Below are 57,671 nucleotides of genomic sequence, written 5' to 3'. Positions count from 1 at the left end.
TAAAACCCAAGGCCAGCCATGCACGACACTAATTTATTGCAACTGATCACCGACGACTTTGCTCCAGCTCAACAATTGCTGGAGTTACTGCAAACCGAGTCCCTCGCCTTGCACGGTCGCGACATGCCTCTGCTGGAAGAAATTCTGGCGCGCAAACAGGCATTGATCATTCTGCTCGAACAGCATGGCCGCAAGCGCAGCGAAATCCTCGCCAGTCTCAATCTGTCGCTCGACCGCGCAGGCCTGGAACAACTGGCCAGCCAGTCGAGCATCGGCGATCAGTTGCTGAGCCAGAGCGATGTCCTGACCGACCTGATTGCCCAGTGCCAGGCGGCCAACGTCAAGAACGGCCAGTCGATCATCATGCAGCAGGCCGCTACGGCCAATCAGCTGAAAATCCTTACCGGCGGCGAGCCTCCTGCGCTCTATGACGCCAGTGGCACCTTCTCCAAACTGCAGAAACCGCGCGCGCTCAGCCAGGCGTGATGCTTTCTTCTATGCTTGCGCCCTATCAACGTGCGAAACATGCTGGCAAAATACTGGCCAGCCGTAGTCAAATTTTGTCTGGAGATTGATTTAACGTGTCCAACGATGACGCTCCGCAGCCCCCAAAGGTGCTCACCACGCCCCTGGAGATCTCCAGCAATCTGCGCCAGCTGCAAGAGAGCCACGATCCGCTGATCATCACCTTTCACGAGCGTAGCCAGCGCTTCCAGAGCTACCTGATTGAAGTCGATCGCGAAAACGGTTCGATCAAGCTTGATGAAATGATCCCGCGCGACGGCGAACGTTTTCTGGAAGCAGGCGAACCGTTCAAGGTTGAGGGCTTTCATGATGGCGTGCGCATTGCCTGGGAATGCACAGGGACGCTGAGCATCAAGGATTCCGACGGCGACCGCTTCTACAGCGGCGACCTGCCCACCGAAGTGGTTTATCACCAGCGCCGCAACGCCTTTCGCGCCGCACTGAAACTGACCGACCTGGTCAGCGTCGTGCTCGGCGGCGAAAAGCTCAAGGCACCGCTGGATGGCAAATTGCTGGACATCTCGGCCACGGGTTGCAAGCTGCGCTTTGAAGGCGATATCACCGACCGCCTGCAATTGGGCCAGGTCTATGATCGCCTGATCGCCGCGCCGCTGTTCGGCAACCAACCGGTATCGGTCGAGCTGCGTTACCTGCACTTCGAAGAAAAGCTCAACATCACCTTCGCCGGCCTGCGCTTTCACAACATCAGCGGCCCGGCGGCCCGCAACGTCGAGCGTTTCGTTTATCAACTGCAGCGCGAAGCGCGTCGGTTCGATAAAGACGATCTCTGATCGGCAGGCATGAAAAACGGGCAGTCACTGCGGTGACTGCCCGTTTTTTTATGCCCGGATCACGGCTTGGCGGGAGTGATGTCCGGCCCCTCGTCTTCGACTGTCGAGTCGGTGGGCGCGGCAGATTCTGGCTCCGGTTCAGGTTCTGGCTCAGGCTCCGGTTCAGGAGCGACCGTATTCTGCATCTGCTCCTGCACCACTTGTTCGTCAACCCGCGGGTCGAGCGCAGCCACCAGCGGCGAACTGGACATGCTGTCCGGCATCGCCACGTGATGCAGCGGCGCATCGTCGACCTGGTGCAGATTGGTCACGGCTTTCGGCCGGATCCGCCACACCAGCACCAGCGCGAAAAAGGTGAAGAACGCATACAGGCTCTGCGGCCCGAACAGCTTCATCAGCACCCCGGCCGCCAGCGGCCCGATACTGGCGCCCACGCCGTAGGTCACCAGCAACATCGCCGTCAGTGACACCCGGCGCTCGCCTTCGACGTGGTCGTTGGAGAACGCCACCGCCAACGGATACAGGCAAAACTGCACCAGCGAGCAAAGGAAGCCGACAATAAACAGCACCTCCAGTGGCACCTGCGGCAGTATCGCCAGCGGCAACGCGGCGATCGCGAGGAACAGCGCAAAGCAGCGAATCAGCAAAGCCCGATCATAACGATCGGACAACCAGCCCAACGGCCACTGCACCACCAGCCCGGCAAAAATGCAGCTACCCATGAACAGACCAACCTGCTCGGTGGACAGCCCCTGCTGCGAGGCATACAACGGCGCCAGACCGTAGAACGAACCGATGATCAGCCCCGCCCCGAGCACCGTGCTCAGCGACTGCGGCACACGCTTGATAAAGAAGCGCGGCTCCATCGGCGCCGGGTGCAGCGGTGCCGGGTGAATCCGCCGGGTCAGTGCCACTGGCACCAGACACAGGGCGAAGCACAGCGCGACCAGCATCAGCAGTTCCAGGCCAAGGCCCGGGTGCATGACCAGAATCAGCTGACCGAGCACCAGCCCCAGATACGACGCGATCATGTAGCCGCTGAACACCAGACCGCGCTGATTGGCGTCGGCCTGCTCGTTCAGCCAGCTCTCGATGACCATGTATTGGCACATCATGCCGAGGCCGACGATGGTCCGCAGCACCAGCCAGGCCGGCAGCCAGTCCACCAGGCCATGACCGAGCACCGCCGCACCGACGATCCCGGCACACGCCGAGTAGGCACGGATATGCCCGACCCGGGCAATCAGGCGGTGACCGATCTTGCCGCCCAGCACCAGACCGAAATAGTTGGCCGCCATCAACGCACCGACCCACAACCCGTCGACATGGTCGGCAGCCAGACGCAAAGCCAGATAAGTAGAAAGAAGGCCCGAGCCGATCAACATCATCAGCGAGGCGAAATACAGCGCTCGAAAGGATTTCCAGATTTGGCGCATCGGCGTTCCGAGCGGCTCCTTGCGGTAAGTATCGGGCTATCAAACGATAGCCCGACGGCGACATGTCGTCAGGCCTGGGCTGCTAGAACACGGCGTTCCCAGGGAGTGATTTCATCAAAGAAACTGGTCAACTCCATGGTCTTCGAAGCGATGTAGCCTTCGATGAACTCCGTGCCGAACAGTTCCTTTGCAAGCTGGCTGCGTTTCAGACGTTCGAGCGCCGCGTGCAGGGTACACGGCAGCGTAAGATGGTCCGGCACGTCGAACTCGCCTTGAATCGCTTCGCTTGGCTCCAGCTCATGCTCGATGCCGTACAAGCCGGCGGCAAGGCTCGCAGCGATGGCCAGATACGGGTTCGCATCGGCGCCCGGCAAGCGGTTCTCGACCCGACGCGCGACCGGCGAACTGGCCGGGATACGCAGGCCGGCGGCGCGGTTGTCGTGGGACCAGCAGGCATTGTTCGGCGACGCAAACGGATGGCACAGGCGCTGGTACGAATTGACGTTCGGCGCAAACAGCGCGGTGAAATCAGCCATGCCCGCCTGCTGCCCGCCGATGAAGTGGCGGAACATCGCGGTCGGCTGACCGTCCGCATCGCTGAACACATTCTTGCCGCTGCCGATTTCGACGATGCTCTGGTGAATGTGCATCGAACTGCCTGGCGTGTGCGCCAGCGGCTTGGCCATGCACACCACCGTCAGGCCGTGCTTGAGCGCGACTTCCTTGAGCAGGTGCTTGAACAGGAAGGTCTGGTCGGCCAGCAACAGTGGATCACCGTGCAGCAGGTTGATCTCGAACTGGCTGACGCCCATTTCGTGCATGAAGGTATCGCGTGGCAGGCCCAGAGCCGCCATGCATTTATAGACTTCACTGAAGAACGGTCGCAGACCGTTGTTGGAACTGACGCTGAACGCCGAATGACCGTCCTCGCGACGACCATCGAGACCGACGGGCGGCTGGAACGGTTGGTTCGGGTCGGTGTTCGGAGCGAACACAAAGAATTCGAGTTCGGTCGCCACCACCGGCGCCAGACCTAGGGCTGCGTAGCGGGCAATGACCTTCTTGAGCTGACCACGGGTCGACAGGTTGGAGCTTTCGCCGGTCAGCTCGTCGGCATCACAGATGGCAAAGGCCCGCGGCTCTTCACTCCATGGCAACGGATGGATCTGCCCCGGATCGGCCACCAGCGCCAGGTCACCGTCATCGCTGCCATAGAATTTCGCGGCGGGATAACCACCCATGATGCATTGCAGCAGCACCCCCCGGGCCAACTGCAAACGCCGCCCTTCGAGGAAACCCTCGGCGGTCATTACCTTGCCACGTGGCACACCGTTCAAATCCGGCGTGACACATTCAATCTCATCAATGCCCGTCAATCGCTGCGCGAGTGAACGCTGGCCATCGGTTGTCATGACGCAATCCTTGTTATTGTGCGAGCCGCGAACGGCGACCCGGACAAAATAGGCTTCGGCTGTTCGGAATATCAAGCAGCAGCCAACAAAAAGAATTCCGGTCGATGAATCGGTGATTCAGGGCAGGTAAATACTGAACACGCCGCCGCCCAACGGGCCGCCATTACGGATCTCGGTCCGGCCGCCAACACCATTGCGCTGATGCAGCGCGGCGATGCGTCCGGCGAAGTACAGACCGAGGCCGGTGCTGCCACTGCTGTGGTTGATGCCCTGCACATAATCGGACTGACGCTCGAGCATTTCGGCCGGGTAACCGTCGCCGTCATCGTTGATGCTCAGCACCAATTGCCCGGCTTCGTCGCTGACGGTGATCAGCAGCGATTCGCGGGCGTAGCGGATGGCGTTGTTGATGCAGTTGCCCAGCACCGAGGCGATCAGCTCACGATCGAAGAAGCCCAGGGGACTGAGCGGATCGACTTCGTAAGTGGCGATGATTCCACGACTGGCGAACACTTCCTGATGCGCCGCCAGTTGCGCTTCGATAAAATCGTCCAGCTCGTGATAGGCCGGCTGCAACGGCATCTGATTCACCCCAAGCTTGTACAGCCCGAGCAACTGCACCAGCATGCCGTTGAGGTGGGCGAACTCGAAGTCGATCACGCCCTGCTCCGCCCCTTGGCGCTGCGTCTCGGGCAGACGCGCCAGCCATTGGCTGTGGGCCTGCATCAGCATCGCCAGAGAGTTCTTCATGTCGTGCACGGTGGAGGCGATCACCGTGGAAAAATCCAGTGCCTGCTCGTCTTGGTTCATTCGCCAAACGCCTTGCTTTTCAGCTTCTGATAACGCGGATAACGCGCGTCGGTATCGGGCATCATGCCCACCAGTTTCAGGCAGGCCCGACATTCTTCCAGCTCCGCCGACGGCACATTGGTGTCGGTGCCGTGCAGCAGCGACTGGGCCATGTTCAGCGCGATACTGATATTCTTCGGTTGCATCTTCAGCGCCTTGCGGAACACCTCGCGGGCCTCCACCAGGTTGCCGGTCTTGTACACGCGCACGCCCTGACGGTTGAGGTCGGCGGCAGCGTTGCTGGAGCTGAGAATAGTCGGGTCGTCGGTGAGCTTGGCGATGTCTTTCATCACCGTCGGGTCATCGCCGTAGATTTCCGCGCAGCTCTTGAGCATCGACGTACCCGCCTCGGCCTGGCCGAGCATCTGCAATTGCTTGGCCACCAGCAACGCGGCCTCGGGGCTCATGAATTGCTCCATGCCGTCGAGGCGCATCAGCGCTTGTTCGGTAAGTTTTTCGGCGGTCTCGGCATCGTTGAGCAACAGGCTCGTGGCCTTCATCAGACGCGCGCGAATCTGCAGGCCCGGGTCGGTCGGGTTTTCCTTGGCCACGGCGCTCAGAGTGGTGTTGATCTCCAGACGCGTGCGGGTGTCGAGCCCGCGTTCGCTACCCTTGCTGATCAGGGCATGGGCCAGGCCGAGATTGCTTTCCGGATCCTTGAACCGCGATTGCGCGCCCTGATTCACCGCCTGGCGATAAGCCCGGGATGCGGTGTCGAAATCTTCGTTGGCCATCGCCAGCTTGCCCAGCAACGCCTGACGGCGCACGGCCAGCGGCGACAGGCGAATCGCCTCCTCCAGCACTTGCTGCGCGCCTTTGGTATCGCCTTCGGCGACCAGCACGTCAGCCATGCCGTCATACAGCGCCGGCATCATCGGGAAGACCTTCAGGGCTTTTTCATAAACGCCTTTGGCCTGACTGACCTGCCCGCGCTTGAACAGCAACTTGCCCAACCCGGCAAACGCCCATGGCAACGGCCGATCAGCGATGATGCTGTCGTAAAGACGCTCGAGCGCTTCGTTCTGGTTCATGTCGCGCAACGCATCGGCGCGATAGCGCAGGCACAGCGGCGAATAGCGGATGTCCTGTTTGCACAGGGCGATGCAGGCGTTGAGCACCTCGACCGGTTTACCACGGTCGAGGGCTTGCAGAATCGGTTTGAGCAGGGTCTTGCGCTGCTCCAGACGCTCCAGCCGCTGAGCCAGGCCGGAGCGGTTGAACGGCTTGGTCAGGTACGCGTCCGGCTCGTGCTCCAGGGCACTGAGCACCATCGCCTGGCTGGTCTCGGCCGTGACCATCACGAACACCGCTTCGTGGCTGATCAGCTTTTCCATCATCAGGTCTTCCAGCACCTGCTGACCGTTCTTCTTGCCGTCACCGAGGTGGAAGTCCTGAAGGATGAAATCGTAGGACTTCTGCGCGCACATTTTCAGCGCCTGCTCACCAGTGTCTGCGGTGTCCACATCCTTGACGCCCAACTCGCGCAACATCGAACGCACGGAACTGCGGAAATCCGAGAAATCATCGACGATCAGAAAACTCTTTTGGTGATACGACAGCATCGAGGATTTCCAGGCAATTGAAGAGGATGGACCATTTCCAGGCGCGCAGATGATAGCTGCCGGCCAAATGCTATCAAGCGATTTCGCGCGACTCTGAAGTCACCGAATGGGTTATCGGCCGGATCAGGGGTTCTCTTGAAGCGAGGGTTCAAGATTCGTTGCGCAAGGATTACCCTGCGCGGCGGTTCTCACCTTCCAACGGCAAAGGATTCATCGTGTACATCAAGGGACGCTACATCGTGTCGGCCTGTGCGCTGCTGTTTTTGCAGCAGGCACTGGCGAGCGGAATGGACTGCACAAAGGCGGCGAGTGTTGTGGAGAAGGCGATTTGCGCGGACAAGCCGTTGCATGAGCTGGATGCGCAGATGGGGGCGGCTTACCGGAAATTGATGAAGGCTGCACCGGCGCAGGCGGAAGTGAAAAAGGCTCAGCGTCAGTGGCTGCAGGAGCGTGATCGATGTGGCGAGGAGGCCAGTTGTCTGAGCCAGCGTTATCAGGATCGTTTGCAGGTATTGCACGCGCAGTGGATCGAGGCTGTCGCCTACAAACCGGACGACGTTGATAAACAGGTCATGGAGGATCTGCAGCAGCGGGTTCGGGAGATGAGCAAGGAGAGTCCGGAGTTTGCGCTGGAGCGGGCGCTGAATTCTCTGACCCTTGGCTACGTCGGCAGCTCGTTTTCAGCCGAGCTGGATGACGATGAGCAACCGCTCTTCCCCACGACCATCCCCAAAGATGTCACGCAAGACGAGTGGAAAGCACTGCAAGCATCCGACATCAAGGGAGCCGCAGAGTCCGGCCAAACCTCTTACACCCTTATGGATCTGGATGGTGATGGCCAGCGTGACCTCATCGTGGAAACCTACTCCGGCGGCACCGGGATGTTTCATTACACGGAAACCTGGCGTCGGGGCGACAGCAGATTTATCAGGAGAACGGCTGAGATTGCCCCTCAGAACAGTAACGACAGCGTCCTTTTCTATACCAATGACCGCGGTGCCAATCAGGCCGTGTACCTGATCGGTGCTCGCGGAAAAGTCTATTTCGCCTACCAGAACGGCAGCTACGGCGAAGATCAGGTCTACCTGCTCAATCCCCTGCAGATCAACCGGCAGGTGCCGACGATCAGCGTGCGCTATGACTACCAACTGACCGTTCCACACACTCAGTACATCGAGGACAGCGACAAAGCCTACGAACTGGAACCGTCCCTGCAGAAAGTGCTCGCCAAAGCTGTGACCGGTCTGGACGCACATGCGGGGATGACGGGACAGCAGAAAACACCACTCTGCCCCATCCCTCCATCCGCCAAGGACACTGAGGAGTACTACGGCTATGGCGCGAGTTACTACGCGATCGAACCTGTCGCCGATTTCCCCGTAGTCATTGGTGATGATTGTTATGTCGCACGACTGATCAACTGGTTCGGTACCTACGACGAAAAAAGCGGTCTGCCTGCGTTACTGTTGATGCGCAAACCCGAGTCCGAAGATCCGCAGCGCAGTTATTCAGTGAACGGGCGCCGGCACATCACGCAGGTCAGCACGTCAGTCGGCAAAACCGAAGGCGGAGCTGATAATTTCTAAAGCCTCGCGCCTTTCGAAAGACAAAAAAGCCCCACCCAGATTTCTCTGCGTGGGGCTTTTCACTTCAGGGCGCTTCTCAGACCTCCGCCACCAACACATCGGCAATCCGAATACTCAACGCCGCACCTGTCAGCGTCGGGTTCACGCAGGAGGACGATGGCATGACGCTCGTCCCCGCAATGAACAGGTTGGAATGGTCGTGACTGCGGCAATCGCGGTCTACCACCGAGTCTTTCGGATCATCGCCCATGATGGTGGTGCCCATGATGTGCTGACGGTTCTGGAAGCCCGTGTCGGTGCTAAGGATGTCGGCGTCGAGCAGTTTTGCAAACTGCTTGAAGTCTTCCAGCGCCTTCTCTTTACCGGCGTGCCAGTAGTCGGGAACGCTGTAGTAGATCTCGGGAACCGGCAGACCGATGGCGTCGAACTTGGTCTTGCTCGGGGTGACCCGGTTTTCCGGCAGCGGCAAGGTTTCGAAGTCGACGGCCCAGTTCAGGGAGCGCGCCGATTGCAGGCGGATCTGCTCATCGAGCTTCGAGCCCAGCACGCCTTTGGCGATCAGGTTCGAGGTGATTTGCGACGTCGGCACGGTGTTGCGCACCTTGATCTTGTAGCTCGGGTAATCGTTGCGAAACGCGCCATCGCGACTGTTCAGATAGACCAGCAATTGCGTCGGCCCTTCGCCCGGCCACATGTCTTCCTTGGTCATGACGTTCATGCTGATGCCGGTGTGATCCATCAGGTTGCGCCCGACCTGATCCGAGGAGTTGGCAATCCCGTTCGGGTACTTTTCCGAGGTCGACATCAACAGCAGCTTCGGCGACTCGATACCGTATGCCGCCAGTACAAAGGCCCGGGCGGTCAGTTTGTGTTTGGACTTGTCGGGGCGCATGTACCAGATCGCGGTGATCTTGCCGTCGTCGCCCGCCTCGATCTTGTAGACGACAGAGTTGTCCAGCACCTTGGCGCCATGGCGCTCGGCCTCATCGATATGCATCGAACCGTCGTACTTGGCTGCAATCGGGCATACCGGGTTGCAGTTGTTGTTGCCGGCACAGGGAGGCCGTTTGCCATAGGGGCGGGTTGCCCGGCCGTTCGGCTCGAGGATCGGGTTATACCCGCCCTTGCTGAGCAATTCGGAGAGGCGCTTGAACATGTAGCTCGGCTTCAGGCCCTCCATCGGATAGGGAATCGAGCGCGGCGGATAGGCGTCCCCGCCCTGCCCGCTTTCGTCCTGGCCGTCGACACCGGAAACGCCCAGTTCGATTTCAGCCCGAGCGTAATACGGTTCCAGCTCGTCATAACTGATCGGCCAGTCACGACCACGGCCATACAACGACTTGAGACGAAAATCGTTGGGCAGCATGCGCCACAGCGAGGAACCGAAGTGCCAGGTGGTGCCGCCCACCACACGCAAGTAAGAAGTGTTGTATTTCACTGGCCCTACCTGCTGCAAATAGTCGCCGTAGGTCGACGGCGCGTGAGGCAGGCTCGGATAGGGCGACCCGGCGCCCTGCAGCTTGGCATTGGCCAGCGAGAGTTTTACCGGGGCATTGCGGAATGTTTCCACCACATCACGGCGATTCACCCGGGGACCGGCCTCGAGCACGATCACCGACTTGTTCGCTTTGGCCAGGCCCGTGGCGATCAGACCGCCCATGACACCGGAACCGATGATCACCACATCGGCATCGAATTGATCGCTGCTCATACTGTCGAGTCCTGAATGACTGCTGGTTTGGGACCCCATGAATCCGGGCCGCCACCGTAGGTTGGAATGATGAGAATGCCGTGAGTGGGCTGATACATCATGGCGAGGGAATAGCTGATCAGCTCCGCATCCGCCGGCTCACCGACGATGCCCAGATACCAGGCGGAAATGATGCTGGTGGCCGTAGCCCGCAGCGATGGATCCGGATTCGGTTGCGCCAGGTATTCATCGACATGCCGGTACCCCTGCGCGCCGATCAATTGCTTCAAGGCAATCACGTTGGTCGAGAAATTCGGCGCGCGCTTGTCCAGCGCAGCGTAATAACGATCGGCCAGAACCGGATTGACCGCACGGCTGACCAGAAACTGCGACAGCGCAATGAAATCGTCGCTCGATACCTGCGCTGCCAGCACCGACTGCCAGGGCAGCGCACTGCCGATCATCGCGGCCAGGCCCAGCGTCACGGAACCACGCAACAGATTGCGGCGAGTGAGCCCAGTCGAGCTTTCGGTTTGAGTTTTTTCGTGTTTGTGCGTCATTGAAGTGTCCATTGCTCAGGCCTCCTTGCGCCGACGTGCAATCAAGGCCCATGCGCCCAGGCCCATCAACACGCACACGAGAATGATGACCGGGGTCGTAAACTTCGCCATTACTGCCAGCGGTGCCTTGGGACCACCGTCCCGTACCTGCGCCACATCGGCGGCGGTGACAATCGTGTCGGCATTGCCGTAGCGCGACAGCACGTAGTTGCTGACGTCGGCAATCTGCTGGTCGTTCAGGCGGTCGGTGAACAGCGCGTCAGGGCCGAAACCCGGCATGTCGATGGCCACACCGTCGACTTCACGATGCACGCCGTACACGATGGTCGCGATCAGGTTGTCGCTGCGACTGGTGGCGGTGTTGTGAAACAGCGATGGGTATTCCCGCGTGCCTTGACCGTTCGGCTGATGGCAGTTGGCGCAAGTGCCACTGAATATGTGCCAACCCGGGTTATCCCCCGGTTTGCCTCCGCGCAGCGTCAATTCATCGACCGAGGCCTGACCGTACTCGTGGCGGGCTTTGGTTTCCCCACTGTTGATCGGCGCCGTCTGCAGCAGATACGCCGCAATGGCTTTGAGATCCACATCGCTCAAATGCTGCAGACTGTTCTCCACCGCCTCGGCCATCGGCCCCGCCGCCTGGGCCTTGCCCTCGACGTGACCGGTACGCAGATAGACCACGATCTCGTCGCTCGACCAGGCACCGATGCCGCTGACGTTGTCGGAGGTGATATTGGGGGCATACCAACTGCCCAGTGATCCGCCGGCCAACGGTTTTGCGCTGTCGGCCGCCATCAGGACATTGCGCGGTGTGTGGCAGGTATCGCAGTGAGCCAGGCCGTTGACCAGATAGTCGCCACGGTTGACCTCGGCAGACTTGGCCGGATCCGGCGTAAAGCGCGCCGTGCTGTGGAACAGCGCGTTCCAGCCAATCATCGATGCACGAATATTGAACGGGAAATCCAGAGCGGTTTTCTGGTTCGGCGTATCGACCGGCGCCACTTCATGCATGAAGTAGTCGTAGAGCGCAGCAATGTCGCTGTCGGTCATCTTCGAATAAGAGGTATAGGGCATCGCCGGGTACAGCCGAGTGCCATCGGCCGCCACCCCGTCACGCACCGCACGGGCGAATTGCTCAGACGTGTAATTGCCGATGCCCGCCGTTTTCGAAGGCGTGATGTTGGTCGAGTAGATCGTGCCCATCGGTGAACTGAGCGGATACCCGCCCGCAAAAGCCTTGCCGCCTGGCGCCGTATGGCAAGCCACACAGTCAGCCGCTACCGCCAGACGCTTTCCCACCGACGCAGTGCTTTCGAGTGCCTCGCCATTCGCTGTTCCGGCGGTGGCGATCAACAGCGTGACCCATCCGGCAAAGGCGTACCCCCTGCGTTTCCCTTTATCAATGCGACGCGACATGAGTCCTACCCTAGGCTGCTTCGTTCTTTTTTCACGGTTCTGGAAATCACGAACACGGCATCCTCGTCATCTCGGAAGCCAAGAACGAGGAGGTACGATGTCGTACGTATTTTTTGGAATATTCCACACAATGTAACACTTGGCAATAAATAGAAAAGGCCAAGTGCCATCTTTTGTATGTATGTGCTGAATGCTCTAAAACGCTGGTTACAAGGGTGTTTAATGCAGAATATATTTAAATAAGAAACAACTGGTAACCCTACAGTTGTGGACTCCGCAGCCGAAAGATGTACGACGACTAGCCATTTGCTTACGAGCTGCGCTCGATATTGACCCGCCCCCACATGTCAGCAGGATGCCCCTTATGAGTTGGTTGAATGACGCAAGACTTTCCACGAAATTGATCACGGCCTTCGCGGCGTGCGCCTTCATCACCCTGGGGGTAGGCCTGCTGGGAAGCCGGGGAGTGACCGAACTCTCGACAAGCCTCAGATCGGTGTTCGGCAACAACCTCGTCGCCGTCGCCAACATCGCGCAGACCAAAATCAAGGCTGTCGGACAGACCCGTGACATGTATCGGCTTTACGTCGCCACTGCCGCCAACCTGCCACAGAGCACCAAAGACGAATTCCTCGCCTCGATGAGCGCCAACCAGTTGGCGAGCGAAAAAGCCTTTGCCGAATACCGGAAAACCGAGCTTGCCGACGACGAACGTGCAGCCGGTGACCGGATGGAGAAGGCCTGGCCCGTTTACCAGGCGATCGTGCAAAGGTATCTGACCCTGATGAAGGCCGGCGACCTGGAAAATGGCCGCGAACTGCTGCTCGGCGATCTGCAGAAAAACTACCGCGTCGTCATGGACGAATTGACCATCATGACCAACTCCAACGACATGCAGGTCAGCGAAGCCGCGAAGCGATCGGTTCTGACGGAGTCCTCCGCCAAGACCTCGCTGTACATCGGCATCGTGCTGGCCTTTGTCGCGGCGATTTTGCTTGGCCTGTTCATCAGCCGACTGATCAGCCGCCCCATCTCCAAAGCCGTTGAAAGCGCCCGAAGCATCGCTGGGGGCGACTTGACTCAAAACATCGTCAGCACCGGCCGCGACGAGGCCGGTCAGTTGCTCACGGCCCTGGCCGAGATGCAGGGCAGTCTGAAAAGCACTATTCAGCAGATCGCCAGCGCGGCAGATCAACTGGCTTCCGCTGCCGAAGAACTCACCGCCGTCACTGACAATGGAAGCCGCGGACTGATTCGTCAGAACGACGAGATCCAGCAGGCAGCGACGGCTGTCACGGAAATGACCTCCGCCGTGGAGGAAGTTGCGCGCAATGCGGTATCCACCTCCGAGGCCTCCCAGACCACCAGCCGGGAAGCCAGCAATGGACGCGATCAAGCGCGAAACGCCGTTGCCGCGATCAACCATGCAACCACGGAAATCGCCACCTCCACCACCATGGTCAAGGACCTGGCAGAGAAAGTACGGGACATCGGCAAGGTTCTGGATGTCATCCGGGGGATTGCCGAGCAAACCAATCTGCTGGCGCTTAACGCCGCCATCGAGGCTGCACGCGCGGGTGAGCAAGGTCGAGGTTTTGCCGTGGTCGCCGACGAGGTACGAGCCCTGGCGGCAAGAACCCAGGCTTCGACGGGGGAAATCGAAGGCATGATCAACGACGTTCGCAACAGTGCAGACGAAGCCGTCGGCGCCATGGGGAAAAGCCAGGCGCTGGTCAGCGAAACCCAGTCACTGGCGCAAGCGACCGGCCAGGCATTGGAGCTGATTGCCGACGGCATCTCGCAGATCAATGATCGCAACCTCGTCATCGCCACAGCCTCGGAAGAACAGGCACACGTTGCTCGTGAAGTGGACCGAAATCTGGTCAACATTCAGGATCTTTCCACCCAGACAGCGGCAGGCGCACATCAGACCAGCGCCTCGACCCAGGAACTGTCCAACTTGGCGGCGTCGTTCAACACTCTGGTCAGTCGCTTTCGCTTATAAATTCCTGAAAACAAAAAGCCCCGCCAGATCACTCTGCGCGGGGCTTTTTCAATAGATGGTGTCCCAGGGCAGGTTCGAACTGCCAACCTTCCCCTTAGGAGGGGGATGCTCTATCCAATTGAGCTACTGGGACACAAATCTGTCGGCGCGACAGACGGCGTGCATGTTAACGGCCGGGCCCTGATTTGTCATGTCGTCCGCAGGGCTTTTTAAGTGTAGGCAGGCGCCTTGCAAGGGTGCCGGACGTTTTACCGTGCAATTTGCATCACCGCAAAAAGCCATCATTGCAGAATGCAATGCGTGCACTTCGAAAAACCCTGCTAAATGCTTGTTTTTAAAGGATTTAACAGCGGTTAGACTATTGGCACGACGGCTGCTTTACCGATTCTTATACAAGAACAATCGGAGACTCGTCTCATGAACAGCGCCCTCGTGTTCGCAAACGCAATCGCACTGGCCGTCCTGGTGGGCTTTCACTTCGTCCCCGAGGACGACGAGAAAGTGGCCGGGCGCATGCCGCATTACCTGCAAGTGCAGAAGGCGCCGCAATGGGCGGTGTTGAGCGATCAGAGCTTCGCCCCGCAAGCGGTCAGCGAATCTGAACAGGCGTTGCCGGCGCATTCGACTGAACGTCTGGTTTTTTGAAATATCCTCAGGAGTACAGCATGTCCAAGTCAGCTGCAGGATTTCTGATCCTCGCCTTATTGAGTGGCCTCGGGCATTTTTCGCTGTTCGAGCAAACCGAAATATCCCTGCCCCTGATCGGTTGCGGCGTCTTTTCGGCGCTGTTCGTATTGGCGCTGGTGGCCGGGCGCAAGATCAAGTTTGATCCGGTATTGCGCTGAACCTGACCAGCTCCAGCAAATGATTGACGGCATCGGCCAGGTCGCCCGAGTTGTCGATCAGGTGCACAGGGCTGTCGGTTGAACGCCTGTCCTTGAACAGCGTGTTACGGGCCAGCCTCGCATCGATCTGCTCAAGCGTCTCCCGGCCCCGCCGGAGCAGGCGCTCACGCAGGACATCATCCCGAACCGTGAGCAACACCGGCACTAGCGTCGGGTAGTGTTCCAGCGCTTGCCGAAGGTTCGCCCGAGAGCCGTTCACCAGGACGTGCTTACCGGCTTTCAACCACTGATCCATCTCCGCAGAAATCCCGTAGGAAAGGCCGTTGGCCTCCCACCACAGCGAGAACTTGCCTGCACGCTGACGTTGCTGGAACTCCTGCGGCGTCACGCCGATCGCATCCTCGCCCATGGATTCGGCCGAACGAGTGATCACGCGCCTGATGATTTCGCAGTTCAACGCCCGTAAAGGTTCACGCGCAGCCTCGATCAGACTGTCCTTGCCAGAGCCGGAAGGTCCCATGAGGTAAATCAGCCTGCCATCCATCCTGAAAACGCCCTCCGGCGGGCATTTGCCCCTAGTAAATCGGCCATTTGCCACTATCCTGTACAAGGTAAGGAACAACGATTCAACCCGCATAGCATGCACGTTCTGACGCCTTCGGGCATCAGTCGACATGTTTCAGGACGCGGTCAGCGATACGGGCCGATGCTTTCTTTTCAAACCAGTCCGCATTTCTGATAATTGGTGCTGGCATTACGCCTTTACCCGGATCAATATTTGTCACAGAATTGACGCCAATGATCTGGCAATTTTGAGGCATGATGCGCGCCTCTTAACAATTCAGGTTGAACCATTTGGCGCGGATGCTTGTCCTACCACTCATCCTGCGGCCAATCCCGAGAACCGCTCCCCTGAACTAACCGGTTAAATATATGCGCCCATTGAAACAGGCAATTTATTCCAGCCGTACGGCTGACAAGTTCGTCGTACGTCTGCCAGACGGAATGCGTGAACGCATTGCCGAGGTGGCTCGCAATCATCATCGCAGCATGAACTCCGAGATCATTGCGCGCCTTGAGCAGAGTCTTATTCAGGAAGGTGCACTGGGCGAAGAGCTGAGCATGCGCCTGGACAGCCCGGAGCTGTCACTGCACGAACGCGAGTTGCTGCAACGCTTCCGCCAACTCTCCCATCGCCAGCAGAACGCGCTGGTTTCTCTGATCGCCCACGACGCCGAAATGGCCGCAGACGCATCCTGAGTCAAACCGAACATCTCAAGCCAGCATGAATGCTGGCTTTTTTTTGCCTGCGATTCGGGCTACTTACAGGCGAAAAAAAAGCCCGCCAATTGGCGGGCTGTTTTTTATGCAGTCGGTCAGAGCAGGAAAATCGTCGCCAGCCCCAGGAAGATGAAGAAGCCGCCACTGTCGGTCATGGCCGTGATCATCACACTGGCGCCCATCGCCGGATCGCGACCCATCTTGGCCAGCGTCATCGGGATCAATACCCCCATCAATGCTGCCAGCAACAGGTTCAACGTCATGGCAGCCGTCATCACCACGCCCAACGACCAGCTGCCGTAGAGCAAGTAAGCGACCACACCGATCACACCGCCCCAGACCAGGCCGTTAATCAACGCCACGGCCAACTCTTTGCGCATCAGGCGCGAGGTGTTGCCGGTGCTGACCTGATCGAGCGCCATGGCGCGAACGATCATGGTAATCGTCTGGTTGCCGGAGTTGCCGCCAATGCCCGCCACGATCGGCATCAGCGCCGCCAGGGCCACCAGCTTCTCGATCGAACCTTCGAACAGGCCGATCACCCGCGATGCGACGAATGCGGTGATCAGGTTGATCGCCAGCCACGCCCAACGGTTGCGCAGGGACTTCCAGACGGAGGCGAAAATATCTTCCTCTTCACGCAGACCCGCCATGTTGAGGACTTCGCTTTCGCTCTCCTCACGAATCAGGTCGACCATCTCGTCGATGGTCAGACGGCCGATCAGCTTGCCGTTCTTGTCGACCACGGGGGCCGAGATCAAGTCGTAACGTTCGAACGCCTGAGCGGCGTCATAGGCGTCCTCGTCCGGGTGAAAACTCACCGGGTCACTGGCCATGACCTCGGAAACCTGTTTCTCCGGGTCATTCACCAGCAAACGCTTGATCGGCAGCACGCCCTTGAGCACGCCGTCGTAGTCGACCACGAACAGTTTGTCGGTATGGCCCGGCAATTCTTTGAGGCGACGCAGGTAACGCAGAACCACTTCGAGACTGACATCCTCACGGATGGTCACCATCTCGAAGTCCATCAGCGCGCCGACCTGCTCCTCGTCGTAGGAGAGGGCCGAACGCACACGCTCGCGTTGCTGCTGGTCCAGAGTCTCCATCAGCTCATGGACGACGTCTCGCGGCAGCTCGGAGGCCAGGTCAGCAAGTTCGTCGGCATCCATGTCCTTGGCCGCAGCCAGGAGCTCATGATCGTCCATGTCGGCGATCAGGGTTTCACGGACGGAATCGGATACTTCGAGAAGAATGTCGCCGTCGCGATCGGCCTTGACCAGTTGCCAGAGCGTCAGACGATCGTCCAGCGGCAGGGCTTCAAGAATGTAGGCGACGTCGGCGGAGTGCAGATCATCGAGCTTGCGTTGCAATTCGACGAGGTTTTGCCGGTGGACCAGGTTCTCGACCCGGTCATGATGCGGGCCTTCCTGGCGATGAGTCAGGTCTTCGACGACCCGCTGGCGCTGCAGCAGCTCGACGACCTGAGCCAGGCGATCCTGCAGGCTTTCCTGTGTTTTCTTTACTTCGATTTCGGACATAGGCGAACTCCACTCCCAGCAGCGGGGCACGCCGGAAGGATCAATCAGTCAATTCATGATTGGTGAAACGGGTTACTGAATAACTACTGGGTAAGTCCATGGAGGTTTTCCATAAGCCCCGGCGGGGCTGACGGGCGCAATGATACACCGCCTGACGGTTTTAAACGTTAAAAAATAGTGGCTGAAACAAGCGCTTGCGAGACAAAGCTGAGCACTGTCCTGATCCTTCACACTGCGACGACGCATCCTGAAAAGAAAACACACCGGCGGTGAAAAAACTGCCGACTACGCTTGAGAACAATCGTCATGGAGGACGCCGAATGCCATCGAAAACATCCCGATTCATGCTGACCACCCTGCTCTGCCTGCCCGCCATCGGGAGCGCAACGACACTTCATCGTTGCGAAGCTTCAGATGGTCACGTCACGTTCACCACGCTGAGCTGCGCGAACGATGAGCACCTTTCATTGCAGGAAGTTCGCCCCTACTCGCCTGGCTCCACAGTCACCCTGATACCCGAAGCCCGGCACGAAGAAATATCCGGTATGAATATCAGAAAGCGAGAAATGGCCGTCGTCGGGCGCACCCAAGACAAATGTGGAGATCTGATCGACGCGCGACAGAAACGCGAGGCGATCATCAATCAACGAATCATCGCCGGCATGAGCCAACAGGATGTTGAAAGCGCCTTGGGCAAACCCGACAAGGTGAGCATCCGAAATTCGGCAACGAGTTATCGTTACGACCTCAAGCGAGGCCGCAGTGCTCAAATCGATTTTGATGAGAAAGGATGCGTGACGGGAAAAGCCAAATCCCGGACAGCAAAAAGCCCGCGTTAAACGCGGGCTTTTCGGTATATGGTGCACTCGACAGGATTCGAACCTGTGACCGCTCGGTTCGTAGCCGAGTACTCTATCCAGCTGAGCTACGAGTGCAATTTGTGTTTTTAGACCAGACCACAACTGGCTGTAACCAAGTCATCCGCATTGCTGCAATTGACTCTTAAATGGTGCACTCGACAGGATTCGAACCTGTGACCGCTCGGTTCGTAGCCGAGTACTCTATCCAGCTGAGCTACGAGTGCATTTTGTGTTTTTAGACCAGATCACAACTGGTTGAAACCGAGTCATCTGCATCGCTGCAATTGACTCTTAAATGGTGCACTCGACAGGATTCGAACCTGTGACCGCTCGGTTCGTAGCCGAGTACTCTATCCAGCTGAGCTACGAGTGCATTTGTTGCGCCGCATTATAGCCCGTCTAATCTCTATTCCAACCACTTTTTCTATAAATTTCAATAACTTACAGAAAAAGCCAGATTACAACGTACTAAGCAAATAATGGCGGAGAACGGGGGATTCGAACCCCCGACACCCTTTTGAGGTGTACTCCCTTAGCAGGGGAGCGCCTTCGGCCACTCGGCCAGCTCTCCGCAACACGGGGCGTATATTAACCACCTTCTTCCCCGTTTGCAAACATAAAAATCGATAAAAATTAATGGCTTGGTTCTTCGTCCTTCTCTTTCTTTATACGCAGATAGATTTCTTCACGGTGCACGGCCACCTCTTTCGGGGCGTTGACGCCGATACGCACTTGATTTCCTTTAACGCCGAGCACGGTCACGGTGATTTCGCCATCACCGATAATCAGGCTTTCTGCGCACCGACGAGTCAGAATCAGCATACCTTTCTCCTCACGCGAATCATTTCAGGGACAACAGTCTGCAAAAAAAAGGCACCCGACCTACAACCGGAGCGATCGTAGCCCTACATGCCTGAGTATTGACCAGCGCGAGCAAAAGAACAGTTCAGGGCCCACGCCATTCAAAAAATAAAGGGCGCGGTCAGACCGCGCCCTTCAGACAACGCATCACTCGCCCTGACGGGCCGGAGCGTCGAGTTCGAAAGCCGTGTGCAGGGCGCGCACGGCCAGTTCCAGGTACTTCTCTTCGATCACTACGGAAACCTTGATTTCCGAGGTCGAGATCATCTGGATGTTGATGCTTTCTTTTGCCAGGGATTCAAACATGCGGCTGGCCACGCCTGCGTGGGAACGCATGCCGACGCCGACGATCGAGACCTTGGCAATCTTGGTGTCGCCAACCACTTCACGGGCACCGATCTCGCGAGCGGTGTTTTCCAGCACGGTCTGCGCAGACTGGTAGTCGTTGCGGTGCACGGTGAAGGTGAAGTCAGTGGTGTTATCGTGCGCGACGTTCTGCACGATCATGTCGACTTCGATGTTCGCGGCACTGATCGGGCCGAGAATCTTGAACGCCACGCCCGGGGTGTCTGGCACGCCACGGATGGTCAGCTTGGCTTCATCGCGGTTGAAAGCGATGCCGGAAATGATCGGCTGTTCCATGGTTTCCTCTTCATCAATAGTAATGAGGGTGCCCGGACCCTCCTTGAAGCTGTGCAGTACGCGCAGCGGAACGTTGTACTTGCCGGCGAATTCCACCGCGCGGATCTGCAGCACCTTGGAACCGAGGCTGGCCATTTCCAGCATCTCTTCAAAGGTGATCTTGTCCAGACGCTGAGCAACCGATACCACACGCGGGTCAGTGGTGTAGACACCATCGACGTCGGTGTAGATCTGGCACTCGTCAGCCTTCAGCGCAGCGGCCAGCGCCACACCGGTGGTGTCGGAACCACCACGACCCAGGGTCGTGATGTTGCCGTGCTCGTCGACGCCCTGGAAACCAGCGACCACCACCACGCGACCTGCTTTCAGGTCACCGCGAATCTTCTGGTCATCAATCTGCAAGATACGCGCTTTATTGTGCGCGCTGTCCGTCAGGATCCGCACCTGGTTGCCGGTGTACGACACCGCCGGCACACCGCGCTTGATCAGCGCCATGGCCAACAGGGCGATCGTCACCTGCTCACCGGTGGAAACGATCACGTCCAGTTCACGTGGAACCGGTTGATCTTCGCCACTGATTTGCTTGGCCAGATCGATCAGACGGTTGGTTTCGCCGCTCATTGCAGACAGCACAACCACCAGGTCATCGCCGGCATCGCGGAATTTCTTAACCTTGTCGGCGACCTGCTCGATTCTCTCGACAGTGCCGACCGAGGTGCCTCCAAATTTCTGTACGATCAAAGCCATTTCAAAGCCGCCTCTGCCCATGAAGGGCGCCCAATAATCACTCAAACAGCCGCCGGGCCCGCCACTAGACTGCGGGCCCGACGGGCCGTCTTATAAACCCTGCTCGACAAATGGGACGGTCAGCGCCAGTGCGCCATCCAGTGCGCCGGCGTCGACACCGCCGCCCTGCGCCATGTCCGGACGACCACCGCCCTTCCCGCCCACTGCCGCAGCAGCCTGTTTCATCAAATCACCGGCTTTGAGTTGGCCAGTCAGGTCCTTGGTTACGCCTGCAACCAGTACGACCTTTTCCTCATGGACACTGCCGAGCAGGATCACTGCGCGGCCGAGTTTGTTTTTCAGCTGATCGACCAGCGCCAGCAGCGCCTTGCCGTCCTGACCATCCAGACGCACGGCCAGCACTTTCACGCCCTTGACGTCCACGGCCGAAGCCGACAGATCGTCGCCAGCGGCAGCAGCGGCCTTGGCCTGCAACTGCTCGAGCTGCTTCTCAAGCGCACGGTTGCGCTCCAGCACAGCCGACAGCTTGTCGATCAGGTTGTCGCGGCTGCCCTTGACCAGGCTGGCCGCTTCCTTGAGTTGTTCTTCAGCAGCGTTCAAGTAAGCCAGCGCCGCAGCGCCGGTGACCGCTTCAATACGACGCACACCCGATGCCACACCGCCTTCGCTGATGATTTTCAGCAGGCCGATGTCGCCGGTACGGTTGGCGTGGATACCGCCGCACAGTTCGACGGAGAAATCACCGCCCATGCTCAGCACGCGCACGTTGTCGCCGTACTTCTCGCCAAACAGCGCCATCGCGCCCTTCTGCTTGGCGGTTTCGATGTCGGTTTCTTCGGTTTCAACGGCGGAGTTCTTGCGAATCTCGGCGTTGACGATGTCTTCCAGCGCCTTGATCTGCTCAGGCTTGATCGCTTCGAAGTGGCTGAAGTCGAAACGCAGGCGCTGACTGTCGACCAAAGAACCTTTCTGTTGAACGTGGTCGCCCAGCACTTTGCGCAACGCAGCGTGCAGCAGGTGAGTGGCCGAGTGGTTCAGCGAAGTGGCGTGACGCACGTCAGCTTCGACGTGGGTTTCCACCGGTGCGCCAACGATCAGGCTGCCCGACGCCAGTACGCCGTGGTGCAGGAACGCGCCGCCGGTCTTGGTGGTGTCGCGCACGTCGAAACGGCTGTTGCCGGCCTGCAGGTAACCGCAATCGCCGACCTGGCCACCGGATTCGGCGTAGAACGGGGTCTGGTTCAGCACCACAACGCCTTCCTGCCCTTCACTCAAGACGTCCACGGACTGGCCATCTCTATAGAGAGCAACGACTTTCGCCGAACCGCTGGTGGCGTGATAACCGGTGAACTCGGTATCGACGTCAACCTTGACCAGGCTGTTGTAGTCCAGACCGAACGAGCTGGCGGAACGTGCACGGACGCGCTGGGCTTCCATTTCACGCTCGAAACCGGCTTCGTCGATGGTCAGGCTGCGCTCGCGGGCGATGTCCGCGGTCAGGTCCATCGGGAAACCGTAGGTATCGTAGAGTTTGAACACCACGTCGCCTGGAACCACGTCGCCTTTGAGCTCGGCCAGATCCTGCTCGAGGATTTTCAGGCCCTGCTCCAGGGTCTTGGCGAACTGCTCTTCTTCGGCTTTCAGTACGCGCTCGATGTGCGCCTGCTGGAATTTCAGCTCCGGGAACGCTTCGCCCATCTCGGCCACGAGTGCGGCAACGATCTGATAGAAGAAGCTGCCCTTGGCGCCCAGCTTGTTGCCGTGACGGCAAGCGCGACGGATGATCCGGCGCAGTACGTAACCGCGACCTTCGTTGGACGGCAACACGCCGTCGGCAATCAGGAAGCCGCAGGAACGAATGTGGTCAGCCACGACTTTCAGCGACGCCTGAGCGTCGTTGGTGCAGCCGATGGCCTTGGCCGATGCGGCCAGCAGGCTCTGGAACAGGTCGATTTCATAGTTCGAGTGAACGTGCTGCAGCACGGCACTGATCCGCTCAAGACCCATGCCGGTGTCCACCGACGGGGCTGGCAGCGGGTGCAACACGCCATCGGCGGTGCGGTTGAACTGCATGAATACGTTGTTCCAGATTTCGATGTAACGGTCGCCGTCTTCTTCTGGCGAGCCCGGTGGGCCGCCCCAGATGTCGGCGCCGTGATCGTAGAAAATCTCGGTGCAAGGACCGCACGGGCCGGTATCGCCCATGGTCCAGAAGTTGTCGGAGGCGTATGGCGCGCCCTTGTTGTCGCCGATGCGCACCATGCGCTCGGCCGGCACACCGACTTCCTTGGTCCAGATGTCGTAGGCCTCGTCATCGCTGGCGTAGACGGTGACCCACAGTTTTTCCTTCGGCAGGTTCAGCCACTTCTCGGAGGTCAGGAAGTTCCAGGCGTAGGTGATGGCATCACGCTTGAAGTAGTCGCCGAAGCTGAAGTTACCCAGCATTTCGAAGAAGGTGTGGTGACGGGCGGTGTAACCGACGTTTTCCAGGTCGTTGTGCTTGCCGCCGGCGCGCACGCATTTCTGGCTGGAGACGGCGCGGGTGTACGCGCGCTTTTCCTGGCCCAGGAAGCAGTCCTTGAACTGGTTCATCCCCGCGTTGGTGAACAGCAGGGTTGGGTCGTTGCCCGGAATCAAAGAGCTGGAGGCTACACGGGTGTGGCCTTGCTCTTCGAAGAAGCGAAGGAAGGCTTCACGGATTTCTGCGCTTTTCATTAGGTTCTTCCACGGAGGCTGCGGCCAAAGGCCTGTACGAAACGTCAACAGACGAAACGACGGCAAAGGGCCGCATTATATCGGCCCTGCGCGCGGGGTACAGCGTGTTTATACGATAGAAACGGTCAATTGGGTGGCTAACGCTGTCACTTGCGCGAAAACTCGACGAATGTCGCGATCACTTGCTCGATTTGCGAGCGATTGACGTCCATGTGCGTGACCATCCGCAGGCGGGCGGCAGCGCTCAATTTGATCCCGCGCTCGGCAGCGAAAGCCTTGATCGCCTCGGCACGGTCGCCCATCTGCACGTAAACCATGTTGGTCTGCACCGGCTCGACGCTGAAACCGGCCTCGCGCAGGCCTTCAGCCAGATACTGGGCGTTGGCATGGTCATCCGCCAGACGCTCGACGTTGTGATCCAGCGCGTACAGCCCGGCCGCCGCCAGCAATCCAGCCTGACGCATGCCGCCACCGACCATTTTGCGCAGGCGCCGGGCCTTTGCAATCAACGCCGACGAACCGCACAGCACCGAACCGACCGGCGCGCCGAGGCCTTTGGACAGGCACACCGAGACCGAATCAAAATATTGGGTGATTTCCCGGGCATCGACCCCGAGCTTGACCGCCGCGTTGTACAGCCGCGCGCCGTCCAGATGCAGTTGCAGGCCGTTGTCCCGAGTGAACTGGTGGGCCCGGGCCAGATAGTCCAGCGGCAACACTTTGCCCTGCATGGTGTTTTCCAGCGCCAGCAGGCACGTACGGGCGAAGTGGAAATCGTCGGGCTTGATCGCCGCGGCCACCTGATCCAGGTCCAGCGAGCCGTCGGCCTGCACTTCCAGCGGCTGTGGCTGAATCGAACCGAGTACCGCTGCGCCGCCGCCCTCGTACTTATAGGTGTGCGCCTGCTGACCGACGATGTATTCGTCACCGCGCTCGCAGTGTGCCATCAGGCCCAGCAGGTTGCTCATGGTCCCGGTCGGGACGAACAGCGCGGCGGCGAAACCCAGCCGTTTTGCCAGTTCGGCTTCCAGACGATTGACCGTCGGATCTTCGCCATACACGTCATCGCCGGTGTCGGCGCGGGTCATCGCGTCAAGCATGGCGGGGGTCGGTTGAGTGACGGTGTCGCTGCGAAGATCGATAACGCTCATGAACCTGGCCTCAAGTCAGCTGGGGAAATCCCTTTACGAAGGTGAATTACTGCGGGCACGGCGCGGATTAATCAACCCTCGCGCAAGGAAAAGTCGTTTCCTGTGCTTCGAAAAATCCGATGGCAATCATCACAAAGGCGCAATGCACAGCCCGGCAATCTGTGTTAAAAACGCTGCGCCGCCCGATAAAGGGCGGCGAAACGTTCTCAGGGCGGGGTGCAATTCCCCACCGGCGGTAATTGCGCGCAATGCGCATAGCCCGCGAGCGCTTGGTGTCAGGCACGGCAAAAACCGTGAGCGGCGGCAAGGTCAGCAGACCCGGTGTGATTCCGGGGCCGACGGTCATAGTCCGGATGAAGAGAGAACGGGATTGACGCCAAAGGGCCGTCCGCCGTGTTCGCGCGAGCGTGCGTACCCTTGAATCCCTTTCGATTCATAACGCCCTGTTTTTCACACAAACAGGAGTCAGAACATGCAACCCACCGCTATCGACAGCAAAAGCAAACACACTCACGGCGAGCGCGTCGCGTTCATCCAGGCCTGCTGGCACAAGGAAATCGTCGACCAGAGCCGTAAGGGTTTCCTCGCCGAAATGATCGCTCAGGGGTATCAGGAATCGGACATCGATTTCTTCGAAGTCGGCGGCGCCTTTGAAATGCCTCTGCACGCCAAGCTGCTGGCCAAGACCGGTCGTTATGCCGGTATCGTTGCCGCCGCCCTGGTGGTGGACGGCGGAATCTACCGTCACGAGTTCGTTGCCCAGTCGGTCGTCAGCGGCCTGATGCAGGTGCAGCTGGAAACCGAAGTGCCGGTGTTCTCGGTGTCGCTGACCCCGCACCACTTCCATGCCGGCGAAGAACACCAGAAGTTCTTCTTCGAGCATTTCGTGCACAAAGGTCAGGAAGCGGCGAAGACCTGCGCCGATACGTTGCAGAAAGTGCGTGCATTGCGCCGCACCGAGCCGCGTGCTGTAGCGGTCTGATGCAATAACGATCTCCCCCGCGCGCGGCGTGGGGGAGGTTCAGTTTCAGGCAAGATTTTCGTCAGTGGTCGGCACGATCAGAATGCCCGCCCGCAGGCCGTTCTTGACCTTGGGGTTGGGGAAGATGATCCGCGCGCCCTGCTCTTCGATGATCCAGCGGGTATTGGCCAGGTCTTCGGCCAGCACATAACCCACATCCAGTTCCGAAAAGTTTTCGATGTCCGCCGGCAGGTTCAGGCGGAACGCATCGCTGTGCTTGATGATTTCCCGTGCCACGCTGAACAGTTGCAGACCGTCCAGGTCCTGCTCTGCCATTTCCGGCTCAGTGCCTTCGATGATCTGCTTCAGGCGGGTTTCCAGCAGTGACACATTGACCCCGGCGTTCTGCCCGAACGGCCGCGCCTTGCCCAGCTCCAGCGTGAAGGACTCGGCCCCCAGCTTGTCGTAGGTGTAGGAGCTGAACACGATCGACGGCTTGTTCTGCAACAGCACCGCCTCCATGCCGGCCGCGCGCAGGCGGGCCAGCTCAAGACGGGAATGCTGGCGACCTTCCTTCCACGGATACAAGGCGAACTGCTCGATTTTCGAACCGCGAATTGCGGTGTGCAGGTCGTAGTGCAGGCGCTGACGGTCAGGAAGGCTGAAGAAGCTTGCCGCCAGACGTTCCAGCTCGCAGGCGCGCAGGGCTTCGGAACCGCTGCTTTGTTCGTGACGGCCGTTGAACAGCCGATTGACGTCCTGCTCGACGAAACGTTCGCCCTTGCGAATCGCTTCCGGGTTGCCGAACAGGAACAGAATGCGTGCGCGCGGCTTCAGATCGCCGCGGGCGATGTCATGCAGCAACCGGTCGAGCAATTCGATCGGTGCCGTTTCATTGCCGTGGATACCTGCCGACAGCAGCAGATCCAGGCCATTGTCGCGCGCTTCGGGTGGCCGGACTTCCAGCGCCCCCTCGCTCAACCAGCGCATGCGCACGCCTTCGACAGTCAGTTGAGTCTTCTCCGCCGGTTCGCGGCCGGCGAGGGTCAGTTCAAGCAGTTTGCCGAGGGCGAGCATAGAGCGGTTTCCTTAGTGGTCGTGATTGCAATCCGGGCCGTGCACGTGACCGTCATCGTCGCCGAGGTCAGCCGGTTCCATCTCCAGTTGCAGACTTACCAGATTAGTCGCCAATGGGCGCAACAGCAGGTTGGCGTACTCTTCGTCGCCCTCTTCGACGTCCACGCCGATCAACAGTTGGCCGCGGCCGTCCTGCTGGATCCACAGCTCTTTGCCTTGCCACATGACCGCGACGCGGGTGCAGGAAGTTTCCAGTTGCTTGCCGTCGGTGTCTTCAAGGATCAGCCGCAGGGAATCGCTCATGTCTTTTTTACGCTCTGTTGGGGAGACAAGCCGCGCGCCACGTTCAGGCGGCGCGCCGGCCATCAATTGATCTGGAATGGATAAACCGCGCCCAGTTTAAGGATTTGCGTCAGTTCATCCAGTGCCGTCCGGCATTCAAGCAGCAACTGCGGATCCGCCAGGTCACTTTCGGTCAGGCGGTCGCGGTAGTGCTTTTCAACCCATTCGGTCAACGAACCGTACAACGGGGCGGTCATGATAACCCCTGGGTTGACGGCCGCCAGCTCGGTTTCGTTGAGCGCGACACGCAGACGCAGGCACGCCGGGCCACCGCCGTTCTGCATGCTTTGCTTGAGGTCGAAGACTTTTACTTCACGGATCAGGCCGCCGGAGCTGGTCAGGCTTTGCAGGTAATTCCACACGCGCTCGTTGCCACGGCACTCTTCCGGCACGATCAGCAGCATAGAGCCGTCAGGGCGCGACAGCAGCTGGCTGTTGAACAGGTAGGAACGCACCGCGTCGTCGACGGTGACCGCCGAACGCGGCACGCAGACCGACTGGAAGTTGCCGCCGACCTTGGCCAGTTTGGCTTGCAGCTCAGCCAGCATCTGATCGGTGTCGAGGAACGCGTCCTCGTGATAGAACAGCACCTCGCCGTTGCCCACCGCGATCACGTCGTTGTGGAACACGCCCTGATCGATCACCGCAGGATTCTGTTGCGCGTAGACCACGCCGTCGTCACGCAGACCGTGCAAACGAGCGACCGCTTGCGACGCTTCGAGGGTCTGACGCGCCGGGTATTTCTGCGGCGCCGGGTAGCGGGTGTCGAACGCACTGCGACCGAACACGAAGAACTCGACACCGGCCTCGCCGTACTCACGGCAGAAACGCGTGTGGTTGGCTGCGCCTTCGTCACCGAACTGCGCCACCGCCGGCAATGCGGCGTGGTGCGCGAAGTGCTGCTGATTGGCGAACATCGCGCCCAGCACGCGACTGGTGGTCGGGTGCTCAATGCTGCGGTGGTATTTGCAGTTCAGGTTGGCGGCGGTGAAGTGCACGCGACCGTCAGCGGTGTCGGCACTCGGGCTGACCGTGGCGGCGTTGGCCACCCACATGCTCGACGCCGAGCAACTGGCGACCAGCAGCGGCATCGCTTCTTTGGCGGCACGCTCGATCACCTGAGCGTCGGTGCCGCTGAAACCCAGACGGCGCAAGGCAGCCACATCCGGACGCTCTTGCGGTGCGAGAACGCCCTGCTGAAAGCCCATTTCCATCAGCGCTTTCATTTTCGCCAGGCCTTGCAGCGCCGCTTCCTTCGGGTTCGAAGACTGCTGGCTGTTGCTCTGGGACGCAACGTTGCCGTAGGACAGACCACCGTAGTTATGGGTCGGCCCCACTAGACCGTCAAAATTGACTTCATAGGATTTCATCAGCGAGGCTCCACGAGAATCTGTTGTTATAGGCTTCAGTAACTATTCTTTGAGACCGCGGCGCGGCCATCGCCAGCAGGCTGGCGATTAGCATCACGCCATCTTCACGCCAGGCGTCAGGGCCGCCGGCAACACCAGACTTGGAGTTTCCAGCGAGGCCACCGGGTACGCGCAGTAATCCGCCGCGTAGTAGGCACTGGCGCGGTGGTTGCCCGAGGCGCCGACACCGCCGAACGGTGCGCTGCTCGCAGCACCGGTCAGCTGCTTGTTCCAGTTGACGATCCCGGCACGGCTTTCCAGCCAGAACTGCTGGTAGCGCTCTTCGGAATCCGACAGCAGACCTGCGGCCAGACCAAATGCTGTGTCGTTGGCTTCGGCAATCGCCGCCGCGAAATCGGCGTAGCGGATCACTTGCAGCAACGGGCCGAACAGTTCTTCGTCGGAGCGATCGGCAACCGCCGTCACATCCACGATGCCTGGGGTCAGCAGCGCCGACTGGGCCTGCGGCTGCGTCATCGCCAGCAACGACACCGCGCCATTGGCCAGCAGATGCGCCTGGGCATCCATCAACGCTTTCGCCGCACCAAGGGAAACCACCGAGCCCATGAACGGTGCCGGCTGCTGATCGAACGCGCCGACCTCTATGGTCGAGCTGACTTCCACCAGACGCTTGAGCAGGCTGTCGCCCCACGCGCCTTCCGGCACCAGCAGACGACGGGCGCAGGTGCAACGCTGACCGGCAGAAATGAACGCCGACTGAATGATCGTGTACACCGCGGCGTCGAGGTCGGCGACCTGATCGACCACCAGCGGGTTGTTACCACCCATTTCCAGCGCGAGGATCTTGTCCGGGCGACCGGCGAACTGCTGGTGCAGGTGATTGCCAGTACGGCTTGAACCGGTGAAGAACAGACCGTCGATGCCCGGGTTCGCCGCCAGAGCGATCCCGGTTTCGCGGGCGCCTTGCAGCAGGTTCAGCACGCCGGCCGGCAGACCGGCTTCGATCCAGCACTTGACCGTCAGCTCGGCGACTTTCGGGGTCAGCTCGCTTGGCTTGAACAGCACGCTGTTACCGGCCAGCAGCGCCGGCACGATGTGGCCGTTCGGCAAATGGCCAGGGAAGTTGTAAGGGCCGAACACCGCGACCACGCCGTGGGGCTTGTGGCGCAACACGGCGGTGGCGTCGCCCAGCGGGCCGCTCTTCTCGCCGGTACGTTCGCGGTAGCTCTGCACCGAGATCGCAATCTTGTTGACCATGCTGGTGACTTCGGTCGCGGCTTCCCACAGCGGTTTGCCGGTTTCCTCACCGATGGTGCGGGCCAGTTCGTCGGCGTGATTTTTCAGTGCAGTGGCGAACGCTTCGAGCACGCTGATGCGATCTTCCAGGGTACGCCGGGCCCAGCCCGGGAACGCCTGACGCGCAGCCTGCACGGCCGACTCGACCTGAGCGGCGGTAGCGCCCTCCCCCGACCACAGCACTTGCTGGGTTACCGGGTTCAGCGATTGAAAGGCCTCGCCCTGACCGGCCAGCCACTCACCTGCGATGTATAGCGAATTCATTATTTCGACTCCCGGGCAGCGGACAACGCCACGGCGCGAACCTGATCGCCAGCGTTGAGTTGAAGACGTTTGGCGGTCAGCGGATCGACCACCAGCGTGCCGGCGGCCAGACGGGCCGGCGCCGCCGTGATGCGGCAGTCTTCGCGTTTGCGGTTATGGATGATGAACGGCGTGGCGTCGTCGCCCGGCGTGCCGATGGCCAGCACCAGCGCTTCGCTGTCACGCACCGCGCGGATCTTGCTGGTCTCGCACTCGATGGCCGGGCCGGCATCGAAGATGTCGACGTAACCCTGATAACTGAAACCTTCGCTCTTGAGCATCGCCAGCGCCGGCTCGGTGTCCGGGTGCACCTGGCCGATGACGTTGCGCGCGTCCGGCGACAGGAAGCAGGTGTACAGCGGGAATTTCGGCATCAGTTCGGCAATGAACGCCTTGTTGCCGACACCGGTCAGGTAATCGGCCTGGCTGAATTCCATCTTGAAGAAGTGACGGCCCAGGCTTTCCCAGAACGGCGAACGGCCAGCGTCATCCGACACGCCGCGCATCTCGGCGATGATCTTGTTGCCGAACAGTTGCGGGAATTCGGCGATGAACAGCATCCGCGCCTTGGACAGCATGCGGCCGTTGAGGCCGGTGCGGTAGTCAGCGTGCAGGAACAGCGAGCACAGCTCGGAGTTGCCGGTCAGGTCGTTGGCCAGGAACAGCGTCGGGATCTCGCGATAGATGTTCAGTTCCTGCGAGGCGCTGACGGTCAGGCCGACACGGAAGTTGTACCAAGGCTCGCGCAGACCGACGGCGCCGGCGATGGCGGAAATCCCCACCACGCGACCGTTGTCGTCTTCGAGCACGAACAGGTAGTCCGCGTCGCCACGGCCGGCTTCACCGCGAAAGGTCTTCTCGGCCCAGCCGACCCGGTGGGTCAGGCGCTCTTCGTTGGCCGGCAAGGTGGTCAGGCCGGTGCCGGTGCTGCGGGCCAGGTCGATCAGAGCGGACAAATCGCTGCTGCGTACGGGACGAACAATCATGCTATCTCCTCAAACGGGCCGCCGTGGCCACCCGTGAAACTCGCTAAGGCGTTAAACCGCCACCAGGCGCACGCTGGCACCTTCACCGACGCCCAGGGCTTCGGCCGCTTCCAGATCCAGAGTCACCGGCTTGCCCGGCGCGTAATCCAGCTCCAGCAATACCGCGCGGTAATCCTGCAACTGGGCGTTGGCCACCAGATACTGGCGCCCGGCACCTTTGACCGGCTCGCCGAGTTTCACCGGCACCACGCGGCTCTGGGCGATCGAACGGATCCCCGAGACACGCGCATGCAGGGTCGGGCCACCGTCGAAGATGTCAATGTAGTGATCGGTCTCGAAGCCTTCGCGCATCAGGATGTCGAAGGTGATCTGCGCACGCGGGTGTACCTGGCCCATCGCTTCCTGAGCGGAGTCCGGCAGCAGCGGCACGTAGATCGGGTAATGCGGCATCAGCTCGGCGAGGAACGTCCGGCTTTTCAGGCCACACAGACGCTCGGCCTCGGCGTAGTTCAGGTCGAAGAAGTTGCGACCGATGGCGTCCCAGAATGGCGAGTCGCCGTTCTCGTCGCTGTAACCGACGATCTCGGTCACCACCGAATCGGCGAACCGCTCAGGATGGCTGGCGACGAACAGCAGACGACCACGGGAGTTGAGCTCAGACCACGGTGAACCCACCAGCTCGCGCTGCACGTAGAAACTGGTCAGCAAGCTGTTGCCGGTCAGGTCGTGGCACTGCGAAAGCACGTGGATCTTGTTGTGGATCTTCAGCTCGCGGGAAGCGTGCACGAAGGTCTCGTTGCGAAAGCTGTAGAACGGCTCGGAATAACCGGCCGAAGCAACGATTGCCGAGCAGCCTACCAGTTTGCCGGTGGCGGTGTCTTCGAGGACGAAGAAGTAACTCTCTTCGCCGTTGAAGCTCACTTCGGCGGCAAACGAAGCTTCGCTCGCAGCGATCTTGTCGCTCAGGCGTTCAACGTCATCCGGCAAGGAAGTGACACCAATCGGGCTGTCCGCAGCCAGACGCTGTACCTCGCCCAGATCAGCCATTTGCGCGGGGCGCATCACCAGCATGGTGTCACTCCTTTCTCTACTTCAGGTCGGCGAAAGCGCCGACTCGGGAAAAAAATGCCGGGCAGGCCCGGCACAGGAAAATGGTCCCGGCGCCTGTCGATCACGACAGACGCCGGGCGGTCTTGCATGAATCAGGCTTGGGTCAGTTTCGCCGCAGCACGTTCGAAGCGATCCAGACCGGCGTCGATGTCTGCGTCTTCCACCACCAGGCTCGGGGCGAAACGGATTACGTCCGGACCAGCCTGCAGAATCATCAGGCCTTCTTGTTCAGCGGCGTTGAAGATGTCCTTGGCCTTGCCTTTCCAGGCATCGCTCAGCACGCAACCGATCAGCAGACCGAGACCGCGCACCTGGGTGAACAGGCCGTACTTCTCGCCGATCTGTTGCAGGCGGGTCTTGAACTTGTCGTGCTTGGCGTTGACGCCGTTCAGCACCTCAGGGGTGTTGATCACGTCGATCACCGCTTCGGCCACGGCGCACGCCAGCGGGTTGCCGCCGTAAGTGGTGCCGTGAGTGCCGACAACCAGATGTTTGGCCAGCGCTTCGGTGGTCAGCATCGCGGCGATCGGGAAACCGCCGCCCAGGCTCTTGGCGCTGGTCAGGATGTCCGGAACCACACCGAAATGCTGGTAGGCGAACAGGTTGCCGGTACGGCCCATGCCGGTCTGCACTTCGTCGAACACCAGCAGCGCGTTGTTCGCGTCGCACAGTTCACGGGCACCTTGCAGGTAAGCCAGCTCGGCCGGCAGCACGCCGCCTTCGCCCTGGATCGGCTCCAGAACGACCGCGCAGGTCTTGTCCGAAACAGCGGCTTTCAGCGCCGCCAGATCGTTGTACGGCACGTGAGTGATGCCGGTGATTTTCGGGCCGAAACCGTCGGAGTACTTCGACTGGCCACCGACGTTCACGGTGAACAGAGTACGGCCGTGGAAGCTGTTGAGCGCGGCGATGATTTCGTATTTCTCGGTGCCGAAACGGTCGAACGCGACACGACGGGCCAGCTTGAAGGCGGCCTCGTTGGCTTCGGCGCCGGAGTTGCAGAAGAACACGCGCTCGGCAAAGGTGGCGTCGATCAGCTTGTGCGCCAGGCGCAGGGCCGGCTCGTTGGTGAACACGTTGGACACGTGCCACAGCTTGTTCGCTTGCTCGGTCAAGGCACCGACCAGCGCCGGGTGCGCATGGCCCAATACGTTGACGGCGATGCCGCCGGCGAAGTCGATCAGCTCGCGGCCGGCCTGATCCCAGACGCGGGAACCGGCGCCACGCACCGGGATGAAAGCGGCAGGCGCGTAGTTGGGAACCATAACCTGGTCGAAATCGGCGCGTTCTACCGCAGCGTGCTCAACGGACATCGGAGTCTCCTGATGAGGGCCACCCGCCTGAAACTGGCGAGCGATGGGGGGATTGTAAGGACAGTTTTGTGCCCGGCCTTGCCGCCAAGCGACAACTTCTTATAGCGCAAACCCCGGTTTTTCCCGGGTTTACGGCAATGCGACATATAGCGTCGCAAAGGCGCAGTTTAAACTGCCGCCAGCCATTTCAGCAGGCCTGCGAGCATATCAATTGCGACGGGATGGCCTGTCATACATATGTACCACCTGACACAAGATGCATTTTGCTCTGCTTGAGCTCTTTTTCGACGCTCAAGGACGCCAACGATGCCATCCACCACCGGGCAATCGCCCGCCAGTTCGCCCACGCCCGGTGCGACCGCACAAAGCCCCGCTTCCCACTATGAACCGCTGGTGAACGCGATCCCCGAATGGCTGGGCAAGGCGTCGCCCGCCCGGCGCGCCGCCTTGAAGAACAGCCATCGCGCGCTCCCCGAACCGATCAAGTCAGCACCCGTTGATCAACATCAAGCGCTCAGAAACGCCATAACGCAGCACATGACCGCGCAGAACGCCGTCGATCAAATGCTCGAACGGGTACAGAACGCCAGCACCTTCGCCGAGCCCATCCTCACCGAGGCGCTGAAAACGCGTTTCGACCTCGATCTGAACGTCAAGGAAACCTTCCTGCAGTTGTACATCCCGGTGAAGGCCGCAGGCATTACCATCGGCGCCCGGACGTGGACAGTGTCGCTGCTGGACGCAGCACTGCATAACTTCGAGGCGGGCGAAACAGAACCCGGGGCCTACGCCAGCGGCTCCTCGTTCATCACCCGCCCGACCGGGACCGGACAATTCGAGACACTGGCGCCACTTAATGCAGAACCCGGCATTCCAGCCTTCAGCCGACTGTGCCGGGAACTGGATATCGGTGCTCGATACAAAACCTACCTGGAGGAAAGTCTCGCGCTCGCCAACCCGGTGGCAGCTTCGGTGCTGCGGCACAAGGTCAATACCGCGCAGAAAACCGCACTGCGCGCCGCACTGAAGCTGGCGCGGATGAATGGCGACATCGGAGAAGCGAATCTGCATTCGATTGAAAGTCTGCTGGACGGGACATCCGTGGTTTTGATGAACGGTCAGCCCATGCTGTGCCACGATTTGACGATGATGTCGGTCGCACTGACCGGAATCCTGGTGTTTGCACCTGACCTTGAAAGCGCGAAAACCGCCGTTGCAGTGGTGGCTTACATACCGGACGACCCCGATCATCCGATCAAGGAGTACCTCTCCACGGGCGACCTCGCACACGAACTGATCCGACAGCTGCGCGATACGGAGTACCAGCGATTCTTCAGCCGCTTCGTCGCGCACGAACAGCGTGGACAATTTTTCGGCCAGCTCAAGCAACGGCTGAGCAAAGTGAAATGGCATCCGCCACAGACCGGCAGTCAAATGCCGTCGTGGCGCGACACCCTTATCGAAAGGCCCGACCTGCAATTCTCGGCCACCCCCATCGCCGGTGAACTCTGGGAACATCTTTATCAGCGCAAGCTGAACAAGATCCTCAACGATGCCGCAGTGATCGCTGTTCCCACTGCCATGGTCGATCGCAATGCACGCTGGAGGCGCTGGGATTCGTTTGTCAGTGTCGCAACGTCGATCCTGGAAATCGCCGCGTTCGTCGTTCTGCCGTTCGTGCCGTTCCTGGGTGAAATGATGATGGCGTACATCACCTATCAGCTGCTCGACGAGCTTTTCACGTTCTATGTCGATTTGGCCGAAGGCCAAACCACCGAAGCCTGTGCGCACTACTTCGCTGCACTGGAATCACTGATTCAGCTGGGTGCTTTCGGGATTGGCACCAGTGTCGCCATGGCCGAACTGCCCAAGGTACTGCCGCCCGAAGTGGTGGCATTCATGGATCGGTTTCAACCCGTGAAACTGCGCAACGGCAAAACCCTGTACTGGAAGCCGGATCTGAGCAGCTACGCCCGTGACACCCTGCCAGCGGCAGGCTCCCTGCCCGACGCCCAGGGTCTGCACTGGCATCAGGGCAAAAAACTGCTACCGCTGGATCAGACGCACTACGCGGTCAACGATCACGAGATACCCGGTCAACTGCGAATCGAACACCCCTCACGCACCGACACCTACGAACCTGTCGTGCGGCATAACGGCGAAGGAGCTTTTCACACCGAGCTGGAAAATCCGCTGCGATGGGACACCAACACTGCGTTGCAGCGAATCGGCCACAGCGTAGAGGCATTTACCCCGGCGCAGCGCGAACGCATTCTGAAAATCAGCGGCTACACCGAAGACGGTTTGCGCAAAATGCACATGAATCAGGAGCGTGTTCCGCCACTGCTGGCCGACACCATTGAGCGTTTCAGGATCGATCGGGACTTGCAGGCGTTCATCGAGCAGATCACCAGCGACGAGCCAACGGTTTATCGCGAGGCAGATCCGCTGATCCAGCTGCAATTGCTGAACGAACAAGGCTTGTGGCCGAAAACCAGAAGGCTGCGCCTGATCGATGCCGAGGGAGCGACGCTCTGGCAATCCTCCGATGATGTGCAGCTCCCGCTAACGGACGTTCACGTTAATCGTCTGATCGACGACGACCTGCTCAAGACATTGCTGCGGGCTCTCGATGAAACCGAAATCAGCACCCTGCTCAATGAAGAGTTCGGGCAGAAAATCGCCCTGGATGCACGCGTCCGTCAACTTCGCAGCCGACTCGCGCAGATTGCCAGGCAACAGCGCCCTGCCCTGTTCGAACAACGCTATGAGTCAAGCCAGCATCGCGCTACACCGCTGGTGAAACAGGTGGCGCGGCACGTACCGAACCTGCCTGTCAGGATCACCGAAGAACTCATTCACACCGCCACCGGCACCGAACTGACGCAGCTGAGTGAAGACGTGCTTCCAGAGCGTCAGCAACAGCTCTCTGAAACCGCATTGCACGAGCTACGCATCACCCGGGCTTACGAAGGACTGGAAATCGATTCGGTGCATAACCAGGACTCCGAGACTTTGGCACTGCACAGCCTGCCGCTGCTGCCAGGCTGGTCAGACACCGTCAGCCTTGAAGTGCGTGACCAATCGTTCGCAGGAAAGCGGCTCGACACCACTGGTCCCATGGGCGCCCCTATCGAAAAAATCCTGGTACGCCGAGCCGATGGCACGTGGCAGCCGTTTGATCAGGCCGGACTGGAATTGCACGGCCCGACGGATTTCTACACCAGCGTGCTGCAAGCCCTGCCCGACGACCGACGTCAGGCGTTGTATCTGCAAATCGGCGAAGGACAAAAGCTCCGCCAGCTCATTCGCGACAATCCTCTGCCACGCGACAGTCTGCGACTCACACTGGCGGTCGAATCCTCTCCCGCCACCGACGTCGACACTTTGCGCCTGCTGGGCACTGACGGTTACTCACGCAATCTGTCACCCGATGGTTCTCCGCCGACCCTGGACATGCGGGTGCGCGATGTTTTTCCCGGGATCACTCAAGAAGGCCTGCAGGCCATGGTGCAACGCCTGCAAAACCATCTGGAGAATCCGATCGCCGAGCTGTCACGACTGCGCCTTGAATACGCCCGCCTGGAAAACGACCTTGATCTATGGCGCCTGAGAGACGTACGGATCGATCCCGCCACCGGCCAGGAACTGTCTATCGCCCGACGAGCTGCAGCCGCTCGTGATCGACAGCTTTTCGCCCGAACCCTGCTCAGCTGCTGGCGCCGCGAGACTCCGGAACGCTTTGGCTATCGCATGCGTTTTATCGAACCCTTGCTGGGCGATCTGCCGGTGCTGGCGGCAGACTTCAGCCATGTCAACAGCCTGGAACTGAGCGGCAGCGGAGCATCGGCAGGCATCGAAACATTTATTGAACGCTTCCCTCGTTTATCCCGACTCGACCTGCAGAACTTCGACTTGCACACCCTGCCGCAAAACCTCTCGACCCTGCCCGCCCTGCGCCGATTAAGGCTGCGCAAATGTGGAATCATCCTGACCCCGGAAAACCAGACGCTGCTCACTTCACTCAATGAACTGGTTGAACTGGATCTCAAGGACAACCCACTCGGCAGCAGCTTCGATTTAACCTTCCTGCCATCGCTGACCTACCTCAACCTGTCCCGCACCGGGATTGCCGAAGTCCCGCCCGGCTTGATCGATCACCCGCAAATCAGGAGCGCCTGGCTGACCGATAACCGGATCACCACACTGCCTGAAGCGTTGTTCGAACTCTCGCCTGCTGCGGCTGCCGGATACGACTTTTCCGGTAATCCACTCACTGCCGCCACACGCGAGCGGGTAAAAACCTGTTTCACCCGCACCGGCGTCAATTTTGGCGTACGCGCCGAACAGGCCGATATCAACCGCACCACGGCCCTGTTTCCAGATATCGACGAGGGCCAGGCCAGCGGCCTGATTTATCGCCTGCCCGGCTCACTGGTTCAGGGCCGCTTGCAACTGACGGCGTGGGAAACCGAGCTGGCCACGCTGAGTGCCGATCTGAATCTTTGGGCCCGAGACATTCCCGACCGCGACCCGATCAGCGGCGCGATGCTGGAAGCCAACGAACGCTTCACCGAACAGGATGCACGCGAGACGTTTGCCGGCAATCTGCTGCGCCTGTGGCGTCACCGCTCGAAAATCCATCCGCACGCCAGGGCCGATGTTTTTACGGCCGAGGCCAAATTCATTGGTGACCTTCCGATACTGAGCGCGGACTTCAATCACATCACTGCGCTGACCATCAACGGGAATAAAAGCTTGCGCGGTGACGCGGCGTTTCTGCGAAGTTTCTCCCGGCTCAAACGGCTGTTCTTTCGCAACGGCCAACTGGATCAACTGAGCGAGACGCTCAAAAACCTGTCGACGCTGGAAGTCCTGGTGCTGGATAGCTGTGGCGTGAGTCTGACCGCCGAATCACTGACAGCGCTGGCCGCAATGCCCAGACTCGAATCACTGGAGTTACCGGGCAATCCGCTGAATCTGGTGCCCGATCTGCAAACCCTGAACTCGCTGACCTACCTCGACCTTTCACGCACGGGCCTGCTGGAAGTCCCGCCTGGCCTGATCGACCATCCGACGCTCAAGACGGCGATCCTCAGTGAAAACCAGATCACCGAATTACCCGAGAGCCTGTTTGAATTATCGGCTCAGGCCGGTGACGGCTACGACCTCTCGAACAATCCACTGAGCGCCAGCACTCGCGAGCGGATCAAACAATACAACCGCGAGACCGGGCAGGATTTCGCCGTACTCGCCGACCTTGCAGATATAGAAACCACCCAGCAGCTGTTTCCCGACCTCGACGCGCAAGACGCCAGCGATGTGTTCTACAGCTTGCCGGGCTCGATTGAACATGGCCGAAGCCAGCTGCGCCACTGGCAGGCAGAAATCCGCCAACTGAATGCCGACCTTGCACGGTGGGCAGCGGCAGGGCCGAGTATTCATCCGGACACGGGGCAGGTGCTCAATCCCCGGCAGGTGTTCGTGATGCAGACCAACAGAAAGCTGTTTGCCCAACGAATCGAAGAACTGTGGCGCTTCCGGTTTGCCGAAAAAGCCACGCAAAGGGGCAATGTGCTGATCGCAGAGCTGCCGTTCATTGGCGATTTGCCCGTGCTGTCGGCTGACTTCAGCCACATCGCCGAGCTGACCCTTGACGGCAATCCGGCCCTGAGCGGCATCGATGCTTTTCTTTGGCCTTTCACCGGCCTGCGTCATCTGGAACTGCACGAGTTCAAACTGGAGCAATTGCCCGAAGCTTGCGAACGCATGCCGTTGCTGGAGCGCCTGGTGCTGGAGTACTGCGAGCTGACCCTGACGCCGCCGACTCAGGCCCGCCTGTCGTCCATGAGCCGTCTACAGTTCCTCAATCTGAGCCACAACCCGCTGGGCGCTGCACCAGAGTTGAAGACCTTGCCGGCGCTGACTCACGTGCGCCTGATCGACACCGGGATCTCTCATCTGCCGGAAGGCCTGGTCGAGCACCCGACGCTGATCATGGCCAACTTCGAACACAACCGGATCAGCGAGCTTCCCGACAGCCTGCTCGATCGCCCTGCGCTTTCACCCAACCAATTCATGCTTGGCGAAAACCCGTTTTCACCCGCCACTCGCGAGCGGATCAAGACCCGCTACCAGCACACCCGGCAAGACTTCGGGGTGTCGATGCCGACGGCGGACATCGACCGCGTGCGCGTTTTGTTTCCGACCCTCGACGCCGAACAAGCCAATCGAATGTTGTATTTGTTGCCGGGAACCGTCGCTCAGGGTCGACTTCAAATCGCTCAGTGGGAAACGCAATGGCAGCAACTCGATACAACCCTCAACCGTTGGGTCAGTGAGGTTCCCGAGCAACATCCGTCAACCGGTACGCCACTCACAGATGAGGACAAAATCGTTGAACGCACCGGCCGCGATCAATATCGCCGTGACCTGCAAGCGTTCTGGCGCGCACGCTCGACCGCACAACCGGAGATGCGATCAGACAGGCTGATCCTCAATCTCCCTTTCATCGGCGAGCTGCCCTCACTGAGCGCCGACTTCAGCCATGTCACCACATTGTCGATCACCGGCAACGCCCAATTGCGCGCCGGCGATGTTTTCTTCGACGCCTTTTCAGGGCTGGAAACACTGGAGCTGCGCGATCTTGGATTGCAGCAAATACCGGATTCGTTCCGGCGTATGCCAGCCCTGGAAAATCTGGTACTGAGCAATTGCGCGGTGACGCTGGATGTCGAGGGCCGTTCCACCCTTGCTTCGCTGACACGATTGAAAAAACTCGACTTGTACAACAACCCTCTGGGACTGGCGCCAGACATCCGCTCCTTGCCGGCGCTGGATTTTCTCGATCTGGCCGGCACCGCGATCAGCGAAATTCCCGACGGAATGATCAACCATCCGCAGCTTGAAATCGTCATCCTCAACAACAACCGGCTCAACGAAATTCCTGACGAAGTTTTCAACCTGCCGGCGGAAATCGGTAACGGTTACGACTTTGGCAACAACCCTCTGAGCCCGGCGACGCGAGAGCGGGTCAAGGATTACTTTCGGCGTACCGGAGGTGATCTGGGCGTGCTTGCCGAAGAGGCAGATCGGGCTCGGGTGCAAACGCTTTATCCGGCGCTGGACGATGATCAGGCCAGCACCTTCCTCTATCGCCTGAGTGGCACGTTGGCTGATGGCCGTCAGGAAGTAGCAAGAAGGGAAATGGCGCTGAGCGATCTCACCCGCAGCCTCGCTCATTGGAGCAGCGACATCCCTGTGAGTGCGCCCGACGGCCAACCGCTGCCCGTAACCGAGCGACTACGTCAGGAACAACTGCGTACGCAGTTCGCCGAAGCACTGCTGACCTGCTGGCGCCAGATCCCGATGGAGGACTCGAGTCTCGACAGTTTCGGGTTCAGCCACACTGTGAGTTTCATCGGCGAGTTGCCGACACTCGGCGCCCCATTGCCCTACGTGCCGGACCTGTTCCTGGTGGGTGAAGGCCATTCATCAAGGCTCGGACGCTTCCTTGAAGCTTTTCCCGGCCTGGACAGCCTGGCCATTCGCGAATGCAATCTGGGCGATATTCCCGAGGATATTTTCACCATGAATCAGTTGACCGCCCTGAGCCTGCCGGACTGCAAAATCAGGCTGACACCCGAATCGGCAGCAGCACTGGCGAGCATGGACAAACTCGAGGTACTCAACCTGCGCGACAACCCGCTGGGGCTGACGCCGGACGTCAGCAACCTGCATGGCCTGACCGACCTCGACCTGAGCGATACCGGAATTACCGAAATACCGCGAGGCGTACTGGAAAACCTGCACTGGAACGAGATTGATCTGTCCGGCAATGCGATCACAGACGTGCCGGAAGAAATCATGGATGTGCCCGCGGCCGTCGGCGACCGCTATGACTTGCGCGATAACCCGTTGTCGACCGAGAGCAAAGCAAGAGTCCGGGCCTACTATCAGGAGACTGGCAACAACCTGAACGTCGCCGGCATCGACGATGCGCCGCGCCCGGCTGAAATGAGGCCTGATCTGGAAATCGAAGACTGACCGATACAGCGCCATGGCAGCCAATGCCATGGCGTAATTGGTGAGGGATCAACCGCGCTCTGGCGGCACCGACGACAGTTCGAACGGACTGCTGCTGCGCCGCTGGTTGCGGTCTTCCCGCGGCGTGGCGCCGAAGAAGTTGCGATAGGCGCTGGAGAAATGCGGTCCCGAGGAAAAACCGCACGACAGGCCGATCTGGATGATTGACTTGCTGGTCTGCATCAACATCTGCCGGGCCTTGTTCAGGCGCAGTTCCAGATAGTACTGGCTCGGCACGCGGTTGAGGTATTGCTTGAAGATCCGCTCCAGCTGGCGACGGGACACGCACACATGCTGGGCGATCTCGTCGGTGGTCAGCGGCTCTTCGATGTTGGCTTCCATCAGCAGCACCGCCTGGGTGAGCTTCGGATGGCTGGAGCCGAGACGGTTCTGCAATGGAATGCGCTGACGCTCGCCGCCTTCGCGGATGCGTTCGACCACCAGTTCTTCAGAGACCGCACCGGCCAGTTCCGCACCATGATCGCGGGCCAGCACCGCCAGCAACAGATCGAGCACCGACATGCCGCCGCACGCCGTCAGGCGATCACGATCCCAGTCGAACAGATGACTGGTGGCGATGACTTTCGGGAAGCGTTCGGCGAAATCGTCCTGCCAGCGCCAGTGCACGGCGGCGCGGTAACCGTCGAGCAGACCGAGTTGCGCCAGCGGGTACACACCGGCCGACAGACCGCCAATGACGCAACCGGCGCGCACCAATTGTTTGAGCGCACTGCTGAGTGCCGGCGCCAACGTGGTCGGTGGCTCGTCAGCGAGCAGGAACAGTTTCTGGAAGTTTTCGAGCTTGCCCGCCCAGGGTTCGCCGGGCAGTTGCCATTCACCCTCGGCCGGTGCTTCGGCCTGCAGGAAGGACAACTCGTAAACCACGTCCGGATGCACACGCTGGGCAACACGCAAGGCCTCCTCTGCCAGCGCCAAAGTCAGAGCTTTAGTGCTGGGCCAAATCAGGAAACCAATTCGATGGGCAGTCATGGCGGGCGATCCGAAACGTAAACAGAGGGAAAAACCGAAATCGGCTGCAACCAAATTAGACCATCTGGCGCGCTGCGCAGCATGACCTAATCTGGTGCATAACGGGAGCGATTACTTGAGGCTGCCCGAGAGGAATTGTTGCAAACGTTCCGATTGCGGATTGACCAGCACTTCACGCGGGTTGCCGCTTTCTTCGACGACGCCTTTGTGCAGGAACACCAACTGATTCGACACTTCACGGGCGAAGCCCATTTCGTGGGTCACCACCACCATGGTCCGGCCTTCCTGAGCGAGGGCCTGCATGACTTTCAGCACGTCGCCGACCAGCTCCGGGTCGAGGGCCGAAGTCGGTTCGTCGAACAGCATCACTTCCGGTTCCATCGCCAGCGCACGGGCGATTGCCACGCGCTGCTGTTCGCCACCGGACATGTGCCCCGGGAACGCGTCCTTACGATGGGCCACACCCACCTTGTTCAGGTAGTGCTCGGCTTTCTCGCGGGCTTCGGCCTTGGACACGCCCAGCACGTGAACCGGCGCTTCCATGATGTTTTCCAGCGCGGTCATGTGCGACCACAGGTTGAAGTGCTGGAACACCATCGACAGGCGCGAACGCATGCGTTGCAACTGTTTCGGATCAGCGGCTTTCAGCGCGCCGTCCTTGTTCGCTACCAGTTTCAGCTCTTCGTTGTTGAGCAGGATCTTGCCCGCGTGCGGCTGCTCAAGCAGGTTGATGCAGCGCAGGAAAGTACTTTTGCCGGAGCCACTGGAGCCGATGATGCTGATCACATCGCCGGCGGCCGCTTTCAGGGAAACGCCCTTGAGCACTTCGTGACTGCCATAGCGTTTATGCAGGTCTTGGACTTCAAGTTTGTACATGCGGTCGGTTCTCACAAAAACAGTCAGTCGTTGAGCAAAGGGCCGTCGCGCAGCGCATCGCGCCCCGCCACTTTGGCCAGCCAGAAACCGGGTTGGGCGTAACGCAGCCGCTCAATGGCAAACAGCACCCCGGACGTACCAGCACACACCGTGCTGACCCGATCCGACAGCGGATCGATCACTTCGAAAATCTTGTCACCGGCTTCAACCCACTCGCCGGGCTTGCGCAGAAAACTCACCACGCCCGGATGCGGCGGCAGGAGCAATTCAGTGCCCTCGAACGGCATGCCTTCGCACGGTTCGTGCGCCGCGCTCGGCCACTCGCCACGGATCAGGCCTTGCTCGGCGAGGAACGCCAGAATGCCTTCTGCCCAGGCTTCGGCCTGCGCCGGCGTGGTGTCAGCCTGACCACCCAGTTCAACGGTGGTCGCCAGGCACGCCAGTGGAATCTGCGCGTCCGGGAACAGACGCGACAGACGCAGCCACGGCAGCGAACAGGCTTCATCGAACGAGCTGCCGCCGGAATCTTCAGCCAGCAAACCGACCTTCACGTCCAGGTGCGCAGCGAGCGAACGCCACTGCGGCCAGTGCTGCGGCAACGCGTACATGTGCAGCGCGGCTTCACAGTCGCAATGCAGATCCAGCACCACATCGGCGGTGGCGGCGTGTTGCAGCAGGATGCGCTGCATGCCTTGCAACTGGCTACTCGCCTCAGGCAATTCGGCCAGATGATCGGCCATCGCCTGACGGATCAAACGGATGTTGGCGCGCGGATCATCACCGAGTTGTCCTTCCAGCCTGGCGGCCACGGGGGCGCTGAGCTCGACGAAATCACGGTTGAAATTCTTGCCGCTGCCGGCCTCGAAACGCCCCTGATGGTTGCCTTGCAGCAACTGGCCAAGACCCAGCGGGTTGGCCACAGGCACCAGTTCGATGACGCCGTTGAGCAGGCCCTTGGCTTCGAGTTCGCCGAGGCGTTTTTTCAGTTCCCAGGCGGTGCGCATGCCGGGCAGTTCGTCAGCGTGGAGGCTGGCCTGGATGTAGGCCTTGCGCTCGCCGCTTCCGAAACGGAACACCGAAATCCGGCGCTCGCTGCCCAGGTGGCTCCACGGCAGAACGTGGTCGATGCGTTCCATATCAGTGCTTCCTCGGGGCCAGGTAGCTCAGCCAGCGACGCTCGGCCAGCTTGAACAGGCGCACCAGAATGAAGGTCAGGCACAGGTAGAACACGCCGGCGGTGATGTACGCCTCGAACGGCAGGTAGAACTGCGCGTTGACGGTACGGGCCGCGCCGGTGATGTCGATCAGGGTCACGATGGACGCCAGACTGGTGGTCTGCAGCATCATGATCACTTCGTTGCTGTACTGCGGCAGCGCCCGGCGCAGGGCCGATGGCAGCAGGATGCGCTTGTACATCTTGACGCGCGACATGCCCATGGCCTTGGCCGCTTCGATCTCGCCGTTCGGCGTGGCCTTCAGGCTGCCGGCGATGATTTCAGCGGTGTAGGCGCTGGTGTTGATCGCGAACGCCAGGCACGCACAGAACGTTGCGCTGGACAGCCACGGCCAGAGGAAGCTCTCGCGCACCGCTTCGAACTGGGCCAGACCGTAGTAGATCAGGAACAGTTGAACCAGCATCGGCGTGCCGCGAATCACGTAGGTGTAGAGCCAGGCTGCGCCATTGACCACAGCGTTCTTGGACACACGCATCAGGCCCAGCGGCAGTGCCGCGAGCAGACCGAAGAACAGCGACAGCGCGAGCAACTTGAGGGTGGTGACCAGACCGCCGAAGTACAGCGGCAGGGCCTCCCAAATGACGTTGTAGTCGAAGATCATAGATCAGCCGCCCTTACGCCTACCGAGTAGCGCTTCTCAAGGTGACGCAGCGCCAGCAACGAGACACTGGTGATCACCAGGTACATCGCCGCTACTGCGAGGAAGAAGGTGAAAGGCTCGCGGGTGGCGTCGGCCGCCTGCTTGGCCTTGAACATCATGTCTTGCAGACCGACCACGGAAATCAGCGCGGTGGCCTTGGTCAACACCAGCCAGTTGTTGGTGAAGCCCGGGATCGCCAGACGAATCATCTGCGGCACCAGCACCCGGAAGAACACCTGGAAGCTGCTCATGCCGTACGCCATGCCGGCTTCGGCCTGACCTTTGGGGATTGCCATGAACGCGCCGCGGAAGGTTTCCGACAGGTAAGCACCAAAGATGAAACCGAGGGTGCCGATACCGGCGGCCAGCGGGTTCAGGTCGATGTAGTCGTCATAGCCGAGCATCGGTGCAACGCGGTTGAGCAGGTCCTGACCGCCGTAGAAGATCAGCAGGATCAGCACCAGGTCGGGAATCCCGCGAATCACCGTGGAATACAGATCGCCCAGCCACGCCAGCCAGCGCACCGGCGACAGGCGCAACGCGACGCCGATCAGCCCGAGAACGATGGCCAGGGCCATGGACGACAAGGCGAGCTGAAGCGTCAGCCAAGCGCCATCGAGGATGACAGCCCCGTAGCCTTTCAACATGATTCAGGTCCTCGAAAGTTGGGATGAAAAAATGGCGCAAACCGCAGAGATCCTGTTGCTTGCGCCATTTCGGACGGGTCGAGCGACGTCTTTACTTGCCGTAAATGTCGAAGTCGAAGTACTTGTCCTGGATTGCCTTGTACTTGCCGTTCTCGCGGATGGCCGCGATGGCGGTGTTGATCTTGTCTTTCAGGGCGTCGCCCTTGCGTACCGCGATGCCTACGCCGTCGCCGAAGTATTTGACGTCGGTGAACGCCGGGCCCACGAACGCGAAGCCTTTGCCGGCGTCGGTTTTCAGGAAGCCGTCATTCAACAGCGTAGCGTCCGCCACGGTGCCGTCGAGGCGGCCGGCGGCCACGTCGAGGTAGATTTCGTTCTGCGAGCCGTATGGCTTGATCTCGGCACCCAGCGGGGCCAGGACTTCGCGGGCGAAGCGCTCGTGGATCGAACCACGTTGTACGCCGATGTTCTTGCCTTTCAGCTCAGCCAGACCTTCGCTGACCTGAGTGCCTTCCTTCATCACGAGGCGGGCCGGGGTGTTGTAGTACTTGTTGGTGAAGTCCACGGACTTCTTGCGGTCTTCAGTGATCGACATGGACGACAGGATCGCGTCGATCTTGCGCACTTTCAGTGCCGGGATCAGACCGTCGAACTCTTGCTCGACCCACTGGCACTTGACCTTCATTTCTTCGCACAGCGCGTTGCCGATGTCGTAGTCGAAACCGACGATGCTGCCGTCCGGCGCTTTGGAGGCGAATGGAGGGTAAGCCGCTTCGATACCGATTTTCAGAGGCTTTTCATCGGCGAATGTCGGCAGGGACAGCACGGACAGTGCCAGGGCGCCAAGCAGCACAAGTTTCTTCATCTTGGGACTCCATCGGTAAAGGGCAAAAACGGCAGAGTGAGCGACAGCCCAATATGCGAATGGGTGTAACGAAATCGGTTGCTGCGTGCGTGGGACATTTCCAGTCAAAACCGCGAAGGCTTCAACGCAAGCCACGACGAGCGAGTGATCGGCATTCTAACGACAGGCCCGAAGCCGATATTTCTTCAATGCGACAACTAATTACAGATGCACCGAGAAACCCGCTTGAGCACATTGACAGCCCTGCAATTTCATGCAAGAGCGAAAGACAGTGAACCGATCTATGCTGCAAATTGCGGGCCTATTATTCGCAAACCCTTCTAATCCGGCAAGCGCGGGGTTATGTCTTATTTTTCACCGGGTGTCTTAAGGTCCTTAAACAGGGCAATGCGTTTCCGGATGCCCCGTTGTGGAGCCGGCGGTTACACATTCGGTTACTTGAAGGTGGACGGGTAACAGCAGGAAGTGCCTGACGGACGAAACCGATAATTATTGGAAAACAAAAAGCCCCGCCCGGCGCGATGCCGGACGGGGCTTTTCAGCCTTCAGACCCGCCGCTTAGGCAACGTTCATGGTCTTGTGCGTATCGATCAGATGCTGCACCACACCCGGATCCGCCAGGGTAGAGATGTCACCCAGGCCTTCGTATTCAGCCGTAGCGATCTTGCGCAGGATGCGACGCATGATCTTGCCCGAACGGGTCTTCGGCAGCCCCGGCGCCCACTGGATCACGTCCGGCGAAGCGATCGGCCCGATCTCCTTGCGCACCCAGTTTTTCAGTTCCAGGCGCAGTTGCTCGCTCGGCTCTTCACCATTTTTCAGGGTGACGTAGACATAAATGCCCTGCCCCTTGATGTCGTGCGGCACACCAACCACCGCCGCTTCGGCGACTTTCGGGTGAGCGACCATCGCGCTTTCGATCTCGGCAGTCCCCATGCGGTGGCCGGAGACGTTGAGTACGTCGTCCACGCGACCGGTGATCCAGTAGTAACCATCGGCATCGCGACGGGCGCCGTCACCAGTGAAATACATGCCACGGAAAGTCTTGAAGTAGGTGTCGACGAAACGGTCGTGATCGCCGTACAAGGTGCGCGCCTGACCCGGCCACGAATCGAGAATCACCAGATTGCCTTCGGCCTCGCCCTCGATGATGTTGCCGAGGTTGTCCACCAGCGCCGGCACCACGCCGAAGAACGGACGTGCGGCCGAACCTGGCTTCAGCGCATGAGCGCCCGGCAGCGGGCTCATCATGTTGCCGCCGGTTTCGGTCTGCCACCAGGTATCGACGATCGGGCAACGGGACTTGCCGACGTTCTTGTAGTACCAGTCCCAGGCTTCCGGGTTAATCGGCTCGCCCACCGAACCGAGCAGACGCAAGCTGCTGCCGTCCGCGCCTTCAACAGCGGCGGTGCCGGAGGCCATCATCGCGCGGATCGCGGTCGGCGCGGTGTAGAGGATGTTGACCTTGTGCTTGTCGACGATCTTCGCCACCCGGGTGATGTCCGGATAGTTCGGCACGCCTTCGAACAGCAGCGTGGTCGCGCCGTTGGCCAGCGGGCCGTAGACGATGTAGGAGTGACCGGTGACCCAGCCCACGTCAGCGGTGCACCAGTAGATTTCGCCCGGACGGTAGTCGAACACGCGCTCGTGGGTCATGGCCGCGTACAACAGATAACCGCCGGTGGTGTGCTGCACGCCCTTCGGCTTGCCGGTGGAGCCGGAGGTATAAAGGATGAACAGCGCTTCTTCGGCGCCCATCTCTTTCGGCGCGCAGACGGTGCCCGCCACTTTCATCAGGTCTTCGTACCAGATGTCGCGATGCTGGTTCCACTTGATGTCGCCGCCAGTGCGCTTGCACACGATGACTTTCTGGATGCTGCTGGTTTCCGGGTTGGTCAGGGCGTCGTCGACGTTGGCCTTGAGGGAAATCTTCTTGCCGGCACGGATGCCTTCGTCCGCGGTGATCACCACTTTCGAGCGGCAGTCGATGATGCGACCGGCCAGGGCTTCCGGCGAGAAACCGCCGAACACCACCGAGTGAATCGCGCCGATCCGGGTGCAGGCCAGCATGGCGACCACGGCTTCGGGAATCATCGGCATATAAATGGTCACCACGTCGCCGCGGTGCACGTCCTGGCCACGCAGGGCGTTGGCGAGTTTGCACACTTGTTCGTGCAGTTCGCGGTAGGTGATGTTGCGGCTTTCGGAAGGATCGTCGCCTTCCCAGATGATGGCGACCTGATCGCCGCGCTCGGCCAGATGACGGTCGAGGCAGTTGTAGGAAACGTTCAGGGTGCCGTCGGCAAACCACTTGATGTCGACATGGTGATCGTCGAACGAAGTCTGTTTCACCGTGGTGAAAGGCTTGATCCAGTCGAGGCGCTTGGCTTGTTCGCGCCAGAAGCCGTCAGGGTTGACGACCGACTGTTGGTACATGGCTTTGTAGGTCGCCTCGTCGGTCAGCGTATTGGCCAGAACCTCGGGACGAACGGGATACAGGGAAGCCGCACTCATCTTTCCTACCTCGGTGTAATAGTTGTTTTTGTATGACCCTGTTGTAGCCGGGGCGCCCGTATAGAACCATTCGACGATGGTAGTAACAAGCCCCTACAAAACATCCAGAAATGCCCGAACCACCTCCGAAGCAAACCCCGCAACCCTTGTGGGAGCTGGCCTGCCAGCGATTCAGACGCCTCGTTTTCCCGGGAAAGCCGCAGCGCTGGTAACACCATCCCCAAGGATTGTTACCAAATCTGCCAAAGGTGTTTATCAAAACCGGGTCTGTTTACCCCTGCCCCGCCTCCCTAAAATTCACCTCGCCGACAAGGCAAAGCGATTAACAAGGTTACAGCCCCCACGAAGGCCGTTAATCCAGTTCTGAAGTAACAAAGCAAACGATGAAGTTCCACACGCAACCCCAAAAAGGTTGCGTGACCCCACTCGACCTCAAGAAGGTAAATTCAAATGAAAGCTTTATTGGTTCTGGCCCTCAGCAGTCTGTGCGCAACCGCCATGGCAGACGAGGTTCCGACTGATGTCGCACAGCAACAACCGGTTATCGAGGAATACACTTACTCCACTCACCTGGACATCGCCAAAGTTGTTTCCATGAGCGAAGTTCCGAATGTCTGCGAAGTTGTTCCGGCGAAAATGGAGTACGACGACTCCAAGGGTCAGCGTCACATTCTGCGTTACAGCATCATGGGTAACGGCTGCACCAATTGATGCGTTGAGACTGCACCGAATCGGATCACTCAGCACAACATCGAGAGTCGATTCCAGCCCGGCTTCGGTCGGGCTCAGTTGTGTTTGAAGCGGCGCAAAAGGGTTGCAAAACACAAGATATAGTGAAAAACGCGGTTTTTTGCTCGTTTTTTGAGCAATCAATCACACGCCAAAAAATTAATGAAAAAATTTTCTCCGGGGCCAATCCCGGCGAAAGCCCTGTAAACCCTCGCTCCGATCGAAATCCCCCCTGCGCTCGACCGCCCTGCGCTGTTTCGCCCTCCCCCACGCCCGTGTTTTTTTCCCTATAATGCCGCCCTAATCGGGTCAGCAATATTCCCTTACAGGGATCAAAGCCATTCTGAAGCCCCGCAGCAGCGACAACGCTGACCTGCGCCCGTCAGAGGCTCTCGGAAACCCGTAAAAATTTTCTGTTTATTGCCTGCGTAGCACCGCTGCAAAAAACGACATCCAACGCGGCCTGTACGGCCGTGTGAAAAACCAACCAATCAGTTTTCACACGGGCACAGGCCCTCACGCAGGAGACGACACGTCATGCTGAGCTGGGACGAATTCGATAAAGAAGACAGTGAAGTAGCAGCAGTGAAAGGCGCCAACGCCGGCCACGCTAGCGAAGCCAACATGGACCGCCTCGACAGCGCCGGCGGTGCCGCCGCCCTCGAAGCCCGCGCCGTGACCGCCGAAGACTCGGCCGCCGTGGCCCGCGCCAAGGCTGCACTGGATTCCCTCGACGTCGCCGAAGGCCTCGCCGAACTCGAAGGCTCCGCCGCCCGTGTCGCCGTTGACGAAAAGCGCATGATCAACTGCCGCGCCGACCTCAACCAGCTCGTGCCATTCAAGTACGACTGGGCCTGGCAGAAATACCTGGACGGCTGCGCAAACCACTGGATGCCGCAAGAAGTCAACATGACCGCCGACATCGCCCTCTGGAAAAACCCGGAAGGCCTGACCGACGACGAGCGCCGCATCGTGATGCGCAACCTCGGCTTCTTCTCCACCGCCGACTCCCTGGTGGCCAACAACCTGGCCCTGGCCGTGTACCGCCTGATCACCAACCCGGAATGCCGCCAGTACATCCTGCGCCAGGCATTCGAAGAGGCGATCCACACCCACGCCTACCAGTACTGCATCGAATCGCTGGGCATGGATGAAGGCGAGATCTTCAACATGTACCACGAGATCCCGTCGGTCGCGAAAAAAGCCGCCTGGGGCCTGAAATACACCCGCGCCATCTCCGACCCGGAATTCAACACCGGCACCGTAGAGACCGACAAAGAACTGCTGCGCAACCTGATCGCCTACTACTGCGTTCTGGAAGGCATCTTCTTCTACTGCGGCTTCACCCAGATCCTCTCCATGGGCCGCCGCAACAAAATGACCGGCGTCGCCGAGCAGTTCCAGTACATCCTGCGCGACGAATCCATGCACCTGAACTTCGGCATCGACGTGATCAACCAGATCAAAATCGAAAACCCACACCTGTGGGATGCCGAAATGAAGGAAGAAGCCTCGCAAATGATCCTGCAAGGCACCCAGCTGGAAATCGAATACGCCCGCGACACCATGCCTCGCGGCGTACTGGGCATGAACGCGGCGATGATGGAGGACTACCTGAAGTTCATCGCTAACCGTCGTCTGTCGCAGATCGGTTTGAAGGAAGAGTACCCAGGGACCACTAACCCGTTCCCTTGGATGAGCGAGATCATGGACTTGAAGAAAGAGAAGAATTTCTTTGAGACTCGTGTGATCGAATACCAAACTGGTGGTGCGTTGAGCTGGGATTGATACGTTATCAAGCTCTCGATCAGATCCGAGTAGCGGGAGGCCAAGCTCCAACGATGTGAGATACCCAGAATAAAAGCCCGGCAGTAAATGACTGCTGGGCTTTTTTTTGCAAAAAAAATACTCCAGGGTGATTTTTTTGTTGCAAAAAAATATTCCCCATGCATAATAAAAACACCCCAGGGATATTTTTAAAACTTTCCAACAACTAAGGAATAGAGAAATGTATCCAAAAGTCGGCGAGCTACCTACTCCCATCGTGAACGAGAACACACCTCAAAGCTTAGACAGTCTGGATATTTTGGCAGACGCTGGAGATATAAACGAAACTCCTTTTAACGTCTTCATCGGGCACAATCTGGGACATCGCGTCTTTACTATGTCCGTCCCTTTCCGGAAATTCGCCGATATCTCAGCTGTAGCAAACAATCGTGAAGCTGGCCCGGTCGCACAGCGAGCACTTGACGAAAATCATGCTAAAAAACTGTCGGTTTATATGGTTAAGGGGTTGGTATCAGCCGCTAAGATTCGCCGAATTGCCTCCGGCAAACCTGTGCCAGAAACCTTCGACACAATTCTCCGCATGCTTGGGGAGCAGCCTTACTTTTCGCTACAACCTTTAGTATGCAATATCCGAAACGTACCACCCGGTGGTAATGGAGCTGGCGGCATTCGTGGTTTCCGTCTCGAAACCAATACAGGAGAGACGGCTGCTTTCAAAGTTTTCCTTTCTGAACGCCATATTCTGTGGGTAGTTGATGGACAGCACCGCCGCCACGCAGCCGATCTGGTGATGACATTTCTGGAACAAGTACGACAAACAGGTAAATATCCAGGTAAAGGTGCAGTATTGTTTGCTGAGAAAGGCAAGCAAGTATCAGAGGAAGAAATGCTGGTCTGGAATGAAGCCTATGAGGCCGCTCGCTCCTACGCAACACTTACAGTCGAGGTACATTTAGGGCTTGATATAGACCAGGAACGGCAACTGTTCCACGACCTAAACCGGCTGGGTAAAAAAGTAGATGCTTCCTTGGCATTCCAGTTCGACGGATCAAATCCTATCACTCACTTTATAAAGCACACATTAGCGGGTGAGCTTGGAATAACCGTTACAGAGATCGAAGCAAAAGATTGGACCGAAGATACTGGAGCCCTTGTCCTGAAGGACGTCGTAGCGGTCAATGCAATTGCTTTTTTAAACAAGGGCAATGTGGCTGGAGCAACGCCAGCAGTTATTGAACCGCGCGAGGATATTGTCTTGCATCTATGGAGTCGAATTGTCGAAATCCCTGAATTCGGAAATAACCGAGCCAAAGAGAAAACGGTAGCGGCCCAATCTGTCGTTCTGAAGGCCCTTGCTAAGCTCACCTATGATTTGAATTTTAGTAATCGGCGCCCGGATGATGCAGATGAACAGTTCGCGCAATTACTTGAAAAAATACCAAGCATTGATTTTTCACATCAAAATCCAATGTGGAGTTTCTACTCACTAAACGATGAACAACGCTCACACAGTGGGCTGACATCTCTAGCTGAATACTTGCCAGAAGAGACACAAGGCGTAAATAGAGACATTGGCTCAATACAAAGCGGCGGCTTTATGCGATTCGGCTCAAAGCACAATGACATTTTTCCGATTCTCGCAGACATGATCCGCTGGGCTGCCGGACTGCCGAGCCGGAGGTAATGAGAAATTGCACCATCATATAAACCAGCACAACCACAAACCAAAAAGTTAAAACCTTAAATAGTACTCACTTCATTGCTAGTAACGCTCCCTCAGCCATTGAAGGAGCGCTACACCTTTAATAAAAAATCTAAAAACCCACTGCTCAACAACCAACATCAAAACAAACCACAACAACTAGTTTCATATTAGAAAAAACGCGATCAAAGATCCTGTGACTTTAGTACGCCAGCCAATCTTGGCTTCAAAGATTCGAGATCTCTAACCTCACACTCCCAAACCACTTCAACTTTCCAACCTGCAGACTCTAGAGCATCCGAAGCTAGTTTATCTCTACGCACATTCTTCAGAAATTTCTCAATCCAAAAATCAACATTTGTCTTTGGAGTATAGGAATATCTACAACCGCTATGCCTGTGCCAGAAGCAGCCATGAACAAAAATGCATAACTTTAGCCGAGGAAAAACTAAATCAGGCGTACCTGGTAGATCCTTTCTGCCCAACCGAAATCGATATCCCAATTGATGACAGATGGAACGGACTATCAATTCCGGCCTTGTATTATGACTTTTTATTTTCCTCATACAATCAGAACGCTGCGCAGGAGTTAAAGTATCCATTCAACTCTCGCTAGCTTGGAAACTTAAGCTCAAGACTAATTTCCTCGCCAAAAACTAGCGAATCTGGCGAAACGGAAATAGTGTCCACACGCGCACCAAAAGCTAATGGCTCGATCTGCTGAAGCAAAGCGACAGCAAAATCATGCATATCATTTGAGATCCTTAATTTAGCACTTTGCTTATCCATAGAGTAAACCCTATAAATCTTGTAGCTTGGCAACTCCCTCATATGCAGGAGCTCATTTATCGAAATGTGTATTTTCTGAGAAAACCCACCACTAGTAGATTTAACATCCAAATAATCACACGCACCAATTACAAAATCAAAAGCCTCAATAGCATTCGCGCTAGAAGACCATTGATAGCTATCGATAGCTCCTCTATTTTTTTGATCCTGAAGAAAGGCATCAACAAATTCCTCACCGAGGGTCCCAACAATATCGGCATTCTCTCTAGCACGCCTTAAATCCTCCTTCGAAATTGTTCTTTTACCACTCCACTTTTGTAGCTGCTGAACTCCGTACAGCCCACCTTGGGAGGCATCCTCAAATGCACCCTCTACATCCATTAACTTAGCAGCATGTAAATCATCAACATCGGATTCAATAACAATCCGCTCTAGATCTGCAGGTGCGACTGCAGACATTGAACGACCGTTCATAAATTCAGAAATACTCGCATGCAACTTCACATCTTCCGACGACATAGCACCAACAAGGATTAATTTCAGTTCCTCCGGCGCCATACCGTCATTAAAGATAAGTATTGCGAAATCTCCTTCTCGTAGAACATTGTAACGATCAGGCATATCTAAAGGATTCTCAACAAACTCACCATTGAGACGCCAGTTTTTATACCCCTCGCCCTTCACAATTTTTCTTGCTAAGGAATGTCGTGGAGCCGCTCCAGGTCCGTAAATACTGACATCCACTAAGAAGGAAGCCTTTCCTTTTTTTGCTGCAACGTTAGGTAATTCTGGAAAAAGCTCGCTAACAAACACAGCAGCATTTAAGTTTATTGACTTCTGATTACCTGCGTTTAGCATTTTGAAATGCCAAGTAAAAAACGTCAAATCAGACCTAGAAAGACGCTTTATCGCAAACTTGCTCATACCTTCTCCTTAAGGTTTCTCATAATTTCTTTCGCCAAAGCATAAGAAAGCAGAGGAGGGACGGCATTGCCAATTTGTTTAAAAGCTGGGTTCATACTTCCAGAAAACTTAAACCCATCTGGAAATGACTGAAGCCTCGCAGCCTCTCTAACAGAAATTGTTCTAGCTTGAGTACTATCATAGTGTATATGTGAATAACCATCTTTACCCAAGTGAGCCATCAAAGTTCTTGCCGGCTGCACCGCCTCCATTTTTCTCCACTTATTTGGAAATTTATTTGGATCATATGGAGGAACGATGCTTTTAAAAAGCGCATCGTACTCTGACGAGCCTTCGATCAACTCTTCGCCCATTGTTTTTCTTTTTACCAGCTCTTCCTTAAATAACTCCACAGCATGACCATATGCCTCAGGATATTGATCTCCTGGATTCATGCGCGCAAAAATCTGATAGTCTCGAGGTAGCGAGCGGGTCACATGGCCATACACTACGCCATGACTTTCAAAATTCGGCCAGTCACGCATCAGCTCCCCATATCTAGATATATTTACATCATCTGGATAATTTGATTCTTCATTTGGACTACGCGCACCTTTTTTTACTTCTTGCTCCAGATGCTTAGTAATTCTCGGTAGATCCCTAAGTGCCTCTTCTGCAGTCACCGCTGGCTCGCAATCTGATTTTACTGCGACAGGCGGATGAATGAAGTATTTCTCCTCTCCAAGGAGATCAGAGCTTATAGTCTTCAAAGCAACTTTCCGACTATTATCGTATCCTTTTGGCAAACTAATCCAGTTAGTCGGAGCAGGAAAACTTACACGCTTCTTCAGCTCTTTAGAATAGGCTATCAAAAACATTCTTTCGCGCATTTCGGGCACACCGAAATACACCGCATTCAAAAGCGTATATCCGCAATCATATCCAAGATCATCCAGCGTCTCGCAGACTTCCTCTGCAATATTATGCCCCCCATAATTTAACACATCGGGCACATTTTCCATTAAAATTGCAACTGGTTTCAACTCTCGTACAAAATGCAAATAACGCAAATATAGATTCCCGCGAGGGTCCTGTTTAAAGGCCTGCGGATGTTCTGCTACTTCCCTAAGCTTTGCACGACCGACTCGCGCGAAAGCTTGGCAAGGGGGCCCACCAACGATGACATCAATAGCTCTGTCCGCATCTCCCTCAAACCCCATGTCACGCATAAAGCTAGATGGTTCGATGAGCGTTATATCGTGTGCCTGTGCATGTTTCTCAAAAAGTTCGGGAGAAAGCCCCTTGTGAAAATTGATAGCATGTGAACGAGCTGCATGAGCATCAAATTCAATAGCGGCTGCGTTCTTGAAACCAGCGCGGTCAAAACCGAGAGATATCCCGCCGCAACCCGCAAATAGGTCCAGAACCTTGGGAGTGCCACCATTTTGTATACGTGCAATTTTTTCTCTATGGATCTCTCTCATAACGATCTTGAACAGCCTGATTCAAAACGCTTGAGTATATAGGAGGTAGATTCCTGTAGCAGCATCATATGGAGGTCGATTAGCCGAAGAATGCGATTTGTTTAATGCGCAAACGCCTTGTCCTCAGCTCAATGGCAATGAGCTACCGCTCCCCCGTACCAAATGTCTCCCATCACCTCATTATCTCAGGGCAAAACGCCATAGCTTGACCACATTTCCTCAACGAAATAGTCTTTAGATTCGGCGCCTAAGAAACGCCACAACCAGAGCGGTCCTCCGCACCCGACAGTCATGCGGCTTTTTTTCGTCTGCGGTTTCTCTACGCCTGCGAAAAATCCCGTTATGTCGGGAGTGGGCGAATACAAGACCCGAAAGGGGAATATGTCCGGCCCGTCTCTGGTGGGTTTCTTAGCTCCCGACACCCTTAACGAATGCCCTAAGAAAGCAGCCAGAGGTAAATGGAAATGCCTGACTACTCAGCCTTCACGATGAAGGCGAATCGCTGTACCCGCCGTTCGATTCCCGTGCTTCCGACTCGGGAGGCACGTCATGCCTGAACCACTTCTTCCAACTCGATTTGTCCGCAACAAAACTCACCTGCATGCCCTTCTGGTGGAGAACCAGGCCTGGTTCTGCGTCCATGAATTGGGGCGTCTGATGGGCAAATATCTGGATGAGCGACAGCTGCGCAAACTCGATGCCGATCAGCGACAGATGATGTGCGTGGAGACCTACGGCGAGCCCGGAGAACATTTGATGGTGAGCGAGTCAGGTGTGTATGCGCTGCTGATCTATCACTACTGTCCCGAATATCGGCAGCTTCGTGAATGGGTGACGCATCAGGTTGTGCCTGCGCTGCGAGATGCCCGTCCGATGCGCTCGGTTGAGCGTCCGATACTGAGTGTTTTGAGCTGGCCCAAGATGTCGTTGAGCACGTTGCACTGGCAGGATGAGCCGTGGATTCGGTTGCGGGATATGCCGTGTTTGCTGGCGGAGGATCCGTTCAATCGGCAAGAATCCTGGTGGCGTAAAGCTTTACGAATGCTGCGTAGTTACTGACATTAAAAAACCGCTGCTCGAGTTTTCAAGCAGCGGTTTTTTATGGCCCGGAGTTCCAGGGAAGACATCGTCAGCAGACTGGTTCTGCATCATTCTGAAAACAATCAGTGCAACCCACCCCACCTCCCGCTATTA

Annotated in this window: 44 protein-coding genes, 5 tRNA genes, 1 pseudogene and 1 riboswitch; of the genes and pseudogenes, 15 read left to right on the top strand and 35 right to left on the bottom strand. The window is 58.3% G+C overall.

The features are described 5' to 3' along the window. Positions 1-18 precede the first annotated feature (18 nt). Positions 19-486 (top strand): flagella synthesis protein FlgN, encoded by a 468-nt coding sequence (locus L6D82_RS24495; protein ID WP_007960323.1) that lies wholly within the window; start codon positions 19-21, stop codon positions 484-486. 95 nt (positions 487-581) lie between these two features. Continuing rightward, complete coding sequence (locus tag L6D82_RS24490) at positions 582-1,316, top strand: flagellar brake protein (RefSeq protein ID WP_236191829.1); 735 nt, start codon at positions 582-584, stop codon at positions 1,314-1,316. 59 nt (positions 1,317-1,375) lie between these two features. On the opposite strand, the gene L6D82_RS24485 is transcribed toward L6D82_RS24490, so the two are convergent. The 4 genes from L6D82_RS24485 to L6D82_RS24470 all read right to left on the bottom strand — a co-directional run bounded on the left by L6D82_RS24485 (position 1,376) and on the right by L6D82_RS24470 (position 6,575). Continuing rightward, the gene (locus tag L6D82_RS24485) at positions 1,376-2,752 is read right to left on the bottom strand and encodes an MFS transporter (RefSeq protein WP_236191828.1); all 1,377 of its coding nucleotides are present in this window, start codon (positions 2,750-2,752) and stop codon (positions 1,376-1,378) included. Between the two features lie 68 nt (positions 2,753-2,820). Next, a complete protein-coding gene (locus L6D82_RS24480) occupies positions 2,821-4,062 on the bottom strand; it encodes a glutamine synthetase family protein (RefSeq protein WP_236191847.1) in 1,242 nt (413 codons plus the stop codon). A gap of 219 nt (positions 4,063-4,281) precedes the next feature. Continuing rightward, positions 4,282-4,974 (bottom strand): sensor histidine kinase, encoded by a 693-nt coding sequence (locus tag L6D82_RS24475; protein ID WP_085745115.1) that lies wholly within the window; start codon positions 4,972-4,974, stop codon positions 4,282-4,284. After that, on the bottom strand, positions 4,971-6,575 hold the full coding sequence (locus tag L6D82_RS24470; RefSeq protein ID WP_085745116.1) for a tetratricopeptide repeat-containing response regulator: 1,605 nt from the start codon (positions 6,573-6,575) through the stop codon (positions 4,971-4,973). The genes L6D82_RS24475 and L6D82_RS24470 overlap by 4 nt, the downstream gene beginning before the upstream one ends. A 215-nt stretch (positions 6,576-6,790) precedes the next feature. On the opposite strand from L6D82_RS24470, the gene L6D82_RS24465 reads away from it, so the two are divergent. Further along, positions 6,791-8,161, top strand: a complete 1,371-nt coding sequence (locus L6D82_RS24465; RefSeq protein WP_102717804.1) for a lysozyme inhibitor LprI family protein — start codon at positions 6,791-6,793, stop codon at positions 8,159-8,161. A 76-nt stretch (positions 8,162-8,237) separates the two neighbouring features. Here L6D82_RS24465 and L6D82_RS24460 read toward each other — a convergent pair whose 3' ends face one another. The 3 genes from L6D82_RS24460 to L6D82_RS24450 are packed head-to-tail and all read right to left on the bottom strand — an operon-like array spanning position 8,238 to position 11,827. After that, the gene (locus tag L6D82_RS24460) at positions 8,238-9,872 is read right to left on the bottom strand and encodes a GMC family oxidoreductase (protein WP_039772094.1); all 1,635 of its coding nucleotides are present in this window, start codon (positions 9,870-9,872) and stop codon (positions 8,238-8,240) included. Continuing rightward, positions 9,869-10,423, bottom strand: a complete 555-nt coding sequence (locus tag L6D82_RS24455) for a sorbitol dehydrogenase family protein (RefSeq protein WP_236191827.1) — start codon at positions 10,421-10,423, stop codon at positions 9,869-9,871. The genes L6D82_RS24460 and L6D82_RS24455 overlap by 4 nt, the downstream gene beginning before the upstream one ends. 3 nt (positions 10,424-10,426) lie before the next feature. Continuing rightward, positions 10,427-11,827 carry a cytochrome c gene (locus L6D82_RS24450; RefSeq protein WP_236191826.1) on the bottom strand — a complete coding sequence of 467 codons (1,401 nt, stop codon included), beginning with the start codon at positions 11,825-11,827 and terminating at the stop codon, positions 10,427-10,429. Positions 11,828-12,182: 355 nt separating this feature from the next. Here L6D82_RS24450 and L6D82_RS28870 point away from each other — a divergent pair. Beyond that, a pseudogene (locus L6D82_RS28870) lies at positions 12,183-12,974 on the top strand (MCP four helix bundle domain-containing protein); the annotation flags it as partial. After that, complete coding sequence (locus tag L6D82_RS28865) at positions 12,969-13,832, top strand: methyl-accepting chemotaxis protein (RefSeq protein WP_404943279.1); 864 nt, start codon at positions 12,969-12,971, stop codon at positions 13,830-13,832. The pseudogene L6D82_RS28870 and the gene L6D82_RS28865, both read left to right, overlap by 6 nt. Before the next feature lie 56 nt (positions 13,833-13,888). On the opposite strand, the gene L6D82_RS24440 is transcribed toward L6D82_RS28865, so the two are convergent. After that, a tRNA-Arg gene (locus L6D82_RS24440) sits at positions 13,889-13,965 on the bottom strand. 284 nt (positions 13,966-14,249) lie between these two features. On the opposite strand from L6D82_RS24440, the gene L6D82_RS24435 reads away from it, so the two are divergent. Continuing rightward, positions 14,250-14,477, top strand: a complete 228-nt coding sequence (locus L6D82_RS24435) for a hypothetical protein (protein WP_102688171.1) — start codon at positions 14,250-14,252, stop codon at positions 14,475-14,477. 20 nt (positions 14,478-14,497) lie between these two features. After that, on the top strand, positions 14,498-14,677 hold the full coding sequence (locus L6D82_RS24430; RefSeq protein WP_085745123.1) for a PA3371 family protein: 180 nt from the start codon (positions 14,498-14,500) through the stop codon (positions 14,675-14,677). On the opposite strand, the gene phnN is transcribed toward L6D82_RS24430, so the two are convergent. Beyond that, the gene (phnN, locus tag L6D82_RS24425) at positions 14,652-15,221 is read right to left on the bottom strand and encodes a phosphonate metabolism protein/1,5-bisphosphokinase (PRPP-forming) PhnN (RefSeq protein WP_236191825.1); all 570 of its coding nucleotides are present in this window, start codon (positions 15,219-15,221) and stop codon (positions 14,652-14,654) included. The two genes, L6D82_RS24430 and phnN, sit on opposite strands and share 26 nt — an antisense overlap. 389 nt (positions 15,222-15,610) lie before the next feature. Between phnN and L6D82_RS24420 the strand changes: the two genes are divergently transcribed. After that, the gene (locus tag L6D82_RS24420) at positions 15,611-15,937 is read left to right on the top strand and encodes an Arc family DNA-binding protein (protein ID WP_003178899.1); all 327 of its coding nucleotides are present in this window, start codon (positions 15,611-15,613) and stop codon (positions 15,935-15,937) included. Positions 15,938-16,053: 116 nt separating this feature from the next. Here L6D82_RS24420 and mgtE read toward each other — a convergent pair whose 3' ends face one another. Continuing rightward, positions 16,054-17,496 (bottom strand): magnesium transporter, encoded by a 1,443-nt coding sequence (gene mgtE, locus L6D82_RS24415; protein WP_007960287.1) that lies wholly within the window; start codon positions 17,494-17,496, stop codon positions 16,054-16,056. Between the two features lie 320 nt (positions 17,497-17,816). Between mgtE and L6D82_RS24410 the strand changes: the two genes are divergently transcribed. After that, positions 17,817-18,335 (top strand): cell envelope protein SmpA, encoded by a 519-nt coding sequence (locus tag L6D82_RS24410; protein WP_085745125.1) that lies wholly within the window; start codon positions 17,817-17,819, stop codon positions 18,333-18,335. Between the two features lie 19 nt (positions 18,336-18,354). Here L6D82_RS24410 and L6D82_RS24405 read toward each other — a convergent pair. The 8 genes from L6D82_RS24405 to ltaE all read right to left on the bottom strand — a co-directional run bounded on the left by L6D82_RS24405 (position 18,355) and on the right by ltaE (position 24,472). Further along, positions 18,355-18,431: transfer RNA gene (locus tag L6D82_RS24405), tRNA-Arg, on the bottom strand. Positions 18,432-18,503: 72 nt separating this feature from the next. Continuing rightward, positions 18,504-18,580 (bottom strand) — tRNA-Arg (locus L6D82_RS24400). 72 nt (positions 18,581-18,652) lie between these two features. Next, positions 18,653-18,729 (bottom strand) — tRNA-Arg (locus L6D82_RS24395). 107 nt (positions 18,730-18,836) lie between these two features. Next, positions 18,837-18,927, bottom strand: a tRNA-Ser gene (locus L6D82_RS24390). 62 nt (positions 18,928-18,989) lie between these two features. Then, complete coding sequence (csrA, locus tag L6D82_RS24385; RefSeq protein WP_002554426.1) at positions 18,990-19,178, bottom strand: carbon storage regulator CsrA; 189 nt, start codon at positions 19,176-19,178, stop codon at positions 18,990-18,992. A gap of 186 nt (positions 19,179-19,364) precedes the next feature. After that, positions 19,365-20,606 (bottom strand): aspartate kinase, encoded by a 1,242-nt coding sequence (locus L6D82_RS24380; protein ID WP_007951048.1) that lies wholly within the window; start codon positions 20,604-20,606, stop codon positions 19,365-19,367. Between the two features lie 90 nt (positions 20,607-20,696). Further along, positions 20,697-23,321 (bottom strand): alanine--tRNA ligase, encoded by a 2,625-nt coding sequence (gene alaS, locus L6D82_RS24375; RefSeq protein WP_236191824.1) that lies wholly within the window; start codon positions 23,319-23,321, stop codon positions 20,697-20,699. Between the two features lie 146 nt (positions 23,322-23,467). Then, on the bottom strand, positions 23,468-24,472 hold the full coding sequence (gene ltaE, locus L6D82_RS24370) for a low-specificity L-threonine aldolase (RefSeq protein WP_236191823.1): 1,005 nt from the start codon (positions 24,470-24,472) through the stop codon (positions 23,468-23,470). A 198-nt stretch (positions 24,473-24,670) separates the two neighbouring features. Beyond that, positions 24,671-24,842, top strand: a riboswitch (FMN riboswitch). A gap of 102 nt (positions 24,843-24,944) precedes the next feature. Here ltaE and L6D82_RS24365 point away from each other — a divergent pair. Next, positions 24,945-25,454: a 6,7-dimethyl-8-ribityllumazine synthase gene (locus tag L6D82_RS24365; RefSeq protein ID WP_011335530.1), complete on the top strand. Its 510-nt coding sequence runs from the start codon at positions 24,945-24,947 to the stop codon at positions 25,452-25,454. Between the two features lie 45 nt (positions 25,455-25,499). On the opposite strand, the gene astE is transcribed toward L6D82_RS24365, so the two are convergent. The 7 genes from astE to L6D82_RS24330 all read right to left on the bottom strand — a co-directional run bounded on the left by astE (position 25,500) and on the right by L6D82_RS24330 (position 33,230). After that, positions 25,500-26,510: a succinylglutamate desuccinylase gene (gene astE / locus L6D82_RS24360; protein ID WP_085745128.1), complete on the bottom strand. Its 1,011-nt coding sequence runs from the start codon at positions 26,508-26,510 to the stop codon at positions 25,500-25,502. Between the two features lie 12 nt (positions 26,511-26,522). Then, positions 26,523-26,813: a hypothetical protein gene (locus tag L6D82_RS24355; RefSeq protein ID WP_064598799.1), complete on the bottom strand. Its 291-nt coding sequence runs from the start codon at positions 26,811-26,813 to the stop codon at positions 26,523-26,525. Positions 26,814-26,875: 62 nt separating this feature from the next. After that, entirely contained in the window at positions 26,876-28,222 is a 1,347-nt protein-coding gene (gene astB / locus L6D82_RS24350) for an N-succinylarginine dihydrolase (protein ID WP_085745129.1), read from the bottom strand. A gap of 93 nt (positions 28,223-28,315) precedes the next feature. Further along, a complete protein-coding gene (gene astD, locus L6D82_RS24345; protein ID WP_236191846.1) occupies positions 28,316-29,785 on the bottom strand; it encodes a succinylglutamate-semialdehyde dehydrogenase in 1,470 nt (489 codons plus the stop codon). Next, entirely contained in the window at positions 29,782-30,807 is a 1,026-nt protein-coding gene (gene astA, locus L6D82_RS24340) for an arginine N-succinyltransferase (protein WP_064598805.1), read from the bottom strand. Before astA ends, astD begins: the two co-directional genes overlap by 4 nt. Positions 30,808-30,858: 51 nt before the next feature. Beyond that, positions 30,859-31,878, bottom strand: a complete 1,020-nt coding sequence (aruF, locus tag L6D82_RS24335; protein WP_011335535.1) for an arginine/ornithine succinyltransferase subunit alpha — start codon at positions 31,876-31,878, stop codon at positions 30,859-30,861. A 131-nt stretch (positions 31,879-32,009) separates the two neighbouring features. Then, on the bottom strand, positions 32,010-33,230 hold the full coding sequence (locus L6D82_RS24330) for an aspartate aminotransferase family protein (RefSeq protein WP_236191822.1): 1,221 nt from the start codon (positions 33,228-33,230) through the stop codon (positions 32,010-32,012). A gap of 306 nt (positions 33,231-33,536) precedes the next feature. On the opposite strand from L6D82_RS24330, the gene L6D82_RS24325 reads away from it, so the two are divergent. Next, positions 33,537-41,276 (top strand): dermonecrotic toxin domain-containing protein, encoded by a 7,740-nt coding sequence (locus L6D82_RS24325; protein ID WP_236191821.1) that lies wholly within the window; start codon positions 33,537-33,539, stop codon positions 41,274-41,276. Between the two features lie 48 nt (positions 41,277-41,324). On the opposite strand, the gene argR is transcribed toward L6D82_RS24325, so the two are convergent. The 7 genes from argR to acs form a co-directional block, all read right to left on the bottom strand. Further along, positions 41,325-42,305 carry a transcriptional regulator ArgR gene (gene argR, locus L6D82_RS24320; RefSeq protein WP_011335538.1) on the bottom strand — a complete coding sequence of 327 codons (981 nt, stop codon included), beginning with the start codon at positions 42,303-42,305 and terminating at the stop codon, positions 41,325-41,327. Between the two features lie 111 nt (positions 42,306-42,416). After that, positions 42,417-43,181 (bottom strand): ABC transporter ATP-binding protein, encoded by a 765-nt coding sequence (locus L6D82_RS24315; protein WP_003227281.1) that lies wholly within the window; start codon positions 43,179-43,181, stop codon positions 42,417-42,419. A gap of 23 nt (positions 43,182-43,204) precedes the next feature. Then, positions 43,205-44,317 (bottom strand): succinylglutamate desuccinylase/aspartoacylase family protein, encoded by a 1,113-nt coding sequence (locus L6D82_RS24310; RefSeq protein WP_102688620.1) that lies wholly within the window; start codon positions 44,315-44,317, stop codon positions 43,205-43,207. 1 nt (position 44,318) lies between these two features. After that, positions 44,319-45,017 (bottom strand): ABC transporter permease, encoded by a 699-nt coding sequence (locus tag L6D82_RS24305; protein WP_011335540.1) that lies wholly within the window; start codon positions 45,015-45,017, stop codon positions 44,319-44,321. Continuing rightward, positions 45,014-45,703, bottom strand: a complete 690-nt coding sequence (locus L6D82_RS24300; RefSeq protein ID WP_007951063.1) for an ABC transporter permease — start codon at positions 45,701-45,703, stop codon at positions 45,014-45,016. Before L6D82_RS24300 ends, L6D82_RS24305 begins: the two co-directional genes overlap by 4 nt. Positions 45,704-45,794: 91 nt before the next feature. Beyond that, complete coding sequence (locus tag L6D82_RS24295; protein WP_064383630.1) at positions 45,795-46,568, bottom strand: ABC transporter substrate-binding protein; 774 nt, start codon at positions 46,566-46,568, stop codon at positions 45,795-45,797. Between the two features lie 558 nt (positions 46,569-47,126). After that, a complete protein-coding gene (gene acs, locus L6D82_RS24290) occupies positions 47,127-49,082 on the bottom strand; it encodes an acetate--CoA ligase (protein WP_007951065.1) in 1,956 nt (651 codons plus the stop codon). 450 nt (positions 49,083-49,532) lie between these two features. On the opposite strand from acs, the gene L6D82_RS24285 reads away from it, so the two are divergent. The 3 genes from L6D82_RS24285 to L6D82_RS24275 all read left to right on the top strand — a co-directional run bounded on the left by L6D82_RS24285 (position 49,533) and on the right by L6D82_RS24275 (position 53,283). Beyond that, positions 49,533-49,793: a DUF2790 domain-containing protein gene (locus tag L6D82_RS24285; protein ID WP_007912695.1), complete on the top strand. Its 261-nt coding sequence runs from the start codon at positions 49,533-49,535 to the stop codon at positions 49,791-49,793. A gap of 555 nt (positions 49,794-50,348) precedes the next feature. Further along, complete coding sequence (locus L6D82_RS24280; RefSeq protein ID WP_007951068.1) at positions 50,349-51,599, top strand: ribonucleotide-diphosphate reductase subunit beta; 1,251 nt, start codon at positions 50,349-50,351, stop codon at positions 51,597-51,599. 220 nt (positions 51,600-51,819) lie between these two features. Continuing rightward, positions 51,820-53,283: a DNA sulfur modification protein DndB gene (locus L6D82_RS24275; protein ID WP_129974037.1), complete on the top strand. Its 1,464-nt coding sequence runs from the start codon at positions 51,820-51,822 to the stop codon at positions 53,281-53,283. 203 nt (positions 53,284-53,486) lie between these two features. Here the strand turns inward: L6D82_RS24275 and L6D82_RS24270 are convergent, their stop codons facing one another. Genes L6D82_RS24270 through L6D82_RS24260 form a run of 3 tightly spaced genes read right to left on the bottom strand, consistent with a single transcriptional unit; the run spans position 53,487 to position 56,477 of the window. After that, positions 53,487-53,903, bottom strand: coding sequence for a very short patch repair endonuclease (locus L6D82_RS24270; protein WP_129974038.1), 417 nt, complete (start codon positions 53,901-53,903; stop codon positions 53,487-53,489). Positions 53,904-53,913: 10 nt separating this feature from the next. Next, positions 53,914-55,014 (bottom strand): DUF3883 domain-containing protein, encoded by a 1,101-nt coding sequence (locus L6D82_RS24265; RefSeq protein ID WP_129974039.1) that lies wholly within the window; start codon positions 55,012-55,014, stop codon positions 53,914-53,916. After that, positions 55,011-56,477 (bottom strand): DNA cytosine methyltransferase, encoded by a 1,467-nt coding sequence (locus L6D82_RS24260; RefSeq protein ID WP_129974040.1) that lies wholly within the window; start codon positions 56,475-56,477, stop codon positions 55,011-55,013. The genes L6D82_RS24265 and L6D82_RS24260 overlap by 4 nt, the downstream gene beginning before the upstream one ends. Positions 56,478-57,026: 549 nt before the next feature. On the opposite strand from L6D82_RS24260, the gene L6D82_RS24255 reads away from it, so the two are divergent. Beyond that, positions 57,027-57,536, top strand: coding sequence for a BRO-N domain-containing protein (locus tag L6D82_RS24255; protein WP_236191820.1), 510 nt, complete (start codon positions 57,027-57,029; stop codon positions 57,534-57,536). Positions 57,537-57,671 lie beyond the last annotated feature (135 nt).

Origin of the sequence: Pseudomonas paraglycinae, from assembly GCF_021601625.1 — a bacterium.
Taxonomy (GTDB): Bacteria; Pseudomonadota; Gammaproteobacteria; order Pseudomonadales; family Pseudomonadaceae; genus Aquipseudomonas; species Aquipseudomonas paraglycinae.
This window is presented reverse-complemented; position numbering and strand designations above follow the sequence as displayed.

Bases quoted from the DNA above. Each gene is read 5' to 3' on its own strand.
- alaS (WP_236191824.1), bottom strand. From the start codon at position 23,321: ATGAAAAGCGCAGAAATCCGTGAAGCCTTCCTTCGCTTCTTCGAAGAG.
- csrA (WP_002554426.1), bottom strand. From the start codon at position 19,178: ATGCTGATTCTGACTCGTCGGTGCGCAGAAAGCCTGATTATCGGTGAT.
- L6D82_RS24355 (WP_064598799.1), bottom strand. From the start codon at position 26,813: ATGAGCGATTCCCTGCGGCTGATCCTTGAAGACACCGACGGCAAGCAA.
- L6D82_RS24480 (WP_236191847.1), bottom strand. From the start codon at position 4,062: ATGACCGCCGAGGGTTTCCTCGAAGGGCGGCGTTTGCAGTTGGCCCGG.
- L6D82_RS24450 (WP_236191826.1), bottom strand. From the start codon at position 11,827: ATGTCGCGTCGCATTGATAAAGGGAAACGCAGGGGGTACGCCTTTGCC.
- L6D82_RS24310 (WP_102688620.1), bottom strand. From the start codon at position 44,317: ATGGAACGCATCGACCACGTTCTGCCGTGGAGCCACCTGGGCAGCGAG.
- astA (WP_064598805.1), bottom strand. From the start codon at position 30,807: ATGATTGTTCGTCCCGTACGCAGCAGCGATTTGTCCGCTCTGATCGAC.
- aruF (WP_011335535.1), bottom strand. From the start codon at position 31,878: ATGCTGGTGATGCGCCCCGCGCAAATGGCTGATCTGGGCGAGGTACAG.
- L6D82_RS24255 (WP_236191820.1), top strand. From the start codon at position 57,027: ATGCCTGAACCACTTCTTCCAACTCGATTTGTCCGCAACAAAACTCAC.
- argR (WP_011335538.1), bottom strand. From the start codon at position 42,305: ATGACTGCCCATCGAATTGGTTTCCTGATTTGGCCCAGCACTAAAGCT.
- L6D82_RS24325 (WP_236191821.1), top strand. From the start codon at position 33,537: ATGCCATCCACCACCGGGCAATCGCCCGCCAGTTCGCCCACGCCCGGT.
- L6D82_RS24305 (WP_011335540.1), bottom strand. From the start codon at position 45,017: ATGATCTTCGACTACAACGTCATTTGGGAGGCCCTGCCGCTGTACTTC.
- L6D82_RS24270 (WP_129974038.1), bottom strand. From the start codon at position 53,903: ATGGATACTTTAACTCCTGCGCAGCGTTCTGATTGTATGAGGAAAATA.
- L6D82_RS24380 (WP_007951048.1), bottom strand. From the start codon at position 20,606: ATGGCTTTGATCGTACAGAAATTTGGAGGCACCTCGGTCGGCACTGTC.
- acs (WP_007951065.1), bottom strand. From the start codon at position 49,082: ATGAGTGCGGCTTCCCTGTATCCCGTTCGTCCCGAGGTTCTGGCCAAT.
- L6D82_RS28865 (WP_404943279.1), top strand. From the start codon at position 12,969: ATGCAGGGCAGTCTGAAAAGCACTATTCAGCAGATCGCCAGCGCGGCA.
- L6D82_RS24430 (WP_085745123.1), top strand. From the start codon at position 14,498: ATGTCCAAGTCAGCTGCAGGATTTCTGATCCTCGCCTTATTGAGTGGC.
- L6D82_RS24435 (WP_102688171.1), top strand. From the start codon at position 14,250: ATGAACAGCGCCCTCGTGTTCGCAAACGCAATCGCACTGGCCGTCCTG.
- L6D82_RS24295 (WP_064383630.1), bottom strand. From the start codon at position 46,568: ATGAAGAAACTTGTGCTGCTTGGCGCCCTGGCACTGTCCGTGCTGTCC.
- L6D82_RS24285 (WP_007912695.1), top strand. From the start codon at position 49,533: ATGAAAGCTTTATTGGTTCTGGCCCTCAGCAGTCTGTGCGCAACCGCC.
- L6D82_RS24470 (WP_085745116.1), bottom strand. From the start codon at position 6,575: ATGCTGTCGTATCACCAAAAGAGTTTTCTGATCGTCGATGATTTCTCG.
- L6D82_RS24275 (WP_129974037.1), top strand. From the start codon at position 51,820: ATGTATCCAAAAGTCGGCGAGCTACCTACTCCCATCGTGAACGAGAAC.
- L6D82_RS24420 (WP_003178899.1), top strand. From the start codon at position 15,611: ATGCGCCCATTGAAACAGGCAATTTATTCCAGCCGTACGGCTGACAAG.
- L6D82_RS24265 (WP_129974039.1), bottom strand. From the start codon at position 55,014: ATGAGCAAGTTTGCGATAAAGCGTCTTTCTAGGTCTGATTTGACGTTT.
- L6D82_RS24365 (WP_011335530.1), top strand. From the start codon at position 24,945: ATGCAACCCACCGCTATCGACAGCAAAAGCAAACACACTCACGGCGAG.
- L6D82_RS24260 (WP_129974040.1), bottom strand. From the start codon at position 56,477: ATGAGAGAGATCCATAGAGAAAAAATTGCACGTATACAAAATGGTGGC.
- L6D82_RS24300 (WP_007951063.1), bottom strand. From the start codon at position 45,703: ATGTTGAAAGGCTACGGGGCTGTCATCCTCGATGGCGCTTGGCTGACG.
- L6D82_RS24410 (WP_085745125.1), top strand. From the start codon at position 17,817: ATGCCATCGAAAACATCCCGATTCATGCTGACCACCCTGCTCTGCCTG.
- phnN (WP_236191825.1), bottom strand. From the start codon at position 15,221: ATGGATGGCAGGCTGATTTACCTCATGGGACCTTCCGGCTCTGGCAAG.
- L6D82_RS24485 (WP_236191828.1), bottom strand. From the start codon at position 2,752: ATGCGCCAAATCTGGAAATCCTTTCGAGCGCTGTATTTCGCCTCGCTG.
- L6D82_RS24315 (WP_003227281.1), bottom strand. From the start codon at position 43,181: ATGTACAAACTTGAAGTCCAAGACCTGCATAAACGCTATGGCAGTCAC.
- L6D82_RS24330 (WP_236191822.1), bottom strand. From the start codon at position 33,230: ATGTCCGTTGAGCACGCTGCGGTAGAACGCGCCGATTTCGACCAGGTT.
- astE (WP_085745128.1), bottom strand. From the start codon at position 26,510: ATGCTCGCCCTCGGCAAACTGCTTGAACTGACCCTCGCCGGCCGCGAA.
- mgtE (WP_007960287.1), bottom strand. From the start codon at position 17,496: ATGTCCGAAATCGAAGTAAAGAAAACACAGGAAAGCCTGCAGGATCGC.
- L6D82_RS24460 (WP_039772094.1), bottom strand. From the start codon at position 9,872: ATGAGCAGCGATCAATTCGATGCCGATGTGGTGATCATCGGTTCCGGT.
- L6D82_RS24495 (WP_007960323.1), top strand. From the start codon at position 19: ATGCACGACACTAATTTATTGCAACTGATCACCGACGACTTTGCTCCA.
- ltaE (WP_236191823.1), bottom strand. From the start codon at position 24,472: ATGAGCGTTATCGATCTTCGCAGCGACACCGTCACTCAACCGACCCCC.
- L6D82_RS24475 (WP_085745115.1), bottom strand. From the start codon at position 4,974: ATGAACCAAGACGAGCAGGCACTGGATTTTTCCACGGTGATCGCCTCC.
- astB (WP_085745129.1), bottom strand. From the start codon at position 28,222: ATGAAATCCTATGAAGTCAATTTTGACGGTCTAGTGGGGCCGACCCAT.
- L6D82_RS24455 (WP_236191827.1), bottom strand. From the start codon at position 10,423: ATGGACACTTCAATGACGCACAAACACGAAAAAACTCAAACCGAAAGC.
- L6D82_RS24280 (WP_007951068.1), top strand. From the start codon at position 50,349: ATGCTGAGCTGGGACGAATTCGATAAAGAAGACAGTGAAGTAGCAGCA.